Here is a 55,734-nt window from a genome sequence, read left to right as displayed (position 1 = left end):
CCCAGTCGATGAACACCCGCAATTTGGCGCTGATGTGCCGGTTCGGGGGATAGGCCAAATACAGCGGCATCGGCTCGAGGTGCCAGTCTTCGAACAGCGGCACCAACCCGCCCTGCGCTTGATGAGGCCCGGACATGTACTTGGGCAGCCAGAGCACGCCCAGCCCTGCCAAACCGGCCGCGAGGTAAGCGTTGCCGTCGTCGATGGCCAGCGCGTAGCGCCCTTTGACGTGAAGCAGCTCACCGTCACGACGCATGGCGTAGGGCAAGGATTTGCCGGTGCGTGCCCACAGGAAACCCACGGTGCGGTGGTGCGAATCTTCCAGTTCGCGCGGATGCGCGGGCATGCCGAACCGTGCCAGGTAACTCGGCGCGGCAAAGACACCAAGGGCAAGGTCGCCGACACGCCGGGCGATCAGCGACTGATCCCTCAACTCACCACCGCGCACCACGCAATCGACATTCTCATCGAGCATATCGACGATGCGATCGCTGACGCCCATGTCGATCTGGATGTCCGGGTATCGCCCGTAGAACGTTGGCAAGGCCGGTATCAGGATCATCGCCGCCAGCGGGCTCGGCACGTCCACCCGCAGTCGCCCGCGAGGTAACGCCTGGGCGCCGGAAACGCTGGTCTCGGCATCGTCCATGTCGGCCAGCAGCCGGATCACCCGCTCGTAATAGACCGCGCCATCGGCGGTGACGTTGACCTTGCGCGTGGTGCGGTTGAGCAACTTGACCCGCAACCGTGCCTCGAGCTGCTGCACCAATTGGGTCACGGTGGTCTTGCTCATGTGCAGGGTTTCAGCCGCCTTGGTGAAGCTGCCCGCCTCCACGACTCGAACGAACGCTTGCATCGCATCAAAACGATCCATTTGTGCCTCGGGTGTCGATCCGATTGTTTGGTTTCTACAAACAGTGATCGCCAAGGTTGCTCGTTTATCGCCTGGACACAAGCCCCTAGAGTGAGTTCATCGTTTGGAACCCACTCTTTGATGGAGGTATTCATGACACAGCGCGACGTGGTTTTCCCGCCTGGACGCCGGGCACTCTATGAGCGTAATCGCTATTCGCCGGCGATTCGGTCCAATGGTTTTCTGTTCGTCTCGGGACAGGTTGGTAGCACCGAAGAAGGTTCGCCGGAGCCCGACCTGGAAGCTCAGGTTCGGCTGGCGTTCAACAACCTGAAGGCGATACTCGCCGCGGCCGATTGCAGCTTTGACGATGTGGTGGACGTCACGGTCTTCATGGTCGACCCCGAATCAACCTTCGAGCGGGTCTGGAGCGTCGTGCCCGAGTTCTGGGGCAGCGCGCCGCATCCGACGCTGACGGCGGTGGGCGTGACGTGGCTGTATGGGTTTCAGTTCGAGATCAAGGTGATAGCCAGGTTGCCTGAAACCACTCTATAGGTCCGCTGCATCAAGGTGGCTGTACCGGCGCCTTCGCGAGCAAGCTCGCTCCCACAGGGGGATCTGTGCTGGTCGCAAAATCGAAGTCACCACCCACCAATGTGGGAGCGAGCTTGCTCGCGATAGCGGTGGGTCAGTTTGCATCAATGTTGGCTGTGCCGGCGCTATCGCGAGCAAGCTCGCTCCCACAGGGGGAATGATGGTGGTGATTCGTCGGCTAGCCTTTCACCGCGGCTTCAATCGCGGCAATGTCGATCTTGGTCATCGTCATCATGGCCTCGAAGGCACGCTTGGCGACCGCTTTATCGGAACTGGTGACCGCGTCAACCAACACGCGAGGGCTGATCTGCCACGACAGCCCCCACTTGTCCTTGCACCAGCCGCAGGCGCTCGCCTGGCCGCCGTTGTCTATGATCGCGTTCCACAAGCGGTCCGTTTCGGCCTGGTCATCGGTTGCGATCTGAAATGAAAAAGCCTCGTTGTGCTTGAACGTCGGCCCGCCGTTGAGGCCGATGCAAGGGATGCCGATCACCGTGAAATCCACGGTGATCACATCGCCTTGCTTGCCCGACGGATAATCGCCCGGGGCAAGATGGATAGCGTTCACCGCACTGTCGGGAAACGTCTTGGCGTAGAACTCCGCAGCTTCCTGTGCGGTACCGTCGTACCAGAGGCATATCCTGTTTTTATTGTTCATGCCGGCTCTCCAAATGGGACTGGACGATAAAGTCTAGCAGTCCCCCCGAAAGTTGCAGGTTACCGGGCCTCAGGTGAACAGATCGACGCCCAACTGAAACGCAACCCACAACGCCAGGCCGGTGGCAAACACCAGCGCAATATTCTCGAACAGGTTGTTGCGGTATTCCTTGCCCAGCAGGGACTTCTGGTTGGACATGATCAGCAGGCCCAGGGAAATCACCGGCAAGCCGATGATGTTCAGCGCGTTGACGCCGATGGTCAGCGTGACGAAGTCCGGCATGCCGGGGAGCGACCAGATCAGTGGCGTCACGAGAATGAACAGCATGAACCATTTGTGCATCGGGTCACGGTGGAACTCTTTGCCGTAACGTTCCCGGCGCTCGGGCCGTACGTGCTGGAAGGCGTCGGTGATGAGCATCGGGAACGCCGTGGTCTTGCCGGAGATGCTGGCGAACAGCGTGGCAAACACACCGATAAAGAACACGTACCAACCGATCGAACCGAAGAACATTTCCAGGGCCTTGCCCAAATCGCCCAGGGTGTTGACCTCGATGCCGTTGGGCCGCAGGATTTCCGCGCCGACGATCCAGATGGCCAGGTTGATGATGATCCCGACAAACACCGCAAACAGCAGGTCGTTACGCTGGATACGCTTGTGTTCAGGCCCTACCCAGCCCTTCTGGCGCATGACATACGGATGAACGAAGTTGGCGATCGAACCGGCCACCGCACCGATCACCGAGACGGCTACCAGCAACGCGCCGTGCACCCCTTCATCGGGCGGGATACTGAAGCCGATGGTGCCTCTGACAATGCCGGCGACATCCGGGCCGGACATCACCGCCAGGGCCAGGAACGCCAGCGTCATGATCGCCAGCAGCCCTTTCATCACGCCTTCGATCATCGAATAGATATTACGCCCGACGAGCATCCACACCGCCAACACCACAGCCACCGAACACAGCATTGGATAGTCGATCTTGAGCAACATGGCCAAGGCTTCGCCAGCCCCCTTGATCATGTAGGCGTTCATCAGGTGCCCCATGAGCAACGCATACACCAACAGGAACCAGGCGAAAAACGGATTGAGCTGGGCATAACCTTGCAGGATGGTCATGCCCTGGTTATTGCAGAGCTGGAAGCGCGCGATGATGTTGACGATCAGGTAACGCAGCAGCAGAGAGACCGCCAGTACCCACATCATCGCGTAGCCATAATTCGCGCCGGCCACGGATGAAGTGATCAAGTCGCCGGCGCCCAGCCAGGAAAGGACCGCAATGATGCCGGGACCGAGAAGCTTGAGCAGGCGAACGAAACGGCCTTGCGTGGACGCCGCAGCCTGGCCTTCAGCGGAAGGAATGCTCGTCATGGATGGAATCTCCGTTTATTTTTTTTGTGAGAAACGGCCACAGTCGAACATATTAGATACGACGTCGTACAACCATTATTAATGCGTAATTATGTAGAAATGTTTCATGGCATCCGCTCCCAAGATACCGTTGTATTCCAGGAGCAAATTGCCACTAACCCCTCACCTGCTCGCCGTTATCGACCATCCAGCGCACCATCCTCGCCAACGGCACCCGATGCTGCTGGATGGCGCACCAACTGACGTGTTCATGGCGATACATCTCGACATATCGGTTGAGCAGCACGTGGCGACCATCCTCGGCCAACCGCAGTTCAACCTCACGGCAATGCAGCACATCCGGATCGAGCGCGCGCATTCGCCGATGCAGGACCAACGCCTGGTTATTCATCTGCAGCGGCTCCGTCCTGGCATTGCGGGTCTTCCTGCACCACCGCTCCCAACTTGCCTTGGGCGACAAGATCGGCACGCCGCTGCGCCGTTGCATCACGAAGCGCCGCGTAGTAATCCGGTTCGGTCTGCAACTGGTCGGTTAGCGGCAATGCCTCGGCGCGGCCATCGACAACACCGCCGACGGTGTTGATCGTACCCAGGGTATCGACGGTGCTGCTGTTGCCGCCAAACGGGTCGACGGCAAAACTCAGCACTTTGCCCGTCGCGTCTCTCAGGTTGGCGCTGCCCAGCAACGGCAGTTCCACGATCGGTCCGGGGGCGACGTTCCAGACGCCGAAGGTCTGGCCGAAATCGGCCTTGTGGCGCTCGATGCCCAGCTTGCCCGACACATCGATCAGCCCGACGATGCCCGCGGTGGTGTTGATGACGAACCGCCCCAGTGTGTTGACCGAGCGTTGTGCATTGCCTTGCAGCAAGTCGTTGATGAACACCTTGGGCTCACCGAAGTTCGCCACGAAGTTGTGGACGCCGGCCTGGAACATCTCCGGCAGCTTGAGATAACCACGGGCAACCGGGGCCAGCGCATAGTCATCCACGGTCCGATTGAACACGAAGATGCCGCGGTTGACCGGTTCTGCGGGATCGTGAACGGTATAGGTCGCGCGTTCACAGGAGCCTGGTTTTGCAGCTGGTGTGCTGGAGCAACCGCTGGCGAGTGCCGTCAATACAACCACAACGGTGGATCGAACAAACAAAGGAGCGGGTCTGGTGATCGGCATACAGGTTGATCTCGACGAGGAATGGGGAATTGCCAATCAGCTAGGAAACGGTGCCAGACACAACCCTTGTGAAGAGGAGGACGCTTGCTGTGGGAGCAAGGCTTGCCCGCGATGCAGGCGACGCGGACTTTCAAGTATCGAGGCGCCTGTTTCGCGAGCAAGCTTTGCTCCCACAGAAATCCCCTCGCCACAGGTTTTGTGTAGGGCTGACTCGTTTTTAACTGACCGACATCAAAGGCCATCCTGCCGCTGTTTTTTTGCCTGGAGATTTCCAGAATATTGCCCGCCGGCAACTTTATTGCCGGATTGAAATATATGACGCAGGCCCTGGATTGACCCTAGTATCGCCTCCTGTATTCATTACCCTGCGTGCCCACCGTGAGCCATTTATTACTGGTGGACGATGACCTCGAAGTCCTCGCCCTCTTGCGCAAATTCCTCGAACAACATGGCTACAGCGTGGATGTGGCCGCCGACGGCACCGCCTTGTGGCAGGCGGTGGAACGGCGGGTGCCGGACCTCATCATCCTCGACGTCATGCTGCCGGGCGACAACGGCCTGGTGCTCTGCCAACGACTGCGGGCCGAGCACACGGTCGGCATCATCATGCTCACCGCCATGGGCGAATTGAGTGACCGCGTCGTCGGCCTGGAGCTGGGGGCGGACGATTACCTGACCAAGCCGTTCGACGCCCGCGAGCTGTTGGCCCGGGTGCGTGCCGTGCTGCGGCGCACCGGTGAAGCCAGGGACACGCTGAACGACTCCTCCCGGCCAATCCTGGAGTTCGAAAACTGGCAACTGGACGTCACCCGGCGCGAACTGCGTTCACCGGACAAGGTCATGATCCCGCTGTCCACCGGGGAGTTCGAACTGCTGCTGGTGTTTGCCGAACACCCGCGCCGGGTGCTGACCCGCCAGCAGTTGCTGGACCTGGCTCGCGGCGAAACCTTCGATGCGTTTGACCGCAGCATCGATGTCCAGGTCAGTCGATTGCGGCGCAAGTTGGAGACCGATCTCACCGGCGTATCGATGATCCGTACCGTGCGCAACAGCGGCTACCTCTTCAGCCCCCACGTGGTGAAGCGATGAAATACACTCGACGGCCAAGGGATACGCTGGCGCGGTGGATCGCCCTGACCACCCTGGTCGCCATGCTGACATTGCTGGCCCTTAACGCGCTGTTCAGCCAACTGGCTGATGCCTGGGCCCGCCCGCCCCTGATGGAAACCGGCCTGATTGAAAAGGTCGCCGCCATCACACGCATCATCGACTCGGCAGCGCCCGAACAGCGGCCCACCATTGCCAGGGCGGCCAGTGATCAGAGCTTCAACGCGCAATGGCTCCAACGCCATGAAGATGCCAAGCTGCCAGTGATCGACGACCCCGAATACAACGATGGCGCACTGCGGTTGCGCCAACAGTTGGGCCGGCCCGATGCGAGGATCGAGGGCTATGAGCCAAGCGATTGGCACGCCGGCCAGCCCGGCGCACGCTACGCCGCGATGATCGAATTGACCGACCACTCGTGGGTCGTGTTTTCCCTGCCTGCGCGCAGTTGGGGACTGGAGGAATGGGAGCGCAGCCTGATCATGCTGGCGCTGATCCTGGTGTCGACGATTATCGTCGCGCTGATCGCCACGCGACACCTGGCAGCACCCTTGCAACGCTTTGCCGAAGGCGCCAGACGCTTCGGCGTCGACCACCAGGCACCACCGATTCCGGTCATCGGCCCCCACGAAATCCGCCAGGCGATCCTCGCCTTCAATGCCATGCAGGCCCAGCTCAAGCACTTTCTGCAAGACCGCACGCAGATGCTCGCCGCCATCTCCCATGACTTGCGCGCGCCGTTGACGCGCATGCGCCTGCGCGGGGAATTCATCGAGGATGCCGAGCAGCAATCGCGCTTGTTCAGGGACGTGGACGAAATGCAGGCGATGATCAACTCAGCCCTGGAATTCTTCCGCGACGATGCCCGCCTGGAACATGCCACCGCGTTCGACCTGGCCGAGCTGCTGCACACCATCGTCGATGACCTCAAGGACGCCGGCACCGAGGTCGCATTCGATGACGCCCACCGCTTGGTTTATGTCGGCCGCCCCATCGGCATCAAACGCGCCTTGGTCAACCTGATCGACAACGCAATCAAATATGGCAACGCGCCGACTGTTCGACTCGAGGCCGATGCCAATCGTGTGGACATTTGCATTCTGGATCGCGGACCAGGCATCGCCGCGCAACACCTTGAGCAGGTCTTCACGCCGTTCTTTCGCATCGAAGGCTCTCGCAACAAACACACCGGCGGCGTCGGGCTGGGCCTGTCGGCGGCCCGGGCGACAGTGCTGGAGCATGGCGGCACGCTGACCCTGAGGAATCGACGCGGCGGCGGGTTGGAGGCCAGGGTCTCGCTGCCGCTTGACTGAAGTGCCCGATGTACCGATCCGCTCTAAACAATCAGCGCCTTCCTCGGTAGGATGTCCGGTTTTCCCGGCCTGGACCCTGTTCCAGGAAGGTGCTCTTGTTTGTATCGCCCGACTCAATGCCATCGTTCGCGCTCACGACAGACAGGAATCGACGGAGCCAAACCAAGGAATTCACCGATGATTCTTATCATTTATGCGCACCCCTACCCCGACAAATCGCGGGTCAACCAGCAGATGCTCAAGCGAGTGTCGACCAACCCGGACGTGATCATACGTTCGCTCTACGAGCTTTACCCCAACTTCGACATCGACGTCGAAGCGGAACAGCGAGCGGTGGAACAAGCAGAGCTTGTCGTCCTCCAGCACCCGATGTACTGGTACAGCACACCACCCCTGCTGAAACTGTGGATCGATAAGGTATTCACCCACGGCTGGGCCTACGGTAAAGACGCCATCGCCCTCAAAGGCAAGCGCTTGCTGTGGGCCGTTACCACCGGTGGCGATCACGCGCATTTTGCGATCGGCGACTACCCCGATTTTTCGGCGCTGGCCCAACCGCTCCACGCCACGGCCATTTACTGCGGCATGCGCTGGCTGGAGCCGGTGGTCGTGCATGGCGCCTATGCCGCCGACCCTGAGGCCCAACACGCACAAATCGAACACTACGGCGAACGCCTGGCCGCCTGGAAGGAAGATTGAAATGGAGACGCACAGCCTGATTGAAATGCTGATCTACCTGGCCTCGGCGACGCTGATCGTACCGATTGCCGTTCGGTTTGGCCTGGGTCCGGTATTGGGTTACCTGCTGGCCGGGTGCATCATCGGCCCATGGGGGCTGAAGCTGATTACCGACGTAAAGGCCATTCTGGAATTCGCTGAAATCGGCGTGGTGCTGATGCTGTTCATCATCGGCCTTGAGCTCGACCCCAAACGGCTCTGGGCCCTGCGCAAGATGGTGTTTGGTGGTGGCGCCCTGCAGATGCTCGCCTGTGGCGCTGCCATTGGCTTGTTCTGCACGGCCCTTGGCCTGAACTGGACGGCAGCGCTGCTGGTCGGCCTGACCCTGAGCCTCTCCTCCACGGCCATCGCCATGCAGGCGATGAGCGAACGCAACCTGACCGCCACCGCCGTCGGCCGCAGCAGCTTTGCCGTGCTGTTGTTCCAGGACATCGCGGCGATTCCGCTGGTGGCGATGATTCCGCTGTTGTCAGCCCACGGCGACACGCCTTCGGGCACGGCGTTGTTGCTATCGATTGGCAAAATCGTCGCCGCCATCGCCATCGTCGTGCTGTTGGGACGCTACGTGACACGGCCGCTGCTGCGCTTCGCGGCACGCTCAGGCTTGCGCGAGATATTCAGTGCCGTCGCGCTGTTCCTGGTGTTCGGCTTCGGCTTTCTGCTGGAAGAGGCCGGTTTGTCGATGGCCATGGGCGCGTTCCTCGCCGGGGTCCTGCTCGCCAGCTCCGAATACCGCCATGCCCTGGAAAGCGACATTGAGCCGTTCAAAGGCCTGCTGTTGGGCTTGTTCTTCATCGGTGTCGGCATGTCGATCGATTTCGGCACCCTGATCAACGCACCGCTGAAGGTCGTCACCCTGACGTTGGGTTTCATTCTGATCAAGCTGCTGGTGATCAAGATGGCGGGCCGGTTCCTCAACGTCCCCGCCGGCCAGCGCTCCTGGCAGGCGGTGTTGCTGGGCCAAGGCAGCGAGTTCGCCTTCGTGGTGTTTGGTGCGGCGACCGTGGCCGGCATCTTGACCGATCAATGGGGCAAGAGCCTGACCCTGGCGGTGGCCTTGTCCATGTGCCTGACGCCCTTGCTGATCGTGTTGCTGGATCGATTCGAGTCCGTTGCCAAGAAAAACAAACGCGAATCCGACCTCGTCGATCAGCAGAACCCACGGGTGATCATCGCCGGGTTCGGCCGTTTCGGGCAGATCGCCGGACGTCTGTTGATGTCTTGCGGCGTCGAGGTGGTGGTATTGGATCACGACCCGGACAACATCGAGACGCTGCGCAAGTTCGGCGTGAAAGTCTTTTATGGCGATGCCACGCGCCTCGACTTGTTGCATGCAGCAGGCGCGGCCCAAGCGGTGGTGCTGATCAATGCGATCGACGATCGGGAAGACAATCTGACGCTGACCCGACTGGCCCAGGAGCACTTCCCTGCGTTGCAGTTGATCGTGCGGGCGCGGGACATGGGCCACCTCATCACCCTGCGGCAGATGGGCGTGGAGGCGGCCGAGCGGGAAACCTTCGAGAGCGCGCTGTCATTGGGTCGCAGTGCGCTGGAGCACATGGGCGTCGGGGCTTACGAAGCGCGCGAGCGGGCTGACCAGTTCCGACGGCTGAACCTCAAGATGCTGGAGGAAATCGTCGCCCAGCCGGAAGATGACCTCAAGTTCCGCCACGATGCCTACCGGCGCGCCAATGCGCTGCTCACGGACATGTTCAACGAAGACCGTGCCCGCCCCGTCGACAACTGGCAGGAACATCATCGCAACGAAACGGAAAAGACGGCCGGTTGACCGGCGTCACACACGCCCGAACTTGCGCCGGTACACCACCGGCGTCAGCCCGGTCAGCGCCTTGAACATACGCTGCAAATTGGAACTGCTGCTGAAACCCAGCTCGGCGCCGATGCTGGCGAGAGGCAGCGCCGTCAACGTCAGGCGTTCGCTGACCTGGTTCAACTTGATGCGCCGGGCGTAGGCCGCGACAGTCTCACCCGTTTCACGGCTGACCTTGCGTGCCAACGTGCGCTCGGACACCGCCAGTTCGCTTGCCAGGGCCTGGACGGTGACCCGCTCGGCCGGCATCTGTTCGATCAACCCATGCAAGTGCCGCAACCATCCGCTGGGTTGCTCGATCAGGGCAGTGCCCTGGAACGCCGCATGGGGAATGGCCGGGCGCGGCAGCACCATGAGCCGCGTGATATCGCGCAGTACGTCGCTGCTGACGCTGCGTTCGATGAGCTTTTCGGCGATGGGCAGGTAGCCGTTCACCCCGGACGCGGTCGCCGTGCGCTCGTTGAACACGCAGTTCTGCTCGCTTTGCCAGTGGACTTTTCGATACTGCTGCTGCATCGCCTGCGCCAGCCACCAGGTCACTGTCGCGCCCTGCCCGTCCAATCGACCGGCGGCGGCCAGCAGGCAGACACCGGTGCAATAGGACCAGAGCTGAAGCGATCGGGCATGCTTGGACAGCGCGCTCACGAGGGCTGTCTGTTCAGCCAACACCGCATTCACCTGCTCGGCCGATTCGGCCCAGAAGCCAGGAACCAGAACGGCATCCAAACCCGCGCTGCCCAACACCGCTTCCGCCTGCAGGGCCACGCCATGGGCACATACCACCGGCCCGGCCTGCAACGCGATGTAGCGAGCCTCGAACAGCACCCGCCCTCTTCTGCGGTTGGCGGCATGCAGCAGATCGGCGAACGCGAACAGGCCCGCGGGCATGCAGCCGGGAAACAGGAGCAGACCGACTCGAAGTTTTTTGATCATGGCTGGAAACGAATCAAAGATGTCAGATCCGGCCATTATGCACATGGGAAAGGATCGGCACCATGAAGCGCTCGCTCAACAGGAACGCCTCATGAACATCCAGCAGATCCGTAACGCCACGATCATTCTTGAATTCGGCCCGTATCGCGTGCTCGTCGACCCGATGCTGGCTGGCAAGGGCACGCTGCCGCCGCTCCGACTGTTTGGTGCCACGCAGCGTAATCCGCTGGTGGCGCTTCCGGCCTCGACAGCGAAGGACCTCGATACGGTCACCCATTGCTTGATCACCCACTGTCAGAAAGGCCATTTCGACCATCTGGATCGCGCAGCCAAGCAGTGGCTGAGGGAAAAACAGATCCCGGTCATCTGCACACCCCATGACGCCCCCTACCTCACCAAGCGTGGCCTGAATGTCCAACCACTGGCCAAGGCGCATGACCAACCCAACCCATTCCTGGGCGGCACTATTCGCTCCGTTCGATGCACCCATGGGCTGGGTCTGGTGGGCAAGCTGATGGAGCATGGCGTCGGCTACCTGATCGAGCTGCCCGGCGAACCGAGCGTCTACCTCACCGGCGATACCGTGCTCACCCCCACCGTGTGCAAATTCGTCTTGCGACACCAACCGCAGGTCAGCGTAGTTCCGGCAGGCGGGGCACGGTTCGATATCGGCGGCGACATCATCATGGGCATCGACGAGACACTGGAGTTCACTCGTTTATCTCGCGGGACCGTGGTGGCCAATCACCTGGAAGCGATCAGCCACTGCCCGACGACACGCAAAGCCCTTGCCGAAGCAGCCGCGCTGGCCGGTGTCGCAGGCCGGTTGTTGATACCGAAAGATGGCGAGACGTTGGTCTTTCGGGCGGCCTAGGCCAACCCGTCCAACTCGGCCAGCATCGGCGCAGGGATCTTCAGCTCACTCGCAGTGAGGTTTTCCCGCAGATGCGCCAACGACGACGTACCGGGAATCAGCAGGATATTCGGCGCCCGTTGCAGTAACCACGCCAGAGCCACGCACAGCGGTGATGCCTGCAGGCGCGTCGCCACGCTGGAAAGGGTTTCCGATTGCAGCGGTGTGAAGCCACCCAGGGGGAAGAACGGCACGTAGGCGATGCCCTGCCGGCCCAGGTCAGCGATGAGTTGTTCGTCGTCGCGATGAGTCAAGTTGTAGTGGTTCTGCACACAGATCACCTGGGCAATGCCCTGGGCCTGCTTGACCTGCGCGGCCGTGACGTTGCTCAGGCCCAGGTGACGGATAAGGCCCTGGCGCTGCAGCTCGGCCAGTGTCGTGAACGACTCTTCGATGGAGTCTTCGGTGGGCGAATGCAGGTCGCCCCACACCCTGAGGTTGACCACGTCCAATACCTCCACGCCCAGGTTGCGCAGATTGTCGTGGACCGCACGGGTCAACTCGGCTGGGCTGTGGGCCGGGTTCCAGGACGCGTCGGCACCGCGAACAGCGCCGACCTTGGTGACGATGACCAAGTCTTGGGCGTAAGGGTGCAGCGCTTCGCGGATCAGCTGGTTGGTGACATGGGGCCCGTAGAAATCGGCGGTGTCGATGTGGTTGACCCCGCTCGCCACTGCTTCGCGCAGCACGGCGATGGCGGCCGCCGGATCTTTGGGCGGCCCGAAGACCTGGGGCCCCGCCAACTGCATCGCGCCGTAACCCATGCGATTGACCGCGCGATCGCCCAGTAAGAAGTTGCCTGCCTTGCCTGCAATGTTCATCTCGTCGCCCTCGGATCAATGTGAGTGGGCCGACTATAGGCGTTGACCATTCCCTTGATAATCAGGTGCAATCAGCACGGGTTGTACGGCGGAGAGAACAATGGCAACGGATATTCAAGACTTGCTGGCCTTTGTGGCCGTGGTCAATGCGAAGGGCTTTCGTGAAGGTGCGCGGCTGAGCGGCAAGTCCGCGTCGAGCCTCAGCGATGCCGTACGCCGGATGGAAAGCCGGCTCGGTGTACGCCTGCTCAACCGTACCACCCGCAGCGTGGTCCCGACCGAGGCCGGTGCGCGGTTGATGGAACGCATCGTCCCGGCCCTGGGCGAGGTAGAGGCGGCGATGGACGTGGTCAACGACTTTCGCGACCGTCCTTCGGGCACCCTCAGGTTGAACGTGCCGGTCAGCGCCGCCCGGCTGGTGTTGCCGGCGATCATCACGCCGTTCCTGAAAAGCTACCCCGACATCCGCCTGGAAGTGGTCACCGAAGAAAGTTTCGTCGACATGCTCGCGGCGGGCTGTGACGCCGGCATTCGCTACGACGAGCGCCTGGAGCAGGACATGATCGCCATTCCCATCGGCCCACGGTTCCAGCGCTTTGCAACGGCCGCTTCACCGGCCTACCTCGACGCCAGGGGCCGCCCCGAGCATCCACGGGACCTGCTTGGGCATGCCTGCCTGACGGGCAAGTTTCCCAGCGGCGCCCTGCCCCTGTGGGAATATGAACGTGACGGCGAAACGATGAGCGTCGACCCGAGCGGCCCGTTGATCGTGCGTATTGGCGGCGCGATGGACCTGGCGGTACAGGCTGCGGTGGATGGGCTGGGCATTGTCCATCTGTTCGAGGACTGGTTGCGGCCCTACCTGGACAGCGGCGCCCTCGAACCGGTACTCGAACCCTGGTGGCAGCGCTTTACCGGACCGTTCCTCTACTACCCCGGCCGCCGCTACCTGCCCTCGCCGCTGAGGGCTTTTGTGGATTTCATCCATGCACAACAGCGTGGGAGCGAGCCTGCTCGCGATGGCGTCAGCACAGCCAACCTCCCCGCAAGCTGATACACCGCTATCGCGAGCAGGCTCGCTCCCACAGGGGTTCGGCTGCGTAGCTAAAATCCTGCCCCACCACAAATCCATTGTGGGAGCGAGCCTGCTCGCGATGGCGGTCATGCATTCACCCCTTTGCCCGCTCGTCTCCCCGCCGCAAGGATTTTCGAACCAAGCCATTCGCCACGGCTCGGACCTACATGACACCGCTGAAAGCCACGATGACGCGCTTCGACCGTCACGGCCTGAACGGCGGGCACATCGGGAATGCTTTGCGTTTCACTGCCGGGAGTTTTCGTTATGTGTGACAGTCTTGTTCAACACGTTTCTTCAAAAGACTCCCTGGCGTATTTCGCCCAGCGAGACACGCCCGGCAGCCGTTTCGATGCAAGCGTGACGCCCCTGGACCTGCACGTGACAACGCCGCCCAAGGCCCAGGACCGCCAGAGCCTGATCAAGCCAGACATGCAGGTCAGCGCCATTCGTCGTCGCGGTGGGCACCTGGAGTGCATCAAGGTTCGCTGGGGTTGGTCGCCGATCTGGTCGGTCGGAACGATGCCGCCGCTGACCCATCTGCCCTTGCATCTGGTGATGCGCTCCAAGGTCTTCGATCCCATCAAGCACGAGGGCCGCGTACTGGTCGCCGTGGAGGGTTGGTATGAGTCGCAAGCCCCCGACTCGCCCTCCCAGGCGCAACGCCTCACCTACACCACTTCGCGGCAATCGGCGCCAATCTTCCTGGCCGCCCTGGCCCAGGCCAGCGAGACCCCGTTTGGCTGTGACGGGCTGGCCCTGGTGACGTATGGCGACATCGTCAACCAGCAGCAGCGGGTCCTGGCCTTCAGCGCCGACGATGCGCTCGACTGGCTGGAGCCCGCGCTGGGATGGGAACAGGCACAACAGCTGGCCGCACGCCTGAACAGCGCGCAACCGCACCTTGAAGCGGAAATGACAACCCAGCGTCCGGCCCAGGGCGGACTTTGACTTTGGGAGATAAAGCCATGTACGTGATCATGGGCGCCACAGGCCACGTTGGTTCGGCCACGGCCCGAGCCTTGCTGGCGCCAGGGCATGCCGTGACTATCTTGACCCGCAACGCCACCCACGCCACCGAATGGCACGCCAGGGGCGCTCAAATCGTCGAAGCGGACGCCGAAAACGTCGAGTCGCTGCGCGCCGCCTTTCGGCTCGGGCGCAGGGCGTTCATTCTCAACCCGCCGGCGGCTCCCAGTACCGATACCGATGCGGTGGAACGGCGCACGGTCGCCAACATCCTGGCTGCCCTCGACGGATCGGGCCTTGAGAAAATCGTCGTGCAATCCACCGCCGGCGCCCAGCCTGGCGAGCGTATCGGCGATCTCAGCGTCTTGTGGGAATTGGAAGAAGGGCTGAGCAACCAGTCGATCCCGGCGGCGATCAATCGCGGGGCTTATTACATGAGCAACTGGGACAGCCTGCTCGATACCGTGCGCGAGACCGGCAAGCTGCCCACGCTGTTTCCAGCCGACCTGGCCTTCCCCATGGTTGCGCCCCGGGACCTGGGCGAAGTGGCGGCCGCGCGGTTGCTATCGTCGGTTGATGACATTGGCGTGCGTAACGTGCAGGGACCTCGCCTGTACTCGCCCAACGATGTGGCGCAGGCATTTTCCCAGGCGCTCGGCCGGCCGGTCGAGGTGCACGTGATACCCAGGGACCAATGGGAAAGCACCTTCCAAAGCCTCGGCTTCAGCCTCGCTGCGGCGCAATCCTATGCGCGCATGAGCGCCGTCAGCCTCGACAGCGGCTTCGACGTGGGCGACGACGCCTTGCACGGCACCACGACGCTTGAGGCCTACATCCAGGCGCTGGTGCAAAACAACGGGCTGGGAGCGCACGGATAAAGGAATGCAGGAACGGCGCAGCAATGGACGGTAAACTGCGGCGGTCTTTTTCTTTTCCAGCATGAGGCTTTGCATGAGCAACCCAGACATTACGTTTATTCCAGATCCGGATGCGGACTCCATTTCCTCCGACGTCGCCGGTTTCGGCGGCCTGCTGGTTTCCACGCAAATCCCCACCCACGCCGACGGCAGCCTGGAACTGGGCGACATCACCCGGCAGAGCGAATGCACGCTGCAAGCCCTCAAGACCGCCCTGGAGGGCGCCGGCAGCTCCATGGATCGGGTCCTGCACCTGACCATCTACCTGACCGACATGGCTGACCGCGCCGCTTTCAACGAGGTCTACAAACGCTTCTTCGCCAAACCCTGGCCGGTTCGTGCCGCCGTGGGCGTGGCGGCGCTGGCGGTTGAAGGGATGAAAGTGGAAGTGACAGCGATGGCGGCGAAGGGCTGAGCGAGCCCACTGCCTAGAAGCGGAACGCGGAGCGTGAGGAACGATCTTCCGCAGCTCCCGCAACCTGATCGTTCCCACGCTCTGCGTGGAAATGCATCCCGTGACGCTCTGCGTCACATCCCAGAATCGGAACGCGGAGCGTCCCTGGCGGCATTCCCACGCGGAGCGTGGGAACGATCGACTGGAGTATGCCTGGCTATTCCTGGACCAATCCCCTCCCCCAATCCCCGCCTATACTTCTTTGCCAATCCCCCCGGGGCCTGCACTTCCAACAATAAAAAGCAGAGGTGGAACATGGTCTGGCAACAAGTCTACGATCCCTTCGGTAATGCGGTGCTGTCGACGCTCCTGGCGGCGGTTCCCGTGGTGGTGATGCTGGCGTCCCTGGCGTTCTTTCATGTCAAGGCACACCTGGCGGCGTTGATGGCCCTGGCCTCGGCCTTGCTGATCGCGATCTTCGCCTTCGGCATGCCCGCCGGCATGGCCGGTTCGGCGGCACTTTACGGCGCGGCCAACGGGCTGCTGCCCATTGGCTGGATCGTCCTCAACATCATTTTCCTGCACCGGCTGACCACCGAGAATGGCTCGTTCAAGGTCTTGCAGGATTCCCTCGCACGCATTACCGACGACCGACGCCTGCAATTGCTGCTGATCGCGTTTTGCTTCGGTGCGTTCTTCGAAGGCGCGGCGGGTTTCGGCACGCCGGTGGCGGTGACCGGGGCGATCCTGATCGGGCTGGGCTTCTCCCCCTTGGCCGCCTCGGGCCTGGCGCTGATCGCCAATACCGCGCCCGTGGCGTTCGGCGCCCTGGGTACGCCGATCATCACCCTGGCCAAGGTTACCGGGCTGGATGAAATGGAGTTGTCGATGATGGTCGGTCGGCAGTTGCCGTTTTTTTCGGTGATCGTGCCGTTCTGGTTGATCTGGGCGTTTGCCGGGTGGCGCAAGATGCTGGAGATCTGGCCGGCGATTCTGGTGGCCGGTGTCAGCTTCGCCATCCCGCAGTTCCTGGTGTCGAACTACCACGGGCCGATGCTGGTGGATGTGATTGCCGCGCTGATTTCCATGGCCTGCCTCACCGGCTTTCTAAAGGTCTGGAAACCGGCCACGGTGCACACGTCCGCAGCGTTGTCGGGACGGGTCGATGATTCGAAAATCGACGCCAGCGAAGATGAAAAACCGCAGGCCAGCGCCACCTTTTCCAGTGATGCGCGACCAGCTGTGCTGCGGGCCTGGATGCCGTGGATCATCCTCACAGTATTCGTGTTCGCCTGGGGCACCCAGAGTTTCAAGAACCTGTTCGATACCCGCCCGGCGCTGGACCCGCAGACCCAATCGGCCAAGCTCGACCCCCAAGGCAAGCCGATGCGTGAGGCCAACCCGATCTTCTCGCCCCTGGTGACCTTCGGCACCATCCACCAGCAGATCGAAAAAGTCCCGCCCGTGGTGCCCCAGCCTAAAACCGAGGAAGCGGTCTACAAGTTCAACTGGTTCACCGCCACCGGCAGCGGCATCTTCCTGGCGGCGATTCTCGGTGGCTTGCTGATGGGCTATTCCATCCCGCAACTGCTGCACCACTACCTGCGAACGCTCTGGGTGGTGCGCTACTCGCTGATTACCATCGTGGCGATGCTGGCCCTGGGGTTTCTCACGCGCTACTCAGGCCTGGACGCGACCATGGGCCTGGCCTTCGCCGCTACGGGCATTTTCTACCCCATGTTCGGCACCTTGCTGGGCTGGCTCGGCGTGGCGCTGACCGGTTCGGACACGGCGTCCAATGTGCTGTTCGGTGGTTTGCAACGGGTGACAGCGGAACAGTTGGGGATCAGCCCGGTGTTGATGGCTGCGGCCAACAGTTCCGGCGGGGTCATGGGCAAGATGGTCGACGCCCAGTCGATCGTGGTCGCCTCCACCGCCACCCGTTGGTACGGTCACGAAGGCGAGATCCTGCGCTACGTGTTTTTCCACTCGGTGGTGCTGGCGATTCTGGTGGGCGGGCTGGTGACGTTGCAGGCGTATGTGGCGCCGTTCAGTCATATGGTGGTGGGAGGACGCTAACAGGAATATTGATCGTTCCCAGGCTCCCGCGTGGGAATGCATCCACTGACGCTCTGCGTCACGCTTAACGGAACGCGGAGCGTGGGAACGATCAAAACAACGGTGTTACTGAACGTTTTTCAGCTTGACCACATCACCAGACACCGAGGTGGTGTAGCCGGTCAGGACCCAGGCCCAGAACCAGTTTTCCTGGACTTGGGTGTTGATCATGGCGTCGCCGCCCTTGGCCTTGATCGCCGCGTCCTGGGCACGCACGAAACGGTTGTTCTGGCGAATCGGGATCACGCCGAACAGCAGCAGGCCGGTGGCCTTGGCTTCGCTGTGGCCGACAACGGTGTATTGGCTGCTGTCGTATTGCTGGGTTTTCATCGGGGTGCCGGTGCAACCCGCCAGGGCCAGGCCGAACAGTGCGCAGGCGACAACTTTGCTGATGTGATTCATTGAATACTCCATGAGAAAACGCCCGGGATCCGTCTCTCGGGCGGCGCGTACTCTAACCGATCAGCAACAAATTGACATACGATAATCCGCCCTATTCAGCGCCTGGAAGGCTCATCGCAGAGCCATCCGTCAGTTGCGCCTCCAGCGAAGCAGGCCCTCGTCGATAACATGAAAACTGCGCCACGGAAGGCAGTTCTTGCCTTGACGGCCGATAGGTAACGGCCGGTCCCGTTGGAGGGTTTTATCATGATTGACCTGACTGTCTGGAACATTACCCTGCCCGTGCAAACGCCGGCGCAGGTCGTGGCGACCAAAGCCATGCCGACTCTGAAAAACAAGTACTTCGACAACAACGGCCAGCGGATCGTCTTCTGGGCGCCGGTCACTGGCTCCCATACCGGTAAAAGCGAATACCCGCGCTCGGAACTGCGGGAAACCGGCAAAGACGGAAAGCTGCGCAACTGGCGCTACAACAGCGGCACCAACACCCTCAAGGGCGAGCTGTCGGTGAACCAGGTGCCTTCCGAAGGCCGCGTGGTAGTGGCACAGATTCACGCCAAGGACGCGCCGACGCCGTTGTTGAAGCTGGTATATCGCTACGAAAAGGGTACCGGCAATATCGACGTGGAATACCGGATCAAGCCCAAGGACAAGAAGAGCCCGGTGATCTACACCGTGCCCAAGGTGCCGTTGAACAAATCCTTCTCGTACACGCTGCAAATGGACAAGCAAGGCCAGCTCTCGGTGCTGATCGGCAACAGTGGCAAACAGGTGAAGCTGGACAAGTCCTGGCAAGGCTACGACTTCTATTTCAAGGCCGGCGTCTACACCTTGGACAACAAAGGCTATTCCAACGAAGGCGGAAAAGTGACCTACACCAAACTGGACGTCAGCCACAAATGACTGACGCCCAGCCCTGCTTGTGCTTCAGGCCTTTGATGGCGCACTAACCGCCTGCCGGCCGCTGAAGGAAAACAGGAAACAGGCGAACACCAGCAACGCGAACCCGGCCGGGAACAGCCAGATGCTTTTCCAATCGTGGCCGCCCTCCAGGACAAAGTGATCGGTCACCTGCCCCGCGACCCAGAAGCCGATCAGCATCCCCACACCATAGGTCGCCAGGGTAATCAGGCCCTGGGCCGAACTGCGCAAATGCTTCGGCGCCTTGGCATCGGTGTAGATCTGCCCCGAGACAAAAAAGAAGTCATAACAGATGCCGTGCAGGGCAATGCCGGTGAACAGCATGAACGCCAGGTCGCCGTTATTGCCGTAGGCGAACAACAGGTAGCGCAGCGCCCACGCCAACATGCCCACCAACAGCGCCAGCTTGATGCCGAAGCGTTGGATGAACAGCGGCAACAGCAACATGAACAACACTTCCGAGACCTGCCCGATGGCCATCTTCGCCGTCGGGTTGGTCATGCCGGTTTCGGCCAGGAACGGGTTGGCATTCTGGTAATAAAAGGCCAAGGGAATGCAGATCAGGATCGAGGCGATGAAGAACACCAGGTAGCTGCGGTCCTTCAACAGACCCAATGCATCCAAGCCCAACAACTGCTTGATGCCGCCACCGCTCGCCTGCTCTTGGAACGGCGCCGTGGCCGGCAGCGTGAAACTGTAGAGCCCCAGGACCAGGGAAGCGATGGCCGCCATCAGGAAGGTATTGCGCAAACCGCCTACAGAGATCGCTTCACGCGAATCCCAGGCGAACACAAAACTGATCACCACGCCCGCGACGATCCAGCCAATCGTGCCCCACACCCGGATGCGCGAGAACTCCAGCGCCGGGTCGCGCATTTGCCGGAACGCCACGGAATTGACCAGGGCCAGCGTCGGCATGTAGACCACCATGTACGCCAGCACATACGGGTAGAACACGCTGAAGTCCGCCGCCGAATACAGCTGATACAGCAACGCCGCGCCCAGCAGGTGCAACACCGCCAGGATCCGTTCGGCATTGAAGTAGCGGTCGGCGATCAGGCCGATGACAAACGGCGCAATGATCGCCCCCCACGACTGAGTGGAAAACGCCATGCCGATCTGCCCGCCGCTGGCGCCCAGCGTGCTGGAGAGAAAAGTCCCCAGGGTGACGAACCAGCCACCCCAGATAAAGAACTGCAGGAACATCATCACGCTGAGGCGTGCGTTCATCGTGGTCATGACAGTCACCGTTTTATTGTTGTTCTTGTGAAGAAAGAAAAAACGCACCGCTTTTGTTGCAAAGGGATTTACCTCCACTGTGGGAGCAAGGCTTGCCCGCGATGGCCGCGCCACGGTCTAACCGTTGAACCGCGTTTTCGTTCATCGCGGGCAAGCCTTGCTCCCACACCGGGTTTCCTCGCCACAGGTTTTTGGGTTGGGCCGGCTACCTCAACAGGCCCAGCAACCGCCGGTTGGAGTCTTCATCCGCCGTTACACCAGCAAAATCGTCGAAAGCCTTGCGCGTCTTGCTGATCATGTGCCGCTGGATGAACGCAGCGCCTTCTGCGGCGCCCTGTTGCGAATCCTTCAGGCAACACTCCCATTCCAGGACCGCCCAACCGCTGAAATCGTATTGGGTCAATTTGCTGAAGATCGATTTGAAATCGATCTGGCCATCGCCCAACGAACGGAACCGCCCGGGCCGATCGACCCAGCCCTGGTAACCGCCGTACACCCCGGAACGGGCGTCGGGGCGGAACTCGGCGTCCTTGACGTGGAACATGCGGATGCGCGCGTGGTAGCGATCGATGAAACCCAGGTAGTCCATCTGTTGCAGCAGCAGATGGCTGGGGTCATAGAGGATCGCCGCCCGCGGGTGATGATCGACGGCCTCCAGGAAGCGCTCGAACGAGGCCCCGTCGTGGAGGTCTTCGCCGGGGTGGATTTCGTAGCACAGGTCCACCCCCGCCGCGTCGAAGCAGTCGAGAATCGGCAACCAGCGCCGCGCCAGTTCGGCGAACCCTTGCTCCACCAGGCCTGTCGGACGTTGCGGCCATGGGTAGAGATACGGCCACAGCAGCGCGCCGGAAAACGTTGCATGAGCCTTCAGCCCCAACCGCTGGCTGGCGCGGGCGGCCAGCTTGAGTTGCTCGATCGCCCACTCGGTACGTGCCTGGGGCTGGCCGCGCAGATGGGCCGGGGCGAAGTCGTCGAACAGCGCGTCGAACGCCGGGTGCACCGCCACCAACTGGCCTTGCAGGTGCGTCGATAACTCGCTGATCTCGACACCGGCCTGGGCACAGGTGGCCTTGAGCTCGTCGCAATAATCCTGGCTCTCGGCGGCCCGGGCCAGGTCGATGTATTGGGTGCCCGACGTCGGTAGTTGAATGGCCTTGTAGCCTTGCGACGCCGCCCACTGGGCGATGTTGGCCAGGGTGTCGAACGGCGCTTCGGCGGACATGAATTGCGCCAGGAAAATGCCTGGGCCACGCAGGCCGTTCGGTGTCTTGTCGAGGGTATTCACAACAGGGATGCTCCGGTTTGCACGGCGGTCCATTTCGCGTCGCCACGGTGATTGAGGATGGCGGCCTCGATAAATGCCATGCCACGCAAACCGGTCTCGATGCCGGGCACGCCAGGGACGTCAGGGCCTTCGACATGGTTGCGAATGGCCTGGGCGAAATCGCCGTAGAGGTTGGCCATGGCCTCCAGGTAGCCCTCGGGATGGCCGGCCGGCAGGCGCATGCGCCGCGTGGCCGCCGCGCACAGCCACGGCTGGCCGACACCGCTACGCAAGATGCGCAGGGGTTGGTCAAAGGCGCGATGGATCAGGCTCGCCGGTTCTTCCTGGCGCCACTCCAAGGCGCCCTTGTCGCCGTAGACGCGAATCTTCAGCGGGTTCTCTTCGCCAGTGCAGACCTGGCTTGCGATCAACGCGCCGCTGGCACCGCTCGCCATCTTGAACAGCATCGCGGCGTCGTCATCCAATTGTCGGCCCGGGACGTGCGTACCCAAGACGGCGCATAGTTGTTGGATAGGCTGGTCTGCGACGAACTCGGCCAGGGAAAACGCGTGGGTGCCGATGTCGCCGATGCAACCGCCCAGGCCGGACTGCCCGGGGTCATCACGCCACTCCGCCTGCTTATTACCCTGAGCGGCGACATCCTGGCTGAGCCAGCCTTGGGGGTACTCGACCAGCACTTTGCGCACCTGGCCGATCTCGCCCGAACGCACCATCTCCCGGGCCTGCCAAACCATGGGATAGCCCAGGTAGGTGTGGGCCAGGCCGTAGAGGCAACGGCTGCCTTGCAGCACGTCCCTGAGGGCCAGCAACTCGTTGAGGTCCAGCGCGGCGGGTTTCTCGCTGAACACATGGAAACCGGCTTTCAAGGCCTGGCTGGCGATAGGCGCATGGAGGTGATTGGGCGTGACGATCACCAGCAGTTCCATGCGCTGATCCAGAGGCAGCAGCGCTTCGGTGTCGAGCATCTGCTGCCAGTCGTGGTAGCAACGGGACGCTGGCAGGCCCAGGGCCGCGCCGGTCTGCCGAGTGTTGTGAGGATCGCGGCTGAATGCGCCGCAGACCAGTTCGAAACCGCCGTCCAGGCCCGCGGCCTGACGGTGGGCCTGGCCGATGAACGCGCCCTCTCCACCGCCGACGAAGCCCATTCTTATTTTCGGTGCTACAGGATTCATCGCGATTGTCTTCCTGTGAGGATGATGATGTAACCGGTTACATCATGGCGGAAATCTAGGCTCAGTTTTCCTGCGTGTCAAACCCCACGAGGTCACGCATGAACATTTGTGAGGCGCTCAACCTGCGGTAAGCTCCCCAACCGTAGCCCCTGCCCCCCGAGGTGATTTTGTCCAACATTCGTGAAGTGGCCCGGCTGGCCGGTGTGTCGGTGGCCACGGTGTCCAGAACCCTGAAATCGCCCGAACGGGTGCTTCCCGAGACGCGGGACAAGGTCAACGCGGCGGTGGAACAGGCCGGCTATCGGCCCAACCTGATGGCGGTGCAATTTCGCTCCCGGCGCACCGGCAACCTGGTGATCCTGGTGCCGACCATCGCCAACACGTTTTTCGCCCGGGTCATCAGCGGCGCGCAGCAGGCCGCGCAGGCGGCGGGTTATCGATTGCTGCTGTGCGACACCCAGGGTCGCGCGCAGATCGAGCGTGAATTTGCCGCGCTGGTCTACGCCCACCAGGCCGACGGGGTGATCCAGTTACGCGCCAGCGATCCTTTCGAATCGATGCCCGCAGGCACTGAAAGCCTGCCGCTGGTCAACGCCTGCGAAGTGGTCAAGAACGCCCCCTACCCGACCATCAGCCTCGACAACCGGGCCGCCGCCCAGGCCATGACCGAGCACCTGATCGGCCTCGGCCATCGCCGCATCGGCATCATCAAGGGACCGCGCAGCAGCCCCTTGACCCTGGACCGCGTGGCCGGCTACCAGGATGCCCTGAGCCAGGCCGGTATCGCCGTCGACCCAAACCTGATCTGCCATGGCGACTTCACCTTGAAGGCCGGTGATGACGGCGCCGGCGCGATGTTGGCGCTGGTCGACCGGCCCAGTGCGCTGTTTTGTGAAAACGACGAGATGGCCATCGGCGCACTCAGGCGCATCAAGCAAATGGGCCTGCGGGTGCCCGAGGATATTTCCCTGGTGGGGTTTGACGACATCCCGTTCGCCGCCTATTGCGACCCGCCCCTGACCACCATTGCGCAACCTGCCGAAGCGTTTGGTCAAAAAGCGGTAGAGATGCTGATTGCCCTGATCGAGAAAAAGCCGATTGCCGAACGGCATGTGGTGTTGCCGTTTGAGTTGACGGTGCGAGGCAGTACGGCGCCCCTGGCATAACCACAAAAACCTCCTGACCACGGCTCGACTCGCCACCGCCCCCGTTTGAACTACAGTGGAAAGACTCTGCATACAGCCATAACAAGACGGAGAGGTCCCCATGCGAGTCAACAAGCGCTTCACCCTCCTGGCCGCCGCGGCAGCCCTGGTGGTCAGCACCACGGCCCAGGCAGCCCCGGTGTATATCAACATCCTGACGGGGGGCACCAGTGGGGTTTATTACCCGATCGGGGTCGGGCTGTCGCAGATCTACAGCAGTGGTATCCAGGACGCCAAGACATCGGTGCAAGCCACCAAGGCCTCGGTGGAAAACCTCAACCTGCTGCAAGCCGGTCGTGGCGAGCTGGCCCTGGCCCTGGGCGACTCGGTGGCGGATGCCAGGAACGGTGTGGAAGACGCCGGTTTCAAGGCACCGTTGACCAAACTGCGCGCCATCGCTGGCGCCTATCCCAATTACATCCAGATCGTCGCCAGCCAGGAGTCCGGCATCAAGACATTGGCCGACCTCAAGGGCAAGACCGTTTCCGTCGGCGCGGCAAAATCCGGCACCGAACTCAATGCCCGGGCGATCTTCAAGGCCGCAGGGCTGACCTACCAGGACATGAAGGTCCAGTACTTGCCGTTCGCCGAGTCGGTGGACTTGATCAAGAACCGCCAACTGGATGCCACACTGCAGTCCTCCGGCCTGGGGATGGCGGCCATTCGTGACCTGGCCTCGACCATGGCGCTGAGCTATGTATCGGTGCCCACCGATGTGGTGGAGAAAATCGCTAACCCGGCCTATCAAAGCGCAATGATTCCGGCCAACACCTACGACGGCCAGACCGACGCCGTACCGACCGTGGCCATCACCAACATCCTGGTCACCCGCGAGGACGTGCCGGATGAGGTGGCGTACCAGATGACCAAGCTGCTCTTCGAGAACCTCACTCGCCTGGGCACTTCCCATTCGGCGGCCAAGGACATCACCTTGAAAAACGCCGCGAAAAACCTGCCGATCGCACTCCACCCCGGTGCCGAGCGCTACTACAAGGAAGTGGGCGCGCTGTAACACCCTACGCATCAACGGCGCCCGTCGCCGTTGATGCATCGTGTTTTCGCCCCTTGAATGTGAACAGAAGGCAGGCACCTCATGAGTGAAGACCAGCACGGCATCGCCACGGACCCGCGGGACTGGCCCAAGACACTGTTTTACGTGGCCTTGCTGTTTTCAGTGTTCCAGATCGTCACCGCCGCGTTTTCTCCAGTCTCCAGCATCGTGCTGCGGGCGGTGCATGTCGGCTTCCTGCTGTGGGTGGTGTTCCTCAGCTACCCGGCCTATGGCAAGCAGCGTCCCTGGCAGCCCCTGGCCTGGGTCCTGAGCCTGGGGAGCGTGGCGACGGCGCTCTATCAATGGGTGTTCGAAGCCGACCTGATCCAGCGCTCTGGCGACCTGACCACCGCCGACATGATCATCGGCGTGATCCTGATCGTGCTGGTCTTCGAAGCCGCCCGGCGGGTGATGGGCATCGCGCTGCCGATCATCTGCGGCCTGTTCCTGGCCTATGGCCTGTTCGGCGAATACCTGCCGGGGGATTTGGCCCATCGCGGCTATGGCGTCGATCAAATCATCAACCAACTGTCATTCGGCACCGAAGGCTTGTACGGCACGCCGACCTACGTGTCGGCCACCTATATCTTCCTGTTCATCCTGTTTGGCGCCTTCCTGGAAAAGGCCGGCATGATCAAGCTGTTCACCGATTTCGCCATGGGCCTGTTCGGCCACAAACTGGGCGGGCCGGCGAAAGTGGCGGTGGTGTCATCGGCGCTGATGGGCACCATCACCGGCTCAGGCATCGCCAACGTGGTCACCACCGGGCAATTCACCATCCCGTTGATGAAGCGCTTCGGCTACAAGGCCGCGTTTGCCGGCGGTGTGGAAGCGACTTCCAGCATGGGCAGCCAGATCATGCCGCCGGTAATGGGCGCGGTGGCCTTCATCATGGCCGAAACCATCAATGTGCCGTTCGTTGAAATCGCCAAGGCCGCATTGATACCCGCGTGCCTGTACTTCGGCTCGGTGTTCTGGATGGTTCACCTGGAAGCCAAACGCTCCGACCTCAAGGGCCTGCCCAAGGACCAGTGCCCCAGCGCCTGGGGCGCGGTCAAGGAAAACTGGTACTTGCTGATCCCGCTCGGGGTGTTGGTCTACCTGCTGTTTTCCGGACGCACACCGCTGTTTTCCGGCATGGTGGGCCTGGCATTGACAGCCATCGTGATTCTCGGCTCGGCGATCATTCTCAAGGTCTCGAACTATGCTTTGCGCTGTGCCTTCTGGATCGCCTTGGGGCTGCTGTGCGTCGGTTTTTTCCGGTTGGGCATCGGTGTCGTGTTCGCGGTGATCGGCGTGTTGGTGGTGGTCTGCTGGTTCATGCAAGGCACGCGGGAAACCCTGGTCATCTGCCTGCACGCGTTGGTAGATGGCGCGCGTCATGCCGTTCCAGTGGGGATCGCCTGCGCCTTGGTAGGCAGCATCATCGCCGTGGTCTCGCTGACCGGCGTGGCCTCCACTTTTGCCGGCTACATCCTCGCCATCGGCAGGGACAACCTGTTGCTGTCGCTGATCCTCACCATGCTCACTTGCCTGGTGCTGGGCATGGGCATCCCGACCATTCCCAACTACATCATCACCAGCTCGATCGCCGCGCCCGCCCTGCTGGAACTGGGCGTGCCGCTGATCGTGTCGCACATGTTCGTGTTCTATTTCGGCATCCTCGCCGACCTGACCCCACCGGTGGCGCTGGCCTGTTTCGCAGCCGCGCCCATTGCCCGGGAAAGTGGCCTGAAGATCAGCTTCTGGGCGGTGCGCATCGCCCTCGCCGGTTTCGTCATTCCGTTCATGGCGGTCTATAACCCGGCACTGATGCTCCAGGGCGACAACCTGTGGATGACCGCGTACATGCTGATCAAGACGTTGTTGGCCGTCGGGCTTTGGGGCATGGCGTCCACCGGCTATCTGCAACAGAAGATGCCGGTCTGGGAGCGCCTGTTGTGTTTTGCGGCTGGCGCGTTGCTGGTGGTGGCCCTGCCGCTGACCGACGAGATTGGCTTCGTGCTGGGTGGGCTGCTGATTTTCCAGCACATCTGGCGCTCGCGGCGTGCCGGACGGGCCTTGGCGTGATCGGGCTGTGTCTGGGCCTGTCCGGCGTGGTCTGGGCCCAGCTTCCCGTTGCCGATTTCACGCTGGCATGGAACCACACCATCGAAAAGATCCGCTGGGAGGAAGATTATCGCGTGACCGCACAAGGGTTGGTCCTGGGTGAAGCCAGGGTCAGAGGCAATGGCGCGGGCATGGAGATTCCCGAAAACGCCCGACTGGAAAATGGCAGTTGGCACTACCAACGCCAGATGCCGCCGCTGCAACCGCTGAGGCTGGGCCGTACGCCGCAGGCCGGCGATTATCAAGTGTGCTTCGATGGCACTTGCCGGCCGATGAGCCATTGGTTGGGGCCGCCGACAGAGGGCCAGCCGACCGTGGAGCTATGGAGTTGCGGACAATCCTGAACCCATCAGAGGATACTCACTGAACACACCCTTGTGACTAGGCCGTGGGAGCAAGGCTTGCCCGCGATACAGGCGACTCGATTTCTGAAAGACCGCATCGCCTGTATCGCGAGCAAGCTTTGCTCCCACAGTATCCTCGCCACAATGGAGAACCGCTCAATCAGGCAAACGTCGCCCCCCGTGTATTCACGAACAGCGAATACAGCGAATGGCTGCCGGCCATGAACAACCGATTGCCTTCCCGCCCTCCGAAGCAGACGTTGGGGCAGCGCTCCGGCAGGGAGATGTGCCCGATGGCTTTGCCTTCAGGGTTGAACACTCGCACACCGTCGAGTTTTTCCAGGTCGGCCTTGGGGTCGCCATTGCCGCCCCAACCGCACCAGAGGTTGCCGCTCTCGTCGCACTTGATTCCATCGATCGCCGCGTAATCCAGGCCTTCGATGTGCTTGCGCCGCTCCCCCAGCGTGCCATCGTCCTTGACCGTGATTGCCCAGATCAAGCGGTTGGGCTTGGCCCGGCCTTCGACCACGTAGAGGATTTTCTCGTCCGGGGAAAAACACAACCCGTTCGGCCCCGCCAGGTCGTCGATCACCCGGCTGACCTTGCCGGTTCCGCCGTCGATGCGATACACCGCGTGGGGCTGGGCGGGGGTGACTTTGTGTCCCTCGTAGTTGTTGCCGGTCTGGAACGGCGGGTCGGTGAACCAGACCGAGCCATCACGCTTGCACACGATGTCGTTGGGCGAGTTCAGCGGCTTGCCTTCGAAACTGTCCGCCAGCACGGTGATAGTGCCGTTGTGCTCGGTGCGAGTGATGCGTCGGCCTTCGCTGGCGGTGGTGGAGCCTTCGCACACCAGCAGCCGGCCCTGGCGATCGCGGCACATGCCGTTGGAGAAGTTGGAATTCTCGCGGTACACCGACAGGCTGCCGGTGATTTCATCCCAGCGCACGATGCGGTTGTTGGGAATGTCGCTGACCAGCAGGTAACGACCGTCACCGACCCACACCGGCCCTTCTGCCCAACGCAGACCGGTGGCGAGTTTCTCCACGCTGGCGTTGAAGATGCGCAAGTCCATGAAGCTGGGGTCAAGGATATTGATCAGCGGGTCCGGGTAACGCTGGCTCAAGGGTTCGGCCTGGGCGAGCCCTGGCAGATTGCCAAGGGCGGCGGCAGCGGCCGAGACCACCAGGGATTTTTTCAGGAATACCCGGCGGCCCTGATCGGCGGCGGTTGCAGATTGCGAAGCATCCATCGGTGCGTCTCCGTTAATTATTATTGGACGGGACGACAGTTTTACTACGTGATAAGACATCGTACAAGTATGTGAATATGCTCTTGCGGACAGTCGATCAGGCCGGGTTCAGCGGTATACGAACGGTAAATGTCGTGCCGACTTGCGCCTCCGAGTGGACCTTGATGGTGCCCTGATGGGCCGATACGATCGCCGAAGCGATGTGCAGGCCAAGTCCGAGCCCAGCCGTGGAACCGTACTGCATTTCACCGCTGCACAGACTTCGGACCATTGGGTTGAAGATGTTGGCAATGGCCTCTTTCTCGATAGGCTTGCCCTGGTTGTTGATCGCAATCACGGCCATATCCTTTTCCACGCTCAACGAAACAGTCACCGGCGTGCCTTCGGCACCATGCTGGACGGCGTTGCCAATCAGGTTGGCAAATACTTGCTCCATGCGGGCGGGATCAAACCGCGCCTCCAGGGCACCGGTCGTTTCAAAGCGGATTTCGCTTTCCGGGTGATAGGCCCGCGCCTCCTCCACCATGCCTTCGCAGGCGGCCACCAGATCGCCGTTGAAACGCTGCACCGGAATGCCCGAGCCGAGTTGGGTACGGGTGAAATCCAGCAGATCGCCGACGATTTTGTTGGCCCGCTTGACGCTGGTGTAGATACGCGAAGTTATCTTGGTGGCCTTGGCGGGCAGGTCCCCCGCCCGCAGCAGCACTTCGGAACTCAGCAGGATCGCGCCCAAGGGGCTGCGCAGGTCATGCCCCAGAATCCCGAGAAAGATGTTGCGCGACGCATCCACCGCCCCCGAGTAACTGACGACGGACTCGGCCAAGGCCTGGTCCACGGCCTCGTTGAATCGAATCAGATCGTCCATGACCTGTTTGTGATCCAACTGCGTGTGCGGCATCCAGAGCATGAGCACGCTGGTGCGCAGGGCCCGGTATTCGGAGACCATTTGTTCCACGGTGAAACCCGAGGACTGGCGGATGACCGCATGGGTTTCGGCGGCGGTTTCGGCATCCGCCGTCGGGGCCTCCCCGTGGGACTTGGCAATTGCCTCCTTGCGCGTTTGCGAGGTGCGCAGGTCAGCGGCGATGGTGCGCAGCATCTGCTCGGCATGGTCGCGCAGGGCCACGGAATCCATGCCAATGGATGCGGGGGTGATGGTTTTGGCGAAGTCTTCCCACGCCTGAAGAATCGGCTCGATATTGTCGAGAATGAAATCGGCCAGGCGCATGAGTTTTTCCGCAAGAAGGGCGATGCTGTAAACGACACAGCGGCCAGGTTTGTTGTACAGCAAAGCACCGGATAATGTGCGTAATGCTGTTCATTTTGATATTCCGCTGTGTTTTTTTTGGGGGGTGTATATCCGTTTCTGCGGTAACGGCGGCTGGCGGTTCCGCCCTTACGGCGGGTCACTTTCGACTGGGCCGGCTTCCGGGCTTTTCGAAAGTGACCCGCCGTAAAGGCGGAACCCTAAGTAGCCGTTACCGCAGAAACGGATATACACGCCAAAGCAACTAAATACCGAGCGTACAGCCCTGCCGACCTTGTCCCTTGCACCCCACGAGGTAAAAACCTTACAGTCGTACGACAACCTATAACTAAAAACAGCCGATCCAGGACCTTTTGCCTTGGCGGCCGCCATAGAGACACCTGCCATGACTCGCCCCATCGCTGCACCTGACACCCCCACGCCGTTACCCCGCCACCTCGCGGTGCTCGTCCTGCTATGCATGGGCTGTGCCTTCGCCGGCAACCACGTCGCCGCGCGGGCCGCGTTCGATGACGGTGCCGGTGTGCTGCTGGCGATCTTGCTGCGCTCGGGCGGGACGCTGCTGGTGCTGGCTGCGATGGTGCTCTGGCAACGACAGAGCCTGCGCCTGCCGCCCGGTGCGTGGCGCTGGCAATTGGCACTGGGGCTGTTGATCGGCGCCCAGAGCCTGTGCCTGTACTCCGCCGTGGCGCGGGTTCCGGTGGCGTTGGCGCTGTTGGTAGGCAACGTGTTTCCGATCCTGCTGGCTTTGCTGACCTGGGCCCTGGGCGGGCCACGCCCGACGGCGCGCACCGCCGCGTTGATGGGCATGATCCTGGTGGGGCTGGTGTTCGTGCTGGAAGTGCCGGCGCGGTTATCGTCTGGGCAAGGCGTCGGCCCGCAATGGCTGCTGGGGGTGGGTTTGGCCTTTTGCGCTGCTTGCGCCTTTGCCTGCGCACTGTGGATCACCGATCACAAGTTGTCCCAGGTACGCGGCTCGGTCCGCAGCCTGCTGACGATCTTCATCGTCTTCAGCAGCGTCAACCTCGCCGGCCTGACCGGTGCCCTGCCCGGCGGTTTCGACCTGCCAGCCAGCAGCACCGGTTGGTTCGCCCTGGCGACCCTGGTGGTGCTCTACGGCACCGGCTTCACTGTGCTGTTCATTTCCGTGCCCCGCCTGGACATGCCGCGCAACGCCCCGGTGATGAACATCGAACCGCTGGCCACGCTGCTGATCGGCTGGCTGGTGCTGGACCAGATGCTCAACCCGGGCCAGGTGATGGGTGGCGCGATTGTGGTGACGGGCATCGTGCTGCTGACCTATCGCAAGGTCGAACGGGTCAAGGTGCCTGTGGCTGAAACGGCGAATTGAACCCACTGAACACAGTTGTGCCAGCCCGCAGATACTCTTCGCCTTCCTGAAACTTGTTTCAAAACCGACAGTCCTACCCCAGCCGTGAAAACCCCGCCGATCTGCAGCGACGGGTTTTCCAGCTGATCGGCGCCAAGCCTGGCGCTAAAGCACCTCCCCCCTTCTTGAGCCGTTCGCCCCATGCGCCACCCTGTTCGCTCTTGCCGTTTCGTTTCGCTGTGCTTGCTTGCCCTGTTTCCCTTATTTGCCAGCCCCGCCCATGCCCGCGGCGAAAGGCAGCTGGTGGACGCCATCAACGATTTCCGCAGCCAGTCGCGCCGCTGTGAATGGCGCACGGTGCGTGCCACCCAGCCACTGGTACTGCGTTCGAGCCTGGGCTTGCCGATGGGCTTTCGCGGTGGCCTGCGGGAAACCTTGAAAGACGCCGGCTATCAAGCCCGGGCTGTGCGCAGCATCCGCCTGACCGATGCGCGGGACGCCGAAGAAGCCTTCGACATGTTGGCCGACGAACATTGCGCAGCGCTGCTGGACAACCAGTACGCCGACATCGGTGTCAATCGGGTCGGTGATGAATGGCGCGTGGTGCTGGCGCAGCCCATGGCTGGCACACGGATGAGCGACGCGGGTGCGTCGGACAAGTCGCTGCTGGCCCAGGTCAACGCCGCCAGGGCCAAGCCACGGATGTGCGGGCGCCAGCGCTTTGCGGCGGCCCGGCCGCTGAGCTGGAACGCCGCGTTGGGAACCGCCGCCCAAGGCCACAGCCGGTCGATGGCCCGCGAGAACTATTTCGCCCATCGCGATCCGGACGGTCGCTCCTCTTCCGATCGCGCCAAGAGCGCCGGCTTTCGCGGACGTAAACTGGGCGAGAACATCGCCGCCGGTCAACGCTCGCCGAGCCAGGCCATGCAAGACTGGCTGGACAGCCCGGGGCACTGCGCCAACCTGATGAACCCGATGTTCACCCAGATGGGCGCAGCTTCCGCCAGCGATTCGCGCAGTGATGCGGGGGTGTACTGGACGATGGTGCTTGGTGCGCCGTGATGTGACGGACACCTTTGTGGCCAGGGAGCTATGGCAAATCTGCGCCTCTCACGCCGGCCGACGAACCGCCCTCACCTTGCCACTGCCACCGCCGCCACAGAAAAACCGGTCGGCCCCGTCGGACTCCAGCCCCGACACACCGGTCCCGGGTGGCATCGTCACGCTTTCCAGCACTTGCGCCGTTTGCGGATCGATACGTCGCAGGTCGCTCTCGTCGTTTTCCCAGGTGCCGTGCCAAAGCTCTCCATCGACCCAGGTCACGCCCGTGACAAAGCGGTTGGATTCGATGGTGCGCAGGACCCTTCCGTCGGCGGGATCGATCTGCAGTATCTTGCGCGCCTTGTACTGACCGACCCAGAGCGATCCTTCGGCCCACGCCAGGCCGGAATCATCACCGCTGTTGGGGGCCGGAATCGTCGCCAATACCTGACCGGTGCGTGGATCGATCTTGCGGATGCTGTCGCCGGCAATCTGGAATAAATACTCACCGTCGAACGCCGTGCCCGCATTCGCCGGGACATCGAGCGAATGCACGGTCTGGCCACTGGCGGGATCGAGGGCATGCAACTTGTCGCCTGAAGCGAACCAGACGCGCTCGCCGTCATGGCTCACGCCATGCACGCAATCGACGCCCGGGAAAGGACCGTATTCACGCAGGATCTGTGCCTCTGAACGTTTCATCTCACTCGCCTCATCAGTGGGGTGTGACTGCAGCCTAATCCTCCGATGGCAGCGCAGTGAGTAACAATACCGTCGCGAATCCAGGCATCGGTGGCGCCAACCAGCGACGGGCCCTGGCGCGCCCGAACGACTGCGCCTTACCGGCGGCGGCCAGTGTCTCCAAGGCCCGTTGCACGCTACGCTGACTGATGTCCAGCGCCAGCGCCAGGGCTGAACTGGACCAGGCTTCACCGTCGGCCAGCAATGCCAGCACCGCTGCGTAGGGCTCCTCGACGACTCGCGCCAGCACCTCGACCTCGTCGGCATGTCGCGGCACCAGGGTAAAACCGCGCTGGGTTGCCCTCACGTCAGCCAACGGACGAAGCGTGGCACGCAACCGCCCCATCTCGACCCGCAGCCGGGCGCGATGGGATTCATCCGTCAGTTTCAAGCCGAAGGCCTGGGTCATGAGCGTTTCCCTTGGCACGTCGCCAGGCCAGGCTTGAGCCAGCCCTCGCGCCAGGGCGAACAATACCGGACGCCGGGCAAGGCTGACCTGAATGCCGGCGCCGCTGATCCCATAGCGGCACGCGTCCACCACCAACGCCGGCCCGGCCAACAGCGCTTGCACTTCTTCCAGCAGGAGCAAGCGCTCCTGGCCTCGGGCGATCAGCCGCGCTGCGGGTGTGCGCAGTAGCCGCCAGGCGCTTTCAATTTCGGCGCTCAGCGCGCCGATTCCCGCTTGCCCTGCGGCTTGCCCGGCCCGTTCGAGGGCGGCGCGGGCGGCCTGTGTTTGCAACCGTCGCATGGCGATTCCCGCAGCCACTAACTCGCAAGCCGCCCGTGATGCCAAGGGCAGGCAGGCAAGCTCCAGGTCAACGAGCCTGCGTTCGGCCTCGTCGAGCCGACCGATCAACAGCAGCCGCCGGATTTCGATCGTGTGGGCGTGCGCAACGTTCGCCCGGTCGTCGTGGGTTTCGAGCACCGCCCGCGCGGCGTCGAGGCGCTTCATCGGCCAAGCCAGGTCACGGGACGCCAGGGCGATTTCGCCTTCGGCGACCACACAACGCGCCCGTGCCACGGCCTCCTTGGGCCCGAAGGCCGCGCCCGCCCGACGCATCAGGGCCCTGGCCCGAACCAGATCCCCCAACTGCGCCATGGCAATGCCGCGAAGTGCGAGGGCCGGGGCATCGTTGCGCAGCGCGACGCGATTGAGCGCAGCGACAGGGTCCCCCGCCGCCAGTGCTCGCGCCGCTGCGGTGATCAGAGGGTCAGCTGTCATCGGTCTTGGGGTCAGAGGCGGATGTCGGCAGCCGGCACCACGTCGATCCGCGATACCGCACTGCTCAGCCGCCCCAATCGGTTGTTGTGATTGGCGATGATCTGCTCAGCCGCCATGCTGCCGTTGTCCACCGTGGAGTGGGCATCGGCCGCCAAAACCACGTCGTACCCCAGGGCATGGGCTTGGCGCACGGTAGCGTTGACGCAATAGTCGGTTTGCAACCCGCAGACCACCAGGCGGTCGATGCCTCGGGCCTGCAACAACGGTTGCAGGTCGGTCTGGTAGAAGGCATCGGGGGTGGTCTTGCGCACCCGCAGGTCATCGGCAGCGGTCAGCAGGTCGTCGGCCAGTTGCCAGGCGGCAGAACCATACGTCAGCGAGCCTTCCAACTCTTCGTGCTGGATCAGGATCACCGTCAAGCCCAGGGCCCGGGTTTTGGCCGCCAGTTCGTTGATGGTCCGGATGATGCGCTGGCTGTCGAAGCATTCCTCTTCGCCTGAGCACAGCGCGTTCTGGACATCGATGATCAGCAATGCGGTGTTCATGACCTTCCCTCTTCAAACAATATCGCAGCCGCGCGATAACTCAATACCCCAGCGACAACCCAGTGTTGCGACGGGGGTCGTTGGCGCCATAGAAGCGGTTCTTGCCCACCGGTTTGCCACCCAATGACGGCGCACCGACCAGGATCGCGGCAATGTGGTTGGGGTCCTGCGGGCCGGCAAACTTGTGCCCCCAGCTCTCCAGCAGCTTGCGGGTATCCGGGCTGGCCGCAAAAGTCTCCAGGTTGGTTTCCTCCGGCATCCACTGTTGGTGGAAACGTGGGGCGTCGACAGCCTCCTGGAGGTTCATGCCGTAGTCGATCACATTGAGGATCGTCAGCAACGTCGCGGTGATGATCCGGCTGCCGCCCGGGGTGCCGACCACCATGACCGTCTTGCCGTCCTTGGTGACAATGGTCGGGCTCATGGATGACAGCGGCGCCTTGCCCGGCGCGATGGCGTTGGCTTCGCCCTGCACCAGGCCATACATGTTGGGCACGCCGACCTTGGCGGTGAAGTCGTCCATTTCATCATTGAGAATCACCCCGGTCTTGCTTGCCATGACACCGGCACCGAACCAGTCGTTCAGGGTGTAGGTGACCGAAACGGCATTGCCCCACTGGTCGACGATGGAGTAATGGGTGGTGTTGCTGCCCTCATGGGGCGCCACGCCGGGCTTGATCTTCTGCGAGTCGCCGGCCTTTTGCGGTTCAATCGCCGCCCGCAGTTTGGCGGCGTAGTTTTTATCCAGCAGATGGTCGATGGGGTTCTTCACGAAGTCCGGGTCCCCCAGGTAACTGTTGCGGTCCACGTAGGCGTGGCGCATGGCTTCGATCTGATAGTGCATGCCCTGGGCCGAATGGAATCCCAGGTCCTTCATCGGATAGCCGTCGAGGATGTTCATGATCTGGCACAGCACCACCCCGCCGGAACTGGGCGGCGGCGCCGAGATGATGTGGTAGCCGCGGTAGTCACACTCCACCGGGGCCAGCTCGCGGGTCTTGTATTTGTCCAGGTCGGCCTGGGTGATGATGCCTTTGTTGGCCTGGCTGGAGGTGACCAGGGCATCGGCGACCCAGCCCTTGTAGAAACCGTCGGCACCCTTGGCGGAGATTTCCCGCAGGGTCTTGGCGAGGTCTTTTTGTACCAGTTTCTGGCCGACCTGCATGGGCTCGCCGTTGTGCAGGAAGATCGCCCCGGAGTCACGCATGTCCTTCTTGAACACATCGGTGGCGGTTTCCAGCAGATCGACATCGCCCTGCTCCAGGGTAAAGCCTTCCTCGGCGAACCTGATGGCCGGAGCGATCAGCTCCGCCCGCGGTTTACTGCCGTATTTCTTCAACGCCAACTCCATGCCGGAGACGGTGCCGGGCACGCCCACGGCCAGGTGTCCGCGGGTGCTGAGGTCGGGGACGACGTTGCCATCCTTGTCCAGGTACATGTTGGCCGTGGCGGCCAGGGGCGCTTTTTCGCGGAAATCCAGGAACGTCTTGCGGCCATCGGCCATTTGCAGGGTCATGAAGCCACCCCCGCCCAGGTTACCCGCCGCCGGATACACCACCGCCAGGGCATACCCCACCGCCACCGCCGCATCCACGGCATTGCCGCCGCTCTTGAGCACATCGACACCCACGTGGGTCGCCAGGTGCTGGGCGGTGACCACCATGCCGTTCTCGGCGGCCACTGGCGCCTGGGAGGCGGCCTGGGCATACAAACAGCTGAGGGTCAGGGTGGTGGCAATGAGGGTCCGGGCAAAGGATTCGAACTTCATGAGTCGGCCTCTTCTTGTTTTAAAAAGTCGGGGATCGCATCAAGCAACTAGCTAGTATGGCCTGGTTTGCGTAATGCGCCTGTTCTCCCGTCCACCGGGTGACGCCACGGTAGCCTTTGAGATAGGCTCCTGCGGTTCATCTTGACTGCATAAGGACATCGCCGATGACGCTGCGAATCGAACGCACGGATACACCCACCGACCAGGAACGCCAGGCCATCCTCGCCCCGCTACGCGCCTATAACACGGCCCAGACCGGTGGAAGTGCACCTGAACTGGTGGCCTGGCTGGTGCGGGACGAACAGGGCGACATTGTCGGCGGGCTGTATGGTCGAGTGTTTTTTCGCTGGCTGTATATCGAGCTGCTGGTGGTGCCGGAACAGGCCCGGGGCCAGGGCACGGGCTCGACCCTGATGCAGATGGCCGAAGAACTGGCCCGGGAGAAAAACTGCGTGGGCATCTGGCTGGACACCTTCGACTTCCAGGCGCCGGAGTTCTACCGCAAACACGGCTTCACGGAAATCGGCCAGATCGACGACTACCCGCCAGGCCACCAGCACTTCTTCTTCCAGAAGCGCCTGACGCCTACAGATTGAAACGCAAACCCTGTGGGAGCGAGCTTGCTCGCGATCGGCCTATCTGCTTAAAGACACGTCGCCAACGCCGCCAACCGGCGCTTGGCCACGAAGTCGTCATGCTTGGCGTAATAACTCAACTCGGTGCCTGTCGCACCGGCATGCAGATCGACAAACGATTCGGCAGAGCGGGTGTAGACCGTCGAGCCGCCCTTCTTGCCCGGTTGCAGGTAGGCGCCGGCATCGACACCAAACACCGCTTCGTCCTGCCAGGAGAACTGCACACACTGGGCCACGACCTGTTCGGGTTTGTCCGAGGTCAGGGTCTTGTAAGGGGCCTGGGTCCGGGCCTCGTTCATCGCCGAACCCGCGCAGCCGGCCAGCAAGGTTGCGGCCAGGGCCACGGTCAACATTCGCATTGCGTTCACTCATCAAGAAAAAAACGGACTGTAGCACTGCGGCCCGGGCCTTCGTGCTGCTTTACTGAAATTTACACGGGACATCGGCCTGCGATTCGCGCACCCTGTCGCGCCATTGCCACCAGCCACGCGGAACACTCCATGACCCCCAACGCCGAATTCTACAAACCCACCGCCGAATACGCCGACAAACTGATCAGCCAGATCGGCCAGACACCGTCCTGGATCGCCAAGCGCCTCGGCGTCACCGACAAGCGGATTCGCTACATCCTCGACGGCGAACGCACCGTCAAGGGCGAAACCACGCCGATCCAGATGACCTACACCGAACAATTCGCCCTCGAATGCCTGGCGGCTGCGGCCAAGGCCAGCAAGAAGCAGTCTGCATCCCCCAAGGAGTGACCATGGCGGCAACCGAACAGCAACACGAACGAGCCCTGGAAAAATTCCTCGACGAGCGCCCCGAGCTGCGCGTCGAGCTGGACCACCTCAACCCGCTGCTGGCCCAGGCCAAGGGCGAGACTGCCGCGCAGTACCGCGCCGAGCGGTTGCATGAAGCCTTCGAAGCCGAGGCCGAGCGCCTGGGCCTGTTTGCCTGGGAACTGACCCTGCAACTGACCGCCGCTTCACCCCAGGACTACCAGGCCCAGCGCCTGGAAGTGCACAAGGAGGTGGCGGAGATGGCGGGGATGGAATGGGCGGAGTATTGCGAGTTGCATGGCCTCAAACTCCAGGACTGAGCACTTTCCCTGTGGCCTGTAGGAGCTGCCGAGCAGGAGCATTCTTTAAATGCCCCTGAACCAAACAGGTCTCGCCCCCTTCCCTGGCAATCGCCCCACCGCCCATAAAGCTTTATCATGGCCGCAGTTCTGCTGATCGGGTCTGTCATGAAGTTCGCCATCGCGCTGTTTTCCGCCGCCCATGCGCCCTCCTCGCGCCGTGCCTTGCTGTTTGCCCAGGCTGCGCTGGCGGGCGGGCATGAGATCGTGCGGCTGTTTTTCTATCAGGACGGCGTCTATAACGCCTGCGCCAGTGTCGTCACGCCCCAGGACGAACAGGACCTGCCCCAGCAATGGCGAACCTTTGTCAGCGACAACCAGCTCGACGGCGTGGTCTGCATCGCGGCGGCGTTGCGTCGTGGGGTGTTGAACGAGGAAGAGGCCCAGCGCTACCAGCGTTCGGCGGCCAGTGTCGAGGCGCCCTGGGCCTTGTCCGGGCTGGGCCAGTTGCACGATGCGATCCAGGACGCCGACCGTTTGATCTGCTTTGGAGGCGCGTGATGGCCAAGTCTTTATTGCTCATCAGCCGCCAGGCCCCATGGTCCGGCCCCGCCGCCCGTGAAGCGCTGGACATCGTCCTGGCCGGCGGTGCATTCGACCTGCCGATCGGCCTGCTGTTTCTCGACGATGGGGTGTTCCAGCTCACCGCCGGCCAAAACGCCAAGGCGGTCCAGCAAAAGGACCTGAGCGCCAACCTGCAGGCGTTGCCGATGTTCGGCGTCGAGGACCTGTTCCTCTGTGCCGACAGCGCCGACGAACGGGGTATCGCCACTGATACCCTGGCGCTGGGCGACGTGAAAGCTCTGACCGCGCCGCAAATCGCCGCGCTCATTGACCGTTACGACCAGGTGATCACCCTCTGATGTCGACTTTGCATGTGTTGTCTCATTCGCCCTTCGGCGATAACCGCCTCGCCAGTTGCCTGCGGGTACTGGGCAATCAGGATGCGCTGCTGCTGTGCGGCGACGCGACGTACGCGTTGCAACCGGGCAGCCCACCGTTTGAGGTGCTGCAGGCCGCTGGGGTGAACCTGTTCGTGCTCGCCGAAGACCTCCAGGCCCGCGCCCTGGACACGCCAGACTGGGCCGAAGCCATCAACTACTCAGGTTTCGTCGAGCTGTCGATCGAGCACGACAAGGTCAACACCTGGCTATGAAGACGCTGAACGTGGGCGACCGCGCCATCGCGCTGGACAAGGACGGCTACCTGGCCGACCTTGACGACTGGTCGGCCGAGGTCGCCACGGCCCTGGCAACCGCCGAAGACATCGAGCTCGGCCCCGAACACTGGGAAATCCTCGAACTGCTGCGCGGCTTCTATAACGAATTCCAGCTCTCCCCCGCGACCCGGCCGCTGATCAAGTACACGGCACTGAAACTGGGCGCGGACAAAGGCAATAGCCTGCACCTGAACCGATTGTTCAAAGGCACTCCCGCCAAACTCGCCGCCAAACTGGCGGGCCTGCCCAAACCGACGAATTGCTTATGACCGACTTCCCATCGCTGACCCTTGAGACCCCGGCCGAACACCCGTTCGCCCAGTTCGTGCGCATCCTTGGCAAAGGCAAGCGCGGTGCCCGCAACCTGACCCGCGAAGAAGCCCGCGAAGCCATGGGCCTGGTGCTCGACGAAAAGGTCGAGGACACCCAGCTTGGCGCCTTCCTGATGCTGCTGCGACACAAGGAAGAAAGTGCCGAGGAGATGGCCGGTTTCACCGAGGCCCTGCGTGAACGCCTGGTAGTCCCGGCGTTGGCGGTGGACCTCGACTGGCCGACCTACGCCGGCAAGAAACGCCATTTGCCGTGGTACCTGCTGGCGGCCAAGTGCCTTGGGCAGAACGGCGTGCGGATTTTCATGCACGGCGCCGGCGCTCATACGGCAGGTCGGCTCTACACCGAACAATTGCTGGGCTTGTTGCAGATCCCACTGTGCCGGGATTGGCAGCAGGTCGGCAGCGCGCTGGACAACGGCGGCCTGGCCTTCATGCCGCTGGTGGACTGGGCGCCGCAGATGCAGCGGATGATTGACCTGCGCAACACCCTGGGCCTGCGCTCGCCGATCCACTCCCTGGCACGGATCCTCAACCCGCTGGCCGCCCGTTGCGGCTTGCAAAGCATCTTCCACCCGGGCTATCAGGCCGTGCACCGCGATGCCAGCGGCTTGCTCGGTGATACCGCCATCGTCATCAAGGGCGACGGCGGCGAGATCGAAATCAACCCGGACGCCGACAGCCACTTGTACGGCACCACCGGCGGCGTCAGTTGGGACGAAGAATGGCCTCGATTGGCCGAGCAGCGCCACGTCAAACCGGAAAACCTCGATCCCGAGCACTTGAAGGCGATCTGGCGTGGCGACGTCGAGGACAGCTACCCACAACTGGCGCTGATCGCCACCATGGCCCTGGCCTTGCGTGGCCTGGGCCTGGCGCGCGAAGAAGCGTTCGACAAAGCCCGGCAGTATTGGGATGCCCGGGATCGTTCGATTTAACCGATCATTAGCGCCCAACCTTTGCGCTTTTACTCCGAACCTATCGGAATAGACTCGCCTCCAACGTTTATTGGCCGAGGAGATCGAGATGGGTTTGTTAGTCGAGGGCCGCTGGCAGGATCAGTGGTATGAAAGCAAGGACGGCACCTTCCAGCGCGAACAGGCGCAACGCCGTCACTGGGTGACTGCCGACGGCAGCGCCGGCCCTTCGGGCGACAGCGGTTTTGCCGCCGAGGCCGGGCGCTACCATTTGTACGTGTCCCTGGCCTGCCCCTGGGCGCACCGCACGCTGATCTTGCGCAAGCTCAAGGGCCTGGAAGACTTGATCGATGTGTCGGTGGTCAGCTACCTGATGTTGGAAAACGGCTGGACCTTCGACAAGACCCACGGCTCCACTGGCGACAAACTCGACAACCTGAGCTTCCTGCATCAGCGCTACACCGCCGACACGCCGGACTACACTGGCCGCGTTACCGTGCCGGTGCTGTGGGACAAACGCCAACAACGCATCGTCAACAATGAATCGGCGGAAATCATCCGCATGTTCAACAGTGCCTTCGACGGCTTGACCGGCAACGACCTGGACCTGTATCCCGAACACCTGCGCCGCGATATCGACGCCTTGAACGAGCGGATCTACCCGGCGGTGAACAACGGTGTGTACCGTGCCGGATTCGCCACGACCCAAGCCGCGTATGAAGAAGCCTTCGACCGGCTATTTGCCGAACTGGATTGGCTGGAGGCGTTGCTGGCAACCCGCCGTTACCTGGCTGGCGAATACCTGACCGAGGCCGATATCCGCCTGTTCACCACGATCATCCGCTTCGACGCGGTGTACTTCGGCCACTTCAAATGCAACCTGCGGCGCATCGCCGATTATCCGAACCTGTCGAACTGGCTACGGGAGTTGTACCAGTGGCCAGGCATTGCCGAGACCGTGGATTTCGCCCACATCCAAGGCCATTACTACGGCAGCCACAAGACCATCAACCCCAATGGGATCGTGCCCAAGGGGCCGAAGCAGGACCTTACGGTCGCCCATGATCGGGGAAGGTTGAGCGGGAAAGGGATTTGGCGTGGGGCTGGGGATTGAACCTGGGTTTTCGCTGTATTTGAGGGCCTCATCGCGAGCAAGCTCGCTCCCACATTGGACTGTATTCAAACACGGTCCACTGTGGGAGCGAGCTTGCTCGCAATCGGGACAACACGGTTTCAGACCTGGCCTTGAGCCCCTTCAAACCACGCCAGCTTCTCGCGCAACTGCACCACTTCCCCAACAATCACCAGGGTCGGCGCATGCACTTCGTGCTCGGCCACCAGCCGTGGCAAGTCCGCCAAAGTGCCGGTAAATACCCGCTGGTTGGACGTCGTGCCCTGCTGGATCAACGCCGCTGGCGTATCCGCCGCACGGCCATGCTTGATCAGCTCGCTGCAGATCATCGGCAGGCCGACCAAGCCCATGTAGAACACCAGCGTCTGGGCCGGAGAGACCAGGTCGGCCCATGGCAAGTCGCTGGTGCCGTCCTTGAGATGGCCGGTGATGAAACGCACCGATTGGGCGTAGTCGCGATGGGTCAGCGGGATTCCAGCGTAGGCCGCGCAACCACTGGCCGCGGTGATGCCCGGGACGACCTGGAACGGGATGCCATGGGCCGCCAGCTCTTCGATCTCCTCGCCGCCGCGCCCGAAGATGAACGGATCACCGCCCTTCAACCGCACCACGCGCTTGCCTTGGCGAGCCAGGTCCACCAATTGCTGGTTGATCTGGTCCTGGGGTACGGCATGTTCGGAACGGCGCTTGCCGACGTAGATGCGCTCGGCGTCGCGCCGGCAGAGCTCCAGGATCGCCGGTGCCACCAGGCGGTCGTACAGCACCACGTCCGCCTGTTGCATCAAGCGCAAGGCGCGGAAGGTCAACAGGTCCGGATCGCCCGGCCCGGCGCCCACCAGATAAACTTCGCCCGGCGCGTCCGGCGCCTGGCCATCGATTTTTTCCCGCAGCAGGCGCTCGGCTTCAGCGCCCTGCCCGGCCAGTTGCCGGTCGGCGATAGGACCCTGGAACACTTCTTCCCAGAACGCCCGTCGTTGCTGCACATCGGGAAACAAGCCTTTGACCTGGCTGCGAAAACGCGCCGCCAGCCCAGCCAACTGCCCGTAGGTCGACGGAATCCAGGTTTCCAGCTTGGCCCGGATCAGCCGCGCCAGCACCGGCGCGTCGCCGCCGCTGGACACCGCGATCACCAACGGTGAGCGGTCGACGATCGCCGGGAAGATCACGCTGCACAGCGCCGGCGCGTCCACCACGTTGACCGGCACACAACGCTTATGAGCGTCAGCCGAGACCTGGGCATTGAGCGGTTCGTCGTCGGTAGCGGCAATGATCAGCCCGCAACCGTCCAGGTCCGTTTCAAGGTAACCGCGCTGGAGGCACTCGCCGCCGCTGCCACTGACCAGTTCCCGCAACTGCGGTTCGATGTCGGGTGCGACCACCCGCAGCAACGCGCCGGCATCGGCCAGCAGGCGGGACTTGCGCAAGGCAATCTCCCCACCGCCGACCACCAGCACGCGGCTGCCGCGCAGGTTGTGGAACAGTGGCAAATAGTCCATTTAGCCGATGACCTCGATGCCGCCCATGTAGGGCTTCAACACTTCAGGCACACGGATCGAACCGTCGGCCTGCTGGTAGTTTTCCAGCACCGCCACCAGGGTACGCCCCACCGCCAGGCCAGAGCCATTGAGGGTGTGGACCAGTTCCGGCTTGCCGGTTTCCGGGTTGCGGAAACGCGCCTGCATGCGGCGGGCCTGGAAGTCGCCGCAGTTGGAGCACGAGGAAATCTCGCGGTACTTGTCCTGGCTCGGGATCCAGACTTCCAGGTCATAGGTCTTGACCGCACTGAAGCCCATGTCGCCGGTGCACAGCGCCAGGGTGCGATACGGCAGTTCCAGCAGCTGCAAGACCTTCTCGGCGTTGGCGGTCAGGCTTTCCAGCGCTTCCATGGACTTCGAAGGCTCGACGATCTGCACCATCTCGACCTTGTCGAACTGGTGCTGGCGGATCATGCCACGGGTGTCACGGCCCGACGCCCCGGCTTCACTGCGGAAGCACGGCGTGTGGGCAACGAACTTGATCGGCAGTTGCTTGGCGTCGACGATTTCGCCGGCCACGATGTTGGTCAGCGACACTTCGGCGGTCGGGATCAGGTACAGGTCTGCCTCGCCTTCGCGGCTGATCTTGAACAGATCTTCCTCGAACTTCGGCAACTGGCCAGTGCCTTGCAGGGCCGGGGCCTGGACCAGGTACGGCGTGTAGGCTTCTTCGTAGCCGTGCTCGGTGACATGCAGGTTGATCATGAACTGCGCCAGGGCCCGGTGCAGGCGGGCAATCGGCCCGCGCAGCAAGGCAAAACGGGCGCCCGACAGCTTGGCGGCGGTTTCGAAGTCGAGCCAGCCGAACTTCTCGCCCAAGGCCACGTGGTCCTGCACCGGGAAATCGAAGGCTTTCGGCGTGCCCCAACGGCGCACTTCGACGTTGCCCTCTTCGTCTTCACCGACCGGCACCGATTCGTGAGGCAGGTTCGGGATGCCCAGCAGGATCGAATCCAGCTCGGTCTGGATCGCGTCCAGCTCGACCTTGCCGGCGCTCAATTCGCCCGCCATGCGCTCGACATCAGCCATCAGCGGCGCGATGTCTTCACCGCGCTGCTTGGCCTGGCCGATGGACTTGGAGCGCGCGTTACGTTCAGCCTGCAGGGCTTCGGTGCGGGTCTGGACGGTCTTGCGCTGTTCTTCCAGCGCTTCGATGCGCGCGACGTCCAGGGCAAAGCCACGGGATGCCAGGCGGTCCGCTACGTCCTGAAGGTTGCTACGTAACAGTTTGGAATCGAGCATGTCGGTCTCTCGTTATCAAAGTTTGGTCAAGGACAGGCCAGCCCAGGTGGCGAGCAGCCCGCCGAATACGCTGATGGCCGCATAGCCCAGGGCCAGCGGCACTTGCCCGCTTTCCAGCAAGCGCACCGTATCCAGTGAAAAGGATGAAAAGGTCGTCAGGCCGCCAAGAAAGCCGACGATCAGGCCCGCACGCACCTCGATAGGCACTTCCGGGCGCATCAAAAACAGACCGTATAGAACACCGATCAGCAGACAGCCCAAGATATTAACGGCCAGCGTCGCGGTATAGAAGTGCCGCGGCCAATTTGCGTTGATCCAGTTGCCGGTCGCGAAGCGCACCAACGTACCCGCAACGCCACCGGCGGAAACTGCAAGAATCAAGGGGATCAAGGTTTTCTCCGCTGCCGTGGACTCAAGCGGTCCAGTTGCGCCAAGTGGTTGAGCTTCTCGCCGATCTTCAGCTCCAGGCCACGAGGCACCGGCTGATAGAAGCGCTGGGGTTCGAGTTCATCGGGAAAATAGTCTTCGCCGGCGGCATAGGCGTCCGGCTCATCGTGGGCGTAACGGTATTCTTCGCCGTAGCCCAGCTGCTTCATGAGCTTGGTCGGCGCGTTGCGCAGGTGCAGCGGCACCTCGAGGGAACCGTGCTCGGTAGCGCTGCGCATCGCCGCCTTGAAACCCATGTACACGGCGTTGCTTTTCGGCGCGCAGGCCAGGTAGGTGATCGCCTGGGCCACGGCAAGCTCGCCTTCCGGGCTGCCGAGGCGCTCCTGCACGTCCCAGGCCGCCAGGCACAGGCTCAGGGCCCGCGGGTCGGCATTACCGATGTCTTCGCTGGCCATGCGCACCACCCGCCGCGCCAGGTACAGCGGATCGCAGCCGCCGTCGATCATGCGCGCAAACCAGTACAAGGCCGCGTCGGGGTTGGAACCGCGGATCGATTTGTGCAGCGCCGAAATCTGGTCGTAGAACGCCTCGCCGCCCTTGTCGAAGCGCCGACGGGTGTCACCCAGCAGGCTTTGCAGCAGCTCGACGCCGATCTCGCTGTCGTCTTCGGCCAGGTCCGAGGCGTTTTCCAGCAGGTTGAGCAAGCGCCGGCCATCGCCATCGGCGGCTGAAAACAGGATCTGGAAGCCTTCATCGCTGAGGCTCAGATGCCGCTTGCCCAGGCCGCGCTCCTCGGTCAGCGCGCGATGCACCAACTTGCGCATCGCCGCCTCGTCGAGGCTCTTGAGCACATAGACCCGCGCCCGCGACAGCAAGGCGTTGTTGAGTTCGAACGAAGGGTTTTCGGTGGTCGCGCCGATGAAAATCAGCGTGCCGTCTTCGACGTAGGGCAGGAATGCGTCCTGTTGGGACTTGTTGAAACGGTGGACTTCGTCGACGAACAGGATCGTGCGCTTGCCGTATTGCCCGGCCTGCTGCTTGGCCACTTCCACCGCCTGGCGGATCTCCTTGACCCCGGCCAGTACCGCCGACACCGTTTCGAAATGGGCGTCCGAGACTTCCGCCAGCAGTCGCGCCAGGGTGGTCTTGCCCACGCCCGGCGGGCCCCAGAAGATCATCGAGTGCAACGCACCCTGCTCCAAGGCCTCGCGCAGAGGCTTGCCGCGGGCGAGCACATGCTCCTGGCCGACGTACTCATCCAGGTTGGTCGCGCGCAGGCGGGCGGCCAAGGGCTGGGCAATCGGGGCGCTTCGAAACAGGTCCATCACTACTTATGCAACCTCCACTGAATCCTGGTGCCGATGATCTCTGCCGGAGCAGATCTGTGGGAGCAGATCTGTGGGAGCAGATCTGTGGGAGCAGATCTGTGGGAGCAGATCTGTGGGAGCAGATCTGTGGGAGCAAGGCTTGCCCGCGATTGCATCGCCTCGGTCTACCAGATACACCGAGGTGCCTGTATCGCGGGCAAGCCTTGCTCCCACAGACCAATTCCCACAGACCATTCCTACAGGTCATTTCCCACAGGGGGTCTTGGTTTATTCCTGGATCACGTCCGCACCCTTGGGGATATCGAACTTGAACTTGGACGCGGCGATCGGCTCGTTGGCCTTGACCCCGGTGAACAGGATATTGGTGCGCTGGCCAACACTGTCGATCAGTTGCATGTCGTTGACCAGGCCGTTACGGAACGACAGGCGCAGACTGTCGAACAGGCTATCCTTGGTCTTGGGCTTGAGGGTGAAGTCAATCACGCCACCGGCCTCCTTGGAGGTGATCTCGAAGCTCTGGCTGATCTCGGAAATGTCACCGGAGAGCAGCAGCGCCGGCGTCTGGGTCAGGCGCTGGTCGAGGGTCTTGATGGTCACCTGCTCCAGGTCCGGGTCCCACAGGGAAACTTTCTTGCCATCAGAGACCATCAATTGCTCGGCTGGCGCATCGGTGTGCCAGTAGAACAGGCCTGGACGCTGCAGGGCCATGTCGCCAGCGGTTTCCTGCAACTGGGTACCACTGCCATCGAGAGTCAACTGGGAGAAACGCGCGGTCAGGGTCTGGGAGCCTCCCAGCAATTGGGTCAGGCGAGCCACGTCCTTTTCGCCGGCGTGGGCCGACAAAGTAGACAAGGCCAGTACGGGCAACAGCAACATGCGAATCAGGCGCATGGGAGTCCTCATGAAGTCGTGGGGGTCGAGCGGTCTGTCAGCAGGCCGCCCGGGTCGTTAGTCGCGCATCGGGCCCGGCGCCAGTACTTCGCGCGAGCCGTTGGTGTTCATGGCCGTCACCACCCCGGCCATTTCCATGGCTTCGATCATGCGGGCGGCGCGGTTGTAGCCAATCTTCAGCTTGCGCTGAACGGCAGAAATCGAGGCCCGGCGGCTTTCCAGGACGAATTGCACCGCTTCGTCATAGAGCGCATCGGTTTCAGCATCGTCGTCACCGCCGCCGCTGCTGCCCTCGAAACCGCTGCCGGCTTCTTCGACACCGTTGAGGATGTCGTCGTTGTATTCAGGAGCGCCACGCAGTTTCCAGGCCTCCACCACGCGGTGCACTTCGTCGTCGGAGACGAACGCGCCATGCACACGGATCGGCAGGCTGGTGCCCGGCGGCATGTAGAGCATGTCACCGTGACCAAGCAGCTGCTCGGCACCGCCCTGGTCGATGATGGTCCGCGAGTCGATCTTGCTCGACACCTGGAACGCCATGCGGGTCGGGATGTTGGCCTTGATCAGGCCGGTGATCACGTCCACCGACGGCCGCTGTGTGGCGAGGATCAGGTGGATACCGGCCGCACGGGCCTTCTGGGCAATACGGGCGATCAGCTCTTCGACCTTCTTGCCGACGATCATCATCATGTCGGCGAATTCGTCCACCACCACCACGATGGTCGGCAGCTTGTGCAGCAGCGGCGCTTCGTCGTGGATATTTTCGCGGTGATACAGCGGATCGCTCAACGGCGTACCGGCCTCTTCGGCTTCCTTGACCTTGGCATTGAAGCCCGACAGGTTGCGCACGCCCATCTTCGCCATCAGCTTGTAGCGGCGCTCCATCTCGGCGACGCTCCAGCGCAAGGCGTTGGCGGCGTCCTTCATGTCGGTGACCACCGGGCAGAGCAGGTGCGGGATGCCTTCGTAGATCGACAGCTCGAGCATTTTCGGGTCGATCATGATCAGCTTGGCGTCTTCGGGACCTGACTTGAACAGAATCGACAGGATCATCGCGTTCACGCCCACCGACTTACCGGAACCGGTGGTACCGGCCACCAGCAGGTGGGGCATTTTCGCCAGGTCAGTGATGACCGGCTTGCCGCCGATGTCGTGGCCCAGGGCCAGGGTGACCGGCGACTTGTGGTTGTCGTACTCAGGCGTCGACAGCACTTCGGAGAAGCGCACGATCTGCCGGTCTTCGTTGGGAATCTCGATGCCCACGGTGGTCTTGCCGGGAATCACTTCCACCACCCGCACGCTGGTCACGGCCAGGGAACGCGCCAGGTCTTTCGCGAGGTTGGAGATGCGGCTGACCTTCACGCCGGCGGCCGGCTGGATTTCGTAGCGGGTGATGACCGGGCCCGGGTGAATCGAGTCCACCGAGACCTCGACGCCGAACTCCTTGAGCTTGATCTCCAGCAAATGGCCGACGGCCGCCAGGGATTCGGGCGAGTAGTTGAGCTGTTTCTTCTCGGCCGGGTCCAGGATCGAGATCGGCGGCAAGGTGCCTTCCACCGCGCTGTCGACGAACAGCGGCGCCTGTTTCTCTTTCTGGACGCGCTTGCTTTGCTCGGGCGGCTTGGCCGGGGCCATGGTGATGACCGGCGGCACCTGTTTCTCGCGATCGGACATGTGCTTGCTCAACGCCTGCTCACGCTCGATCAGGCGCTCCTTGACCTTGGCCTGCTCGCGCTTGTCCGGCGTCGTCGGGGCTACCACGTCGTGGACACGGTCGTCGACTTCACGCAGTTGCGCCACCAGTTGCTTGCGCTCGGTGCGCGCCGCCCACCAGCGATTCATGGCGCCCTGGATCAGCTCGATCAGGTCGAGGGTGATCTTGCCGGTGACGTCCATGACCTTGAACCATGACAGGTCGGTGAACACCGTCAGGCCGAACAGGAACAGGGCGATGAACAGCAGCGTGCTGCCCTGGATGTTCAGGGCGTTCCTGGCCAGGTCGCCGAGGCTTTCCCCCAGCGCCCCGCCCGCCCCGGCCGGCAAGCCGGTGGGCGCGTGGAAATGGATATGGGCCAGCGCGGCCCCCGACAACACCAGGAACACCAGGCCGATCAGGCGCCAGGAGAACAGCCAGCCGCTCCACTGCCACGGCTCGTGGCGCTGGCGGAAGATCTGATAGGCCTTGATCGCCAGCAGCAGCGGGAAGATGTAGGCGAAATAGCCCAGCACCATGAACAGGATGTCGGCGCTGTAGGAACCGGCCGGACCGCCGAAGTTCTGCACGTCGTCGATCTTGCTGTTATGGCTCCAGCCCGGATCGTCCTTGCCGTAGGTCAGCAGGGCCATCATCAGGAACAGGCACAGGGCGCCGATGGCGATCAACGCACCTTCCTTGAGCCGGTAGTGCAATTGCTGGCGCCAGAGCGGAACGACTGGTTTGGGTGCTGCGGTGGATTTCTTCAAAACGCTTCTTTTCCTGCGCCAACGGCGCGTCCATCTGTTGAATGACTATAAAAAACTGCCCATGACGAGCAGGTAAAAAAGTGAATGTGCACAACCGGTACTACTTTTACCACTGTGGGGTGCATCCAGAAAACCGCAGGTGTTGCCGAAGATTTTGATCTTTAGCCCATCCTGCGTTCAAAACTCAAGCATTGTACGGGTTTGTCCGCGCCAAGGCATTGCCTGACAGCATAGCCGGATACAGGGTGTACACGCGCCAATTGGACCATGCATTCTCTTTTGTGACAAAGGCTTATGAGGTGTTTTTTATGAGCGAAGTGAAGCATTCACGCCTGATCATTCTCGGTTCCGGCCCTGCGGGGTACAGCGCTGCCGTCTATGCTGCCCGCGCCAACCTCAAACCCGTTGTCATTACCGGTCTGCAGGCCGGTGGCCAGCTCACCACCACGGTGGAAGTCGATAACTGGCCCGGCGATGTCGAAGGCCTGACGGGCCCGGTACTGATGGAACGCATGCAACGGCACGCCGAGCGCTTCGACACGCAGATCGTCTACGACCATGTCCACACCGCCAAGTTGCAACAGCGCCCATTCGAATTGATCGGCGACAGCGGCACCTACACCTGCGACGCGCTGATCATTGCCACCGGTGCCTCAGCCCAATACCTGGGACTGCCTTCGGAAGAAAGCTTCGCCGGCAAGGGAGTTTCGGCGTGTGCGACCTGCGATGGCTTTTTCTATCGCAACCAGGTGGTGGCCGTGGTCGGCGGCGGCAATACCGCGGTCGAGGAAGCCCTGTACCTGTCGAACATCGCCAGGGAAGTGCACCTGATCCACCGTCGCGACAAGCTGCGTTCAGAGAAAATCCTGCAGGACAAACTCTTCGAAAAGGCCGCCAGCGGCAATATCAAGCTGCACTGGAACCAGAACCTGGACGAAGTCCTGGGCGACGCCAGCGGCGTGACTGGCGCGCGCCTGCGCCACAGCGAGACCGGCGAAACCAGCACCCTGTCCCTGGCCGGCGTGTTCATTGCTATCGGCCATAAACCCAATACCGAGCTGTTCCAGGGCCAGTTGAAGATGCGTGACGGCTACCTGCTCGTACGCGGCGGCAACGAAGGCAACGCCACCGCGACCGATATCGAAGGCGTGTTCGCCGCCGGCGATGTGGCCGACCATGTCTATCGCCAAGCGATTACCTCCGCCGGCGCTGGCTGCATGGCCGCACTCGACGCAGAGAAGTATCTCGATGACATCCCGGCCGTTTGACGGTTAACCTTCCAGGCGGGCGCTCGCTGATGGACGAGGCCCGCCACCTGCCGCCCTCCCCTTCTACTAAGCCGGATACCAATGCTGACCTGGTTACAACGCAACACTTTCGAGTTCCCGCCACTGGCAAAAGCCATGCGCGATCCCAACGGGTTATTGGCCGCCGGTGGCGATCTATCCGCCGACAGGCTGATCCAGGCCTATCGCCATGGTTGCTTCCCATGGTTTTCCGAGGGGCAGCCGATCCTCTGGTGGTCGCCGGACCCGCGCACGGTGCTGTTTCCCGACGAACTGCACATATCCCGCAGCCTGGGCAAACTGCTGCGCAAGCAGCGCTATGAAGTGACGTTCGATCGGGATTTTGCCGCGGTCATCCAGGCCTGCGCCGCGCCGCGGGACTATGCCGAGGGCACCTGGATCACCGACGCCATGCAAACCGCTTATCTGGAACTGCACCGACGCGGTTTCGCCCATTCGGTGGAAGTGTGGGACCAAGGGGCATTGGTGGGCGGCCTGTATGGCTTGGCCATGGGCCAGCTGTTTTTTGGCGAGTCCATGTTCAGCCGGGCCGACAATGCGTCGAAATTCGGCTTCGCGAGGCTGGTCCAACACCTCAAGGCCGCCGGTTTCGTGCTGATCGACTGCCAGATGCCCACCGAGCATCTGCACAGCCTGGGCGCCCGCTCGATTCCACGGACTGAGTTTGCGGGCTATCTCAAGGCCCATCTGGATCAACCCAACCACGCAACCTGGGTTTGCTGAGCGACATTCGCGCTCGTGGCTTACACTTAAATTTAAAAGCTTATCCGAGGGTTGATCATGACCGAGTTGGCGCGCTTGAAGTTCTATGCCACTCAGCCCCACTCTTGCAGTTACCTGCCAGAGGAGCAGGCCACGACGCTGTTCCTCGACCCTAGCCAGCCCATGGATGTGCATGTCTACGCAGACCTGTCGGAAATGGGCTTTCGTCGTAGTGGCGACCATCTCTACCGGCCCCATTGCCAGCATTGCAACGCCTGCGTCCCGGCGCGCATCCCTGTGGCGCAATTTTTGCCCAATCGTCAGCAGAAACGCATTTTCAAGCGCAACGCCGATCTTCAGGTCCGCCCAGCCAAGCCGCAGTTCACTGAAGAATATTTCGACCTGTACCAGCGCTACATCGAACAACGCCATGCCGATGGCGACATGTATCCGCCCAGTCGGGATCAGTTCTCGACCTTCCTGGTACGTGATCTGCCGTTTTCCCGCTTCTACGAATTCCGCCTCGAAGGGCGCCTGGTCGCCATCGCCGTCACGGACCTGCTGCCCAATGGGCTTTCGGCGGTGTACACCTTCTACGAGCCAGACGAAGAACGGCGCAGCCTGGGGCGGTTTGCCATCCTCTGGCAAATCAACGAAGCCCGGCGCCTGGGACTGGAAGCGGTGTACCTGGGCTACTGGATCAAGAACTGCAAGAAAATGAACTACAAGACCCAATATCGCCCCATTGAACTGCTGATTAACCAGCGGTGGGTTGTCCTGAGTTAGATCCCTTCGGCTTAAAAGCTAGAACCCCTTGGCTTGAACCCCCTTTTTCGGGCACAATGCACGCCGCTTTTGCCTGGCGCAGTTGCACCGGGCCATTCACTGGATACCGAGGGCTTTACTGCATGTCGAAAGAAGACAGCTTCGAAATGGAAGGCACTGTCGTCGACACCCTGCCCAACACCATGTTTCGTGTGGAGTTGGAAAATGGGCACGTCGTAACCGCGCATATCTCCGGCAAGATGCGCAAGAACTACATTCGTATTCTTACCGGTGACAAAGTGCGCGTCGAGCTGACGCCCTATGACTTGAGCAAAGGGCGCATCACTTACCGCGCTCGCTAACAAGTCAATACAAAACGCCCGGCTGATGCCGGGCGTTTTTGTTTGTGGGAGCCAAGCTTGCTCGCTCCCACAAGGGATTGGTGTGGGGCTGGAATAGCAAAAAGGCGCCTTTCGGCGCCTTTTGCTGTGTTGCGACTAACGATCAGGCCATTTCGGCCGTGGTTTCGAAGTCGAAGGTCAGTTCGCCGTCCTTGATGTCGATGTGGACCACACCGCCATGCTCGGCCAGTTCGCCAAAGAGGATTTCCTCGGCCAGCGGACGCTTGATCTTGTCCTGGATCAAGCGAGCCATCGGCCGCGCCCCCATCGTCACATCGTAACCACCTTCTGCCAGCCAACTGCGGGCCGCATCGGTGACTTCCAGCAATACACGCTTGTCCTCGAGCTGCGCCTGAAGTTCGGTAAGGAACTTGTCCACCACGCTCTTGATGACTTCATGGCTGAGGCGACCAAACTGGATAATGGTGTCCAGGCGGTTGCGGAATTCAGGCGTGAAGCTCTTCTTGATCACTTCCATCGCATCGGACGAGTGGTCCTGATGGGTGAAACCGATCGAAGCTCGAGCCGCGGTTTCGGCACCGGCGTTCGTGGTCATGATGATGATCACGTTGCGGAAATCCGCCTTGCGCCCGTTGTTATCGGTGAGCGTACCGTGGTCCATGACCTGCAGGAGCAGGTTGAAGACTTCCGGATGCGCCTTCTCGATTTCATCGAGCAACAATACGCAGTGTGGCTGCTTGGTGATGGCTTCGGTCAGCAGGCCGCCCTGGTCGAAACCGACATAGCCTGGAGGCGCACCGATCAGACGCGATACGGTGTGGCGCTCCATGTACTCGGACATGTCGAAGCGAACCAGCTCGATACCCATTGCCTTGGCCAGCTGCCGCGCGGCCTCGGTCTTGCCGACACCGGTAGGACCGGCGAACAGGAACGAACCCACTGGCTTGTCTGGTGACTTGAGACCGGCGCGGGACAGCTTGATGGCGGTCGACAGCGAGTCGATGGCCGCATCCTGGCCGAACACCGTCAGCTTCAGGTCACGCTCCAGGTTACGCAGCAGCTCCTTGTCGGAACTGGTGACGTGCTTAGGCGGAATACGCGCGATTTTCGCCACGATGTCCTCGACCTGAGGCACTTCGATGCGCTTGACGCGTTTCTCCACCGGTTGCAGGCGCTGGTAGGCACCCGCTTCGTCGATGACGTCGATGGCCTTGTCCGGCATGTGCCGGTCGTTGATGTAACGCGAGGCCAGCTCAGCCGCCGCGCGCAGGGCTTCATCGCTGTATTCGATGTTGTGGTGCAGCTCGAAACGCCCTTTCAGGCCGCGCAGGATACCTATGGTGTCTTCCACCGAAGGCTCCGACACATCGACCTTCTGGAAACGCCGGGCCAGGGCACGGTCTTTCTCGAAGATCCCGCGGAATTCCTGGAACGTGGTCGAGCCGATGCAACGGATATCACCCGACGACAGCAACGGCTTGAGCAGGTTCGACGCATCCATGACCCCACCCGACGCCGCCCCGGCACCAATAATGGTGTGGATCTCGTCGATGAACAGGATTGCTTGCGGACGTTTTTTCAACTCGCCAAGCAACGCCTTGAAGCGTTTCTCGAAATCACCGCGGTATTTGGTACCGGCCAGCAAGGCACCCAGATCGAGGGAGTACACCACGCTGTTGGCCAGCAGGTCCGGCACCTGGTTGTCGACGATGCGCTTGGCCAGGCCTTCGGCGATTGCGGTCTTGCCCACGCCCGCCTCGCCCACCAGCAATGGGTTGTTCTTGCGACGCCGAGCCAGGATCTGTGCGACACGCTCGACTTCCGCTTCGCGCCCGACCAGCGGGTCAATGCGTCCCTGGCGTGCCAGTTCGTTCAGGTTGCTGGCATAGGCATCCAATGGGTTGCCTGAAGAAGAAGACTCACCGCCCTCGTCGTCCTGCATATCCTGCTCACCCTCGGAATGATCGCCATGCCCCGGCACCTTGGAGATGCCATGGGCGATGTAGTTGACGACATCGATACGCGCAACGCTCTGCTGCTTGAGCAGGAATACCGCCTGGCTTTCCTGCTCGCTGAAGATGGCAACCAGCACGTTGGCGCCGGTGACTTCACGCTTGCCCGAGCTCTGTACATGGAAGACAGCACGCTGCAGGACACGCTGGAAGCCCAGGGTTGGCTGGGTTTCGCGATCCTCGTCATGGACGGGGATCAATGGCGTGGTGGAGTCGATGAACTCCTGCAGATCATGCTTGAGTTTATCGAGGTTCGCGCCGCAGGCACGCAAAACGGTGGCGGCAGCCTCGTTATCCAATAGGGCCAGCAGCAGGTGTTCGACGGTCATGAATTCATGACGCTTCGAACGAGCCTCCTTGAAGGCAAGATTGAGGGTGACTTCGAGCTCGCGGTTTAACATAGCTTCACCTCATACCCAAGTGGTCGGCGTTAACCGTCCTTCTCGATTTCACAGAGTAGCGGATGCTGGCTTTCCCGGGCGTACTGGTTGACCTGCATGGCCTTCGTCTCGGCGATGTCGCGGGTAAACACTCCACATACTGCCCGTCCCTCTGTATGGACGGCCAGCATGACCTTGGTCGCCAGCTCGCGATTCAGGTTAAAAAACACCTCGAGCACTTCGACGACGAAATCCATCGGTGTGTAGTCATCGTTGAACAAAACCACCTTGTACATCGGTGGCGCCTGTAATGCAGGCT

At 62.0% G+C, this 55,734-nt stretch carries 57 protein-coding genes (2 of these 57 only partly in view); 31 read left to right on the top strand and 26 right to left on the bottom strand.

Annotated elements, in window-relative coordinates; all coding sequences use genetic code 11:
• Positions 1-874, bottom strand: partial view of a LysR family transcriptional regulator gene (locus tag AB4O09_RS12495; protein ID WP_003203219.1) — the 5' portion only. Its footprint begins 53 nt before the window's first position; only the first 874 of its 927 coding nucleotides appear in the window; it begins with the start codon at positions 872-874; the stop codon falls past the left edge of the window.
• A gap of 132 nt (positions 875-1,006) precedes the next feature.
• On the opposite strand from AB4O09_RS12495, the gene AB4O09_RS12490 reads away from it, so the two are divergent.
• Positions 1,007-1,408 (top strand): RidA family protein, encoded by a 402-nt coding sequence (locus AB4O09_RS12490; RefSeq protein WP_003203221.1) that lies wholly within the window; start codon positions 1,007-1,009, stop codon positions 1,406-1,408.
• A gap of 217 nt (positions 1,409-1,625) precedes the next feature.
• Here AB4O09_RS12490 and AB4O09_RS12485 read toward each other — a convergent pair whose 3' ends face one another.
• The 4 genes from AB4O09_RS12485 to AB4O09_RS12470 all read right to left on the bottom strand — a co-directional run bounded on the left by AB4O09_RS12485 (position 1,626) and on the right by AB4O09_RS12470 (position 4,648).
• Positions 1,626-2,105, bottom strand: a complete 480-nt coding sequence (locus AB4O09_RS12485) for a VOC family protein (RefSeq protein WP_013693684.1) — start codon at positions 2,103-2,105, stop codon at positions 1,626-1,628.
• A gap of 69 nt (positions 2,106-2,174) precedes the next feature.
• Complete coding sequence (locus AB4O09_RS12480; RefSeq protein WP_003203225.1) at positions 2,175-3,476, bottom strand: Nramp family divalent metal transporter; 1,302 nt, start codon at positions 3,474-3,476, stop codon at positions 2,175-2,177.
• Between the two features lie 154 nt (positions 3,477-3,630).
• Entirely contained in the window at positions 3,631-3,867 is a 237-nt protein-coding gene (locus AB4O09_RS12475; RefSeq protein ID WP_027912012.1) for a hypothetical protein, read from the bottom strand.
• Positions 3,860-4,648: an MlaA family lipoprotein gene (locus AB4O09_RS12470; protein WP_003203229.1), complete on the bottom strand. Its 789-nt coding sequence runs from the start codon at positions 4,646-4,648 to the stop codon at positions 3,860-3,862. Before AB4O09_RS12470 ends, AB4O09_RS12475 begins: the two co-directional genes overlap by 8 nt.
• 378 nt (positions 4,649-5,026) lie before the next feature.
• Here AB4O09_RS12470 and AB4O09_RS12465 point away from each other — a divergent pair, with 378 nt between their 5' ends.
• The 4 genes from AB4O09_RS12465 (at position 5,027) to kefC (ending at position 9,595) form a co-directional block, all read left to right on the top strand.
• Positions 5,027-5,737: a response regulator gene (locus tag AB4O09_RS12465; protein ID WP_003203231.1), complete on the top strand. Its 711-nt coding sequence runs from the start codon at positions 5,027-5,029 to the stop codon at positions 5,735-5,737.
• On the top strand, positions 5,734-7,068 hold the full coding sequence (locus AB4O09_RS12460; RefSeq protein WP_363808282.1) for an ATP-binding protein: 1,335 nt from the start codon (positions 5,734-5,736) through the stop codon (positions 7,066-7,068). Before AB4O09_RS12465 ends, AB4O09_RS12460 begins: the two co-directional genes overlap by 4 nt.
• 177 nt (positions 7,069-7,245) lie before the next feature.
• Positions 7,246-7,767, top strand: a complete 522-nt coding sequence (gene kefF / locus AB4O09_RS12455; protein WP_039012409.1) for a glutathione-regulated potassium-efflux system oxidoreductase KefF — start codon at positions 7,246-7,248, stop codon at positions 7,765-7,767.
• A 1-nt stretch (position 7,768) separates the two neighbouring features.
• Positions 7,769-9,595 carry a glutathione-regulated potassium-efflux system protein KefC gene (gene kefC, locus AB4O09_RS12450; protein ID WP_003203237.1) on the top strand — a complete coding sequence of 609 codons (1,827 nt, stop codon included), beginning with the start codon at positions 7,769-7,771 and terminating at the stop codon, positions 9,593-9,595.
• A 6-nt stretch (positions 9,596-9,601) separates the two neighbouring features.
• Here the strand turns inward: kefC and AB4O09_RS12445 are convergent, their stop codons facing one another.
• Positions 9,602-10,570, bottom strand: coding sequence for a GlxA family transcriptional regulator (locus AB4O09_RS12445; protein ID WP_003203240.1), 969 nt, complete (start codon positions 10,568-10,570; stop codon positions 9,602-9,604).
• Positions 10,571-10,661: 91 nt separating this feature from the next.
• Here AB4O09_RS12445 and AB4O09_RS12440 point away from each other — a divergent pair, with 91 nt between their 5' ends.
• Entirely contained in the window at positions 10,662-11,444 is a 783-nt protein-coding gene (locus tag AB4O09_RS12440; protein ID WP_043042428.1) for an MBL fold metallo-hydrolase, read from the top strand.
• Here the strand turns inward: AB4O09_RS12440 and AB4O09_RS12435 are convergent.
• Entirely contained in the window at positions 11,441-12,304 is an 864-nt protein-coding gene (locus AB4O09_RS12435; protein WP_003203245.1) for an aldo/keto reductase family oxidoreductase, read from the bottom strand. The genes AB4O09_RS12440 and AB4O09_RS12435 overlap by 4 nt on opposite strands.
• Before the next feature lie 100 nt (positions 12,305-12,404).
• Between AB4O09_RS12435 and AB4O09_RS12430 the strand changes: the two genes are divergently transcribed.
• From AB4O09_RS12430 to AB4O09_RS12410, 5 genes are all read left to right on the top strand, one after another.
• Positions 12,405-13,358: a LysR family transcriptional regulator gene (locus AB4O09_RS12430; protein WP_060613973.1), complete on the top strand. Its 954-nt coding sequence runs from the start codon at positions 12,405-12,407 to the stop codon at positions 13,356-13,358.
• Positions 13,359-13,646: 288 nt separating this feature from the next.
• Positions 13,647-14,330 (top strand): SOS response-associated peptidase family protein, encoded by a 684-nt coding sequence (locus AB4O09_RS12425; protein ID WP_460108272.1) that lies wholly within the window; start codon positions 13,647-13,649, stop codon positions 14,328-14,330.
• A gap of 17 nt (positions 14,331-14,347) precedes the next feature.
• Entirely contained in the window at positions 14,348-15,226 is an 879-nt protein-coding gene (locus AB4O09_RS12420) for an NmrA family NAD(P)-binding protein (protein ID WP_003203251.1), read from the top strand.
• Positions 15,227-15,299: 73 nt separating this feature from the next.
• Positions 15,300-15,680: a RidA family protein gene (locus tag AB4O09_RS12415; protein WP_013693688.1), complete on the top strand. Its 381-nt coding sequence runs from the start codon at positions 15,300-15,302 to the stop codon at positions 15,678-15,680.
• Positions 15,681-15,974: 294 nt separating this feature from the next.
• Entirely contained in the window at positions 15,975-17,738 is a 1,764-nt protein-coding gene (locus AB4O09_RS12410; RefSeq protein WP_003203255.1) for an L-lactate permease, read from the top strand.
• A 105-nt stretch (positions 17,739-17,843) separates the two neighbouring features.
• Here the strand turns inward: AB4O09_RS12410 and AB4O09_RS12405 are convergent, their stop codons facing one another.
• Positions 17,844-18,179, bottom strand: a complete 336-nt coding sequence (locus AB4O09_RS12405) for a hypothetical protein (protein WP_003203257.1) — start codon at positions 18,177-18,179, stop codon at positions 17,844-17,846.
• Between the two features lie 246 nt (positions 18,180-18,425).
• Between AB4O09_RS12405 and AB4O09_RS12400 the strand changes: the two genes are divergently transcribed.
• A complete protein-coding gene (locus tag AB4O09_RS12400; protein WP_027912009.1) occupies positions 18,426-19,082 on the top strand; it encodes a polysaccharide lyase family 7 protein in 657 nt (218 codons plus the stop codon).
• A 24-nt stretch (positions 19,083-19,106) separates the two neighbouring features.
• Here the strand turns inward: AB4O09_RS12400 and AB4O09_RS12395 are convergent, their stop codons facing one another.
• The 3 genes from AB4O09_RS12395 to AB4O09_RS12385 form a co-directional block, all read right to left on the bottom strand.
• A complete protein-coding gene (locus AB4O09_RS12395) occupies positions 19,107-20,339 on the bottom strand; it encodes a nucleoside permease (RefSeq protein WP_460108270.1) in 1,233 nt (410 codons plus the stop codon).
• A 205-nt stretch (positions 20,340-20,544) separates the two neighbouring features.
• The gene (locus AB4O09_RS12390; protein ID WP_086006137.1) at positions 20,545-21,657 is read right to left on the bottom strand and encodes a sugar phosphate isomerase/epimerase family protein; all 1,113 of its coding nucleotides are present in this window, start codon (positions 21,655-21,657) and stop codon (positions 20,545-20,547) included.
• The gene (locus AB4O09_RS12385; RefSeq protein ID WP_003203266.1) at positions 21,621-22,796 is read right to left on the bottom strand and encodes a Gfo/Idh/MocA family protein; all 1,176 of its coding nucleotides are present in this window, start codon (positions 22,794-22,796) and stop codon (positions 21,621-21,623) included. The genes AB4O09_RS12390 and AB4O09_RS12385 overlap by 37 nt, the downstream gene beginning before the upstream one ends.
• Positions 22,797-22,963: 167 nt before the next feature.
• Between AB4O09_RS12385 and AB4O09_RS12380 the strand changes: the two genes are divergently transcribed.
• The 4 genes from AB4O09_RS12380 to AB4O09_RS12365 all read left to right on the top strand — a co-directional run bounded on the left by AB4O09_RS12380 (position 22,964) and on the right by AB4O09_RS12365 (position 27,505).
• A complete protein-coding gene (locus AB4O09_RS12380; RefSeq protein WP_043042424.1) occupies positions 22,964-23,962 on the top strand; it encodes a LacI family DNA-binding transcriptional regulator in 999 nt (332 codons plus the stop codon).
• Between the two features lie 100 nt (positions 23,963-24,062).
• The gene (locus AB4O09_RS12375) at positions 24,063-25,013 is read left to right on the top strand and encodes a TAXI family TRAP transporter solute-binding subunit (protein ID WP_003203270.1); all 951 of its coding nucleotides are present in this window, start codon (positions 24,063-24,065) and stop codon (positions 25,011-25,013) included.
• An 81-nt stretch (positions 25,014-25,094) separates the two neighbouring features.
• The gene (locus tag AB4O09_RS12370; protein ID WP_003203272.1) at positions 25,095-27,122 is read left to right on the top strand and encodes a TRAP transporter permease; all 2,028 of its coding nucleotides are present in this window, start codon (positions 25,095-25,097) and stop codon (positions 27,120-27,122) included.
• Complete coding sequence (locus AB4O09_RS12365; protein ID WP_027912007.1) at positions 27,119-27,505, top strand: DUF1850 domain-containing protein; 387 nt, start codon at positions 27,119-27,121, stop codon at positions 27,503-27,505. The genes AB4O09_RS12370 and AB4O09_RS12365 overlap by 4 nt, the downstream gene beginning before the upstream one ends.
• Positions 27,506-27,665: 160 nt before the next feature.
• Here the strand turns inward: AB4O09_RS12365 and AB4O09_RS12360 are convergent, their stop codons facing one another.
• The gene (locus tag AB4O09_RS12360; RefSeq protein ID WP_003203277.1) at positions 27,666-28,757 is read right to left on the bottom strand and encodes an SMP-30/gluconolactonase/LRE family protein; all 1,092 of its coding nucleotides are present in this window, start codon (positions 28,755-28,757) and stop codon (positions 27,666-27,668) included.
• 97 nt (positions 28,758-28,854) lie between these two features.
• Positions 28,855-29,985 carry a sensor histidine kinase gene (locus AB4O09_RS12355; RefSeq protein WP_003203281.1) on the bottom strand — a complete coding sequence of 377 codons (1,131 nt, stop codon included), beginning with the start codon at positions 29,983-29,985 and terminating at the stop codon, positions 28,855-28,857.
• A gap of 424 nt (positions 29,986-30,409) precedes the next feature.
• Here AB4O09_RS12355 and AB4O09_RS12350 point away from each other — a divergent pair, with 424 nt between their 5' ends.
• Both AB4O09_RS12350 and AB4O09_RS12345 read left to right on the top strand, forming a co-directional pair.
• A complete protein-coding gene (locus AB4O09_RS12350) occupies positions 30,410-31,375 on the top strand; it encodes an EamA family transporter (RefSeq protein WP_027912006.1) in 966 nt (321 codons plus the stop codon).
• Between the two features lie 180 nt (positions 31,376-31,555).
• Positions 31,556-32,416: a CAP domain-containing protein gene (locus tag AB4O09_RS12345; protein ID WP_060613974.1), complete on the top strand. Its 861-nt coding sequence runs from the start codon at positions 31,556-31,558 to the stop codon at positions 32,414-32,416.
• Positions 32,417-32,464: 48 nt separating this feature from the next.
• Here the strand turns inward: AB4O09_RS12345 and AB4O09_RS12340 are convergent, their stop codons facing one another.
• The 4 genes from AB4O09_RS12340 to ggt are packed head-to-tail and all read right to left on the bottom strand — an operon-like array spanning position 32,465 to position 36,671.
• Complete coding sequence (locus tag AB4O09_RS12340; RefSeq protein ID WP_003203291.1) at positions 32,465-33,097, bottom strand: Vgb family protein; 633 nt, start codon at positions 33,095-33,097, stop codon at positions 32,465-32,467.
• A gap of 34 nt (positions 33,098-33,131) precedes the next feature.
• Positions 33,132-34,358, bottom strand: coding sequence for a helix-turn-helix domain-containing protein (locus tag AB4O09_RS12335; RefSeq protein WP_426385514.1), 1,227 nt, complete (start codon positions 34,356-34,358; stop codon positions 33,132-33,134).
• An 11-nt stretch (positions 34,359-34,369) separates the two neighbouring features.
• Positions 34,370-34,903, bottom strand: coding sequence for a cysteine hydrolase family protein (locus AB4O09_RS12330; RefSeq protein WP_003203296.1), 534 nt, complete (start codon positions 34,901-34,903; stop codon positions 34,370-34,372).
• Positions 34,904-34,943: 40 nt separating this feature from the next.
• Positions 34,944-36,671: a gamma-glutamyltransferase gene (gene ggt / locus AB4O09_RS12325; RefSeq protein WP_003203297.1), complete on the bottom strand. Its 1,728-nt coding sequence runs from the start codon at positions 36,669-36,671 to the stop codon at positions 34,944-34,946.
• Positions 36,672-36,835: 164 nt separating this feature from the next.
• Between ggt and AB4O09_RS12320 the strand changes: the two genes are divergently transcribed.
• Positions 36,836-37,267 carry a GNAT family N-acetyltransferase gene (locus AB4O09_RS12320; RefSeq protein ID WP_460108267.1) on the top strand — a complete coding sequence of 144 codons (432 nt, stop codon included), beginning with the start codon at positions 36,836-36,838 and terminating at the stop codon, positions 37,265-37,267.
• Positions 37,268-37,314: 47 nt separating this feature from the next.
• Here the strand turns inward: AB4O09_RS12320 and AB4O09_RS12315 are convergent, their stop codons facing one another.
• Complete coding sequence (locus AB4O09_RS12315) at positions 37,315-37,665, bottom strand: hypothetical protein (RefSeq protein WP_013693699.1); 351 nt, start codon at positions 37,663-37,665, stop codon at positions 37,315-37,317.
• A 141-nt stretch (positions 37,666-37,806) separates the two neighbouring features.
• Between AB4O09_RS12315 and AB4O09_RS12310 the strand changes: the two genes are divergently transcribed.
• From AB4O09_RS12310 to AB4O09_RS12275, 8 genes are all read left to right on the top strand, one after another.
• Positions 37,807-38,067 carry a hypothetical protein gene (locus AB4O09_RS12310; RefSeq protein ID WP_003203303.1) on the top strand — a complete coding sequence of 87 codons (261 nt, stop codon included), beginning with the start codon at positions 37,807-37,809 and terminating at the stop codon, positions 38,065-38,067.
• A gap of 2 nt (positions 38,068-38,069) precedes the next feature.
• Positions 38,070-38,405, top strand: a complete 336-nt coding sequence (locus AB4O09_RS12305) for a DUF6388 family protein (protein ID WP_003203305.1) — start codon at positions 38,070-38,072, stop codon at positions 38,403-38,405.
• Positions 38,406-38,552: 147 nt separating this feature from the next.
• Positions 38,553-38,945, top strand: coding sequence for a sulfurtransferase complex subunit TusD (gene tusD / locus AB4O09_RS12300; protein WP_013693700.1), 393 nt, complete (start codon positions 38,553-38,555; stop codon positions 38,943-38,945).
• Positions 38,945-39,307 carry a sulfurtransferase complex subunit TusC gene (gene tusC, locus AB4O09_RS12295; protein ID WP_460108264.1) on the top strand — a complete coding sequence of 121 codons (363 nt, stop codon included), beginning with the start codon at positions 38,945-38,947 and terminating at the stop codon, positions 39,305-39,307. The genes tusD and tusC overlap by 1 nt, the downstream gene beginning before the upstream one ends.
• Positions 39,307-39,600, top strand: a complete 294-nt coding sequence (gene tusB / locus AB4O09_RS12290; RefSeq protein WP_003203312.1) for a sulfurtransferase complex subunit TusB — start codon at positions 39,307-39,309, stop codon at positions 39,598-39,600. Before tusC ends, tusB begins: the two co-directional genes overlap by 1 nt.
• Positions 39,597-39,932: a TusE/DsrC/DsvC family sulfur relay protein gene (locus tag AB4O09_RS12285; RefSeq protein ID WP_003203314.1), complete on the top strand. Its 336-nt coding sequence runs from the start codon at positions 39,597-39,599 to the stop codon at positions 39,930-39,932. The genes tusB and AB4O09_RS12285 overlap by 4 nt, the downstream gene beginning before the upstream one ends.
• On the top strand, positions 39,929-40,930 hold the full coding sequence (locus AB4O09_RS12280) for a glycosyl transferase family protein (protein WP_003203316.1): 1,002 nt from the start codon (positions 39,929-39,931) through the stop codon (positions 40,928-40,930). The genes AB4O09_RS12285 and AB4O09_RS12280 overlap by 4 nt, the downstream gene beginning before the upstream one ends.
• Before the next feature lie 88 nt (positions 40,931-41,018).
• A complete protein-coding gene (locus AB4O09_RS12275) occupies positions 41,019-42,023 on the top strand; it encodes a glutathione S-transferase family protein (RefSeq protein ID WP_043042963.1) in 1,005 nt (334 codons plus the stop codon).
• Positions 42,024-42,142: 119 nt separating this feature from the next.
• Here the strand turns inward: AB4O09_RS12275 and cysG are convergent, their stop codons facing one another.
• The 6 genes from cysG to AB4O09_RS12245 form a co-directional block, all read right to left on the bottom strand.
• Positions 42,143-43,537, bottom strand: a complete 1,395-nt coding sequence (gene cysG / locus AB4O09_RS12270) for a siroheme synthase CysG (protein ID WP_003203321.1) — start codon at positions 43,535-43,537, stop codon at positions 42,143-42,145.
• On the bottom strand, positions 43,538-44,818 hold the full coding sequence (gene serS, locus AB4O09_RS12265) for a serine--tRNA ligase (RefSeq protein WP_003203323.1): 1,281 nt from the start codon (positions 44,816-44,818) through the stop codon (positions 43,538-43,540).
• Between the two features lie 15 nt (positions 44,819-44,833).
• A complete protein-coding gene (gene crcB / locus AB4O09_RS12260) occupies positions 44,834-45,208 on the bottom strand; it encodes a fluoride efflux transporter CrcB (protein ID WP_003203325.1) in 375 nt (124 codons plus the stop codon).
• Complete coding sequence (locus AB4O09_RS12255; RefSeq protein WP_003203328.1) at positions 45,205-46,530, bottom strand: replication-associated recombination protein A; 1,326 nt, start codon at positions 46,528-46,530, stop codon at positions 45,205-45,207. Before AB4O09_RS12255 ends, crcB begins: the two co-directional genes overlap by 4 nt.
• Before the next feature lie 270 nt (positions 46,531-46,800).
• Positions 46,801-47,424, bottom strand: a complete 624-nt coding sequence (gene lolA / locus AB4O09_RS12250) for an outer membrane lipoprotein chaperone LolA (RefSeq protein WP_003203330.1) — start codon at positions 47,422-47,424, stop codon at positions 46,801-46,803.
• 57 nt (positions 47,425-47,481) lie between these two features.
• Positions 47,482-49,887, bottom strand: coding sequence for a DNA translocase FtsK (locus tag AB4O09_RS12245; protein ID WP_003203332.1), 2,406 nt, complete (start codon positions 49,885-49,887; stop codon positions 47,482-47,484).
• Between the two features lie 308 nt (positions 49,888-50,195).
• Between AB4O09_RS12245 and trxB the strand changes: the two genes are divergently transcribed.
• The 4 genes from trxB to infA all read left to right on the top strand — a co-directional run bounded on the left by trxB (position 50,196) and on the right by infA (position 53,023).
• Complete coding sequence (gene trxB / locus AB4O09_RS12240; protein ID WP_003203334.1) at positions 50,196-51,155, top strand: thioredoxin-disulfide reductase; 960 nt, start codon at positions 50,196-50,198, stop codon at positions 51,153-51,155.
• Positions 51,156-51,236: 81 nt separating this feature from the next.
• Complete coding sequence (gene aat, locus AB4O09_RS12235) at positions 51,237-51,917, top strand: leucyl/phenylalanyl-tRNA--protein transferase (protein WP_003203336.1); 681 nt, start codon at positions 51,237-51,239, stop codon at positions 51,915-51,917.
• Between the two features lie 57 nt (positions 51,918-51,974).
• On the top strand, positions 51,975-52,682 hold the full coding sequence (locus AB4O09_RS12230; protein ID WP_003203338.1) for an arginyltransferase: 708 nt from the start codon (positions 51,975-51,977) through the stop codon (positions 52,680-52,682).
• Positions 52,683-52,804: 122 nt separating this feature from the next.
• Positions 52,805-53,023 carry a translation initiation factor IF-1 gene (gene infA, locus AB4O09_RS12225; RefSeq protein ID WP_002553999.1) on the top strand — a complete coding sequence of 73 codons (219 nt, stop codon included), beginning with the start codon at positions 52,805-52,807 and terminating at the stop codon, positions 53,021-53,023.
• Positions 53,024-53,165: 142 nt separating this feature from the next.
• Here infA and clpA read toward each other — a convergent pair whose 3' ends face one another.
• Both clpA and clpS read right to left on the bottom strand, forming a co-directional pair.
• A complete protein-coding gene (gene clpA, locus AB4O09_RS12220; protein WP_003203340.1) occupies positions 53,166-55,436 on the bottom strand; it encodes an ATP-dependent Clp protease ATP-binding subunit ClpA in 2,271 nt (756 codons plus the stop codon).
• 29 nt (positions 55,437-55,465) lie between these two features.
• Positions 55,466-55,734, bottom strand: partial view of an ATP-dependent Clp protease adapter ClpS gene (clpS, locus tag AB4O09_RS12215; RefSeq protein ID WP_003180089.1) — the 3' portion only. 94 nt of this gene lie beyond the right edge of the window; only the last 269 of its 363 coding nucleotides appear in the window; its start codon lies off the right edge, out of view — the gene reads right to left on this strand; the stop codon is at positions 55,466-55,468.

It is taken from the genome of Pseudomonas sp. H1_F01, assembly GCF_054681425.1.
Note: the sequence above shows the minus strand (reverse complement) of the source record. Positions and strands in the feature narration are given on the sequence as shown.

Excerpts from the sequence above, each read along its gene's own strand:
- AB4O09_RS12385 (WP_003203266.1), bottom strand. The coding sequence starts at position 22,796 with ATGAATCCTGTAGCACCGAAAATAAGAATGGGCTTCGTCGGCGGTGGA.
- AB4O09_RS12305 (WP_003203305.1), top strand. The coding sequence starts at position 38,070 with ATGGCGGCAACCGAACAGCAACACGAACGAGCCCTGGAAAAATTCCTC.
- kefF (WP_039012409.1), top strand. The coding sequence starts at position 7,246 with ATGATTCTTATCATTTATGCGCACCCCTACCCCGACAAATCGCGGGTC.
- kefC (WP_003203237.1), top strand. The coding sequence starts at position 7,769 with ATGGAGACGCACAGCCTGATTGAAATGCTGATCTACCTGGCCTCGGCG.
- AB4O09_RS12410 (WP_003203255.1), top strand. The coding sequence starts at position 15,975 with ATGGTCTGGCAACAAGTCTACGATCCCTTCGGTAATGCGGTGCTGTCG.
- AB4O09_RS12435 (WP_003203245.1), bottom strand. The coding sequence starts at position 12,304 with ATGAACATTGCAGGCAAGGCAGGCAACTTCTTACTGGGCGATCGCGCG.
- AB4O09_RS12445 (WP_003203240.1), bottom strand. The coding sequence starts at position 10,570 with ATGATCAAAAAACTTCGAGTCGGTCTGCTCCTGTTTCCCGGCTGCATG.
- AB4O09_RS12440 (WP_043042428.1), top strand. The coding sequence starts at position 10,662 with ATGAACATCCAGCAGATCCGTAACGCCACGATCATTCTTGAATTCGGC.
- AB4O09_RS12360 (WP_003203277.1), bottom strand. The coding sequence starts at position 28,757 with ATGGATGCTTCGCAATCTGCAACCGCCGCCGATCAGGGCCGCCGGGTA.
- AB4O09_RS12490 (WP_003203221.1), top strand. The coding sequence starts at position 1,007 with ATGACACAGCGCGACGTGGTTTTCCCGCCTGGACGCCGGGCACTCTAT.
- AB4O09_RS12400 (WP_027912009.1), top strand. The coding sequence starts at position 18,426 with ATGATTGACCTGACTGTCTGGAACATTACCCTGCCCGTGCAAACGCCG.
- AB4O09_RS12285 (WP_003203314.1), top strand. The coding sequence starts at position 39,597 with ATGAAGACGCTGAACGTGGGCGACCGCGCCATCGCGCTGGACAAGGAC.
- AB4O09_RS12480 (WP_003203225.1), bottom strand. The coding sequence starts at position 3,476 with ATGACGAGCATTCCTTCCGCTGAAGGCCAGGCTGCGGCGTCCACGCAA.
- AB4O09_RS12375 (WP_003203270.1), top strand. The coding sequence starts at position 24,063 with ATGCGAGTCAACAAGCGCTTCACCCTCCTGGCCGCCGCGGCAGCCCTG.
- tusD (WP_013693700.1), top strand. The coding sequence starts at position 38,553 with ATGAAGTTCGCCATCGCGCTGTTTTCCGCCGCCCATGCGCCCTCCTCG.
- AB4O09_RS12315 (WP_013693699.1), bottom strand. The coding sequence starts at position 37,665 with ATGCGAATGTTGACCGTGGCCCTGGCCGCAACCTTGCTGGCCGGCTGC.
- serS (WP_003203323.1), bottom strand. The coding sequence starts at position 44,818 with ATGCTCGATTCCAAACTGTTACGTAGCAACCTTCAGGACGTAGCGGAC.
- AB4O09_RS12460 (WP_363808282.1), top strand. The coding sequence starts at position 5,734 with ATGAAATACACTCGACGGCCAAGGGATACGCTGGCGCGGTGGATCGCC.
- cysG (WP_003203321.1), bottom strand. The coding sequence starts at position 43,537 with ATGGACTATTTGCCACTGTTCCACAACCTGCGCGGCAGCCGCGTGCTG.
- lolA (WP_003203330.1), bottom strand. The coding sequence starts at position 47,424 with ATGCGCCTGATTCGCATGTTGCTGTTGCCCGTACTGGCCTTGTCTACT.
- AB4O09_RS12430 (WP_060613973.1), top strand. The coding sequence starts at position 12,405 with ATGGCAACGGATATTCAAGACTTGCTGGCCTTTGTGGCCGTGGTCAAT.
- AB4O09_RS12475 (WP_027912012.1), bottom strand. The coding sequence starts at position 3,867 with ATGAATAACCAGGCGTTGGTCCTGCATCGGCGAATGCGCGCGCTCGAT.
- AB4O09_RS12355 (WP_003203281.1), bottom strand. The coding sequence starts at position 29,985 with ATGCGCCTGGCCGATTTCATTCTCGACAATATCGAGCCGATTCTTCAG.
- trxB (WP_003203334.1), top strand. The coding sequence starts at position 50,196 with ATGAGCGAAGTGAAGCATTCACGCCTGATCATTCTCGGTTCCGGCCCT.
- AB4O09_RS12420 (WP_003203251.1), top strand. The coding sequence starts at position 14,348 with ATGTACGTGATCATGGGCGCCACAGGCCACGTTGGTTCGGCCACGGCC.
- AB4O09_RS12415 (WP_013693688.1), top strand. The coding sequence starts at position 15,300 with ATGAGCAACCCAGACATTACGTTTATTCCAGATCCGGATGCGGACTCC.
- AB4O09_RS12330 (WP_003203296.1), bottom strand. The coding sequence starts at position 34,903 with ATGAACACCGCATTGCTGATCATCGATGTCCAGAACGCGCTGTGCTCA.
- AB4O09_RS12395 (WP_460108270.1), bottom strand. The coding sequence starts at position 20,339 with ATGACCACGATGAACGCACGCCTCAGCGTGATGATGTTCCTGCAGTTC.
- ggt (WP_003203297.1), bottom strand. The coding sequence starts at position 36,671 with ATGAAGTTCGAATCCTTTGCCCGGACCCTCATTGCCACCACCCTGACC.
- AB4O09_RS12425 (WP_460108272.1), top strand. The coding sequence starts at position 13,647 with ATGTGTGACAGTCTTGTTCAACACGTTTCTTCAAAAGACTCCCTGGCG.
- AB4O09_RS12485 (WP_013693684.1), bottom strand. The coding sequence starts at position 2,105 with ATGAACAATAAAAACAGGATATGCCTCTGGTACGACGGTACCGCACAG.
- tusB (WP_003203312.1), top strand. The coding sequence starts at position 39,307 with ATGTCGACTTTGCATGTGTTGTCTCATTCGCCCTTCGGCGATAACCGC.
- AB4O09_RS12230 (WP_003203338.1), top strand. The coding sequence starts at position 51,975 with ATGACCGAGTTGGCGCGCTTGAAGTTCTATGCCACTCAGCCCCACTCT.
- AB4O09_RS12320 (WP_460108267.1), top strand. The coding sequence starts at position 36,836 with ATGACGCTGCGAATCGAACGCACGGATACACCCACCGACCAGGAACGC.
- AB4O09_RS12340 (WP_003203291.1), bottom strand. The coding sequence starts at position 33,097 with ATGAAACGTTCAGAGGCACAGATCCTGCGTGAATACGGTCCTTTCCCG.
- AB4O09_RS12310 (WP_003203303.1), top strand. The coding sequence starts at position 37,807 with ATGACCCCCAACGCCGAATTCTACAAACCCACCGCCGAATACGCCGAC.
- AB4O09_RS12390 (WP_086006137.1), bottom strand. The coding sequence starts at position 21,657 with ATGGACCGCCGTGCAAACCGGAGCATCCCTGTTGTGAATACCCTCGAC.
- AB4O09_RS12280 (WP_003203316.1), top strand. The coding sequence starts at position 39,929 with ATGACCGACTTCCCATCGCTGACCCTTGAGACCCCGGCCGAACACCCG.
- AB4O09_RS12275 (WP_043042963.1), top strand. The coding sequence starts at position 41,019 with ATGGGTTTGTTAGTCGAGGGCCGCTGGCAGGATCAGTGGTATGAAAGC.
- tusC (WP_460108264.1), top strand. The coding sequence starts at position 38,945 with ATGGCCAAGTCTTTATTGCTCATCAGCCGCCAGGCCCCATGGTCCGGC.
- AB4O09_RS12370 (WP_003203272.1), top strand. The coding sequence starts at position 25,095 with ATGAGTGAAGACCAGCACGGCATCGCCACGGACCCGCGGGACTGGCCC.
- infA (WP_002553999.1), top strand. The coding sequence starts at position 52,805 with ATGTCGAAAGAAGACAGCTTCGAAATGGAAGGCACTGTCGTCGACACC.
- AB4O09_RS12255 (WP_003203328.1), bottom strand. The coding sequence starts at position 46,530 with ATGGACCTGTTTCGAAGCGCCCCGATTGCCCAGCCCTTGGCCGCCCGC.
- AB4O09_RS12405 (WP_003203257.1), bottom strand. The coding sequence starts at position 18,179 with ATGAATCACATCAGCAAAGTTGTCGCCTGCGCACTGTTCGGCCTGGCC.
- AB4O09_RS12345 (WP_060613974.1), top strand. The coding sequence starts at position 31,556 with ATGCGCCACCCTGTTCGCTCTTGCCGTTTCGTTTCGCTGTGCTTGCTT.
- AB4O09_RS12470 (WP_003203229.1), bottom strand. The coding sequence starts at position 4,648 with ATGCCGATCACCAGACCCGCTCCTTTGTTTGTTCGATCCACCGTTGTG.
- AB4O09_RS12350 (WP_027912006.1), top strand. The coding sequence starts at position 30,410 with ATGACTCGCCCCATCGCTGCACCTGACACCCCCACGCCGTTACCCCGC.
- AB4O09_RS12335 (WP_426385514.1), bottom strand. The coding sequence starts at position 34,358 with ATGACAGCTGACCCTCTGATCACCGCAGCGGCGCGAGCACTGGCGGCG.
- aat (WP_003203336.1), top strand. The coding sequence starts at position 51,237 with ATGCTGACCTGGTTACAACGCAACACTTTCGAGTTCCCGCCACTGGCA.
- clpA (WP_003203340.1), bottom strand. The coding sequence starts at position 55,436 with ATGTTAAACCGCGAGCTCGAAGTCACCCTCAATCTTGCCTTCAAGGAG.